Annotated in this window: 50 protein-coding genes and 1 pseudogene (1 of these 51 running past the window's edge); 15 read left to right on the top strand and 36 right to left on the bottom strand. The window is 44.2% G+C overall.

Features of this window, described 5'->3' with window-relative positions; translation table 11 throughout:
- From ACTQ16_RS12485 to ACTQ16_RS12470, 4 genes are all read left to right on the top strand, one after another.
- Positions 1–306, top strand: partial view of a TolC family protein gene (locus ACTQ16_RS12485; RefSeq protein ID WP_294971789.1) — the final stretch only. Its footprint begins 1,203 nt before the window's first position; the window shows 306 of its 1,509 coding nt (coding positions 1,204–1,509); its start codon lies off the left edge, out of view; its stop codon occupies positions 304–306.
- A gap of 144 nt (positions 307–450) precedes the next feature.
- A complete protein-coding gene (locus ACTQ16_RS12480) occupies positions 451–1,434 on the top strand; it encodes an HlyD family secretion protein (protein ID WP_153122223.1) in 984 nt (327 codons plus the stop codon).
- 5 nt (positions 1,435–1,439) lie between these two features.
- Positions 1,440–2,603, top strand: coding sequence for an ABC transporter permease (locus ACTQ16_RS12475; RefSeq protein WP_294971785.1), 1,164 nt, complete (start codon positions 1,440–1,442; stop codon positions 2,601–2,603).
- A 77-nt stretch (positions 2,604–2,680) separates the two neighbouring features.
- Positions 2,681–3,943 (top strand): ABC transporter permease, encoded by a 1,263-nt coding sequence (locus tag ACTQ16_RS12470; RefSeq protein WP_294971781.1) that lies wholly within the window; start codon positions 2,681–2,683, stop codon positions 3,941–3,943.
- A 430-nt stretch (positions 3,944–4,373) separates the two neighbouring features.
- On the opposite strand, the gene ACTQ16_RS12465 is transcribed toward ACTQ16_RS12470, so the two are convergent.
- On the bottom strand, positions 4,374–5,474 hold the full coding sequence (locus ACTQ16_RS12465; protein ID WP_441937676.1) for a P-loop NTPase: 1,101 nt from the start codon (positions 5,472–5,474) through the stop codon (positions 4,374–4,376).
- Positions 5,475–5,635: 161 nt separating this feature from the next.
- Here ACTQ16_RS12465 and ACTQ16_RS12460 point away from each other — a divergent pair, with 161 nt between their 5' ends.
- On the top strand, positions 5,636–7,762 hold the full coding sequence (locus ACTQ16_RS12460) for a glycosyl hydrolase 115 family protein (RefSeq protein ID WP_441937674.1): 2,127 nt from the start codon (positions 5,636–5,638) through the stop codon (positions 7,760–7,762).
- 458 nt (positions 7,763–8,220) lie between these two features.
- On the opposite strand, the gene ACTQ16_RS12455 is transcribed toward ACTQ16_RS12460, so the two are convergent.
- The 6 genes from ACTQ16_RS12455 to ACTQ16_RS12430 form a co-directional block, all read right to left on the bottom strand.
- Positions 8,221–8,670, bottom strand: coding sequence for a PIN domain-containing protein (locus ACTQ16_RS12455; protein WP_294972295.1), 450 nt, complete (start codon positions 8,668–8,670; stop codon positions 8,221–8,223).
- Between the two features lie 5 nt (positions 8,671–8,675).
- Positions 8,676–8,915 carry a hypothetical protein gene (locus ACTQ16_RS12450; protein ID WP_294972292.1) on the bottom strand — a complete coding sequence of 80 codons (240 nt, stop codon included), beginning with the start codon at positions 8,913–8,915 and terminating at the stop codon, positions 8,676–8,678.
- Positions 8,916–9,075: 160 nt separating this feature from the next.
- Positions 9,076–10,092, bottom strand: a complete 1,017-nt coding sequence (locus ACTQ16_RS12445; protein WP_153079366.1) for a branched-chain amino acid aminotransferase — start codon at positions 10,090–10,092, stop codon at positions 9,076–9,078.
- A gap of 358 nt (positions 10,093–10,450) precedes the next feature.
- Entirely contained in the window at positions 10,451–10,645 is a 195-nt protein-coding gene (gene xseB / locus ACTQ16_RS12440) for an exodeoxyribonuclease VII small subunit (protein WP_089544660.1), read from the bottom strand.
- A 34-nt stretch (positions 10,646–10,679) separates the two neighbouring features.
- Complete coding sequence (gene xseA / locus ACTQ16_RS12435) at positions 10,680–11,990, bottom strand: exodeoxyribonuclease VII large subunit (RefSeq protein ID WP_294972287.1); 1,311 nt, start codon at positions 11,988–11,990, stop codon at positions 10,680–10,682.
- A gap of 336 nt (positions 11,991–12,326) precedes the next feature.
- The gene (locus ACTQ16_RS12430; RefSeq protein WP_441937672.1) at positions 12,327–13,784 is read right to left on the bottom strand and encodes a S8 family peptidase; all 1,458 of its coding nucleotides are present in this window, start codon (positions 13,782–13,784) and stop codon (positions 12,327–12,329) included.
- A gap of 247 nt (positions 13,785–14,031) precedes the next feature.
- Here ACTQ16_RS12430 and ACTQ16_RS12425 point away from each other — a divergent pair, with 247 nt between their 5' ends.
- From ACTQ16_RS12425 to ACTQ16_RS12405, 5 genes are all read left to right on the top strand, one after another.
- Complete coding sequence (locus tag ACTQ16_RS12425; protein WP_441933149.1) at positions 14,032–15,405, top strand: MATE family efflux transporter; 1,374 nt, start codon at positions 14,032–14,034, stop codon at positions 15,403–15,405.
- Between the two features lie 26 nt (positions 15,406–15,431).
- A complete protein-coding gene (locus ACTQ16_RS12420) occupies positions 15,432–16,049 on the top strand; it encodes a cytidylate kinase-like family protein (RefSeq protein ID WP_295346419.1) in 618 nt (205 codons plus the stop codon).
- A 4-nt stretch (positions 16,050–16,053) separates the two neighbouring features.
- Positions 16,054–17,235 (top strand): formate-dependent phosphoribosylglycinamide formyltransferase, encoded by a 1,182-nt coding sequence (gene purT / locus ACTQ16_RS12415; RefSeq protein ID WP_217761464.1) that lies wholly within the window; start codon positions 16,054–16,056, stop codon positions 17,233–17,235.
- 76 nt (positions 17,236–17,311) lie between these two features.
- Positions 17,312–17,728, top strand: a complete 417-nt coding sequence (locus ACTQ16_RS12410) for a sugar 3,4-ketoisomerase (protein WP_294971634.1) — start codon at positions 17,312–17,314, stop codon at positions 17,726–17,728.
- A 30-nt stretch (positions 17,729–17,758) separates the two neighbouring features.
- Positions 17,759–18,754: a GNAT family N-acetyltransferase gene (locus ACTQ16_RS12405; RefSeq protein WP_295346417.1), complete on the top strand. Its 996-nt coding sequence runs from the start codon at positions 17,759–17,761 to the stop codon at positions 18,752–18,754.
- Between the two features lie 135 nt (positions 18,755–18,889).
- Here ACTQ16_RS12405 and ACTQ16_RS12400 read toward each other — a convergent pair whose 3' ends face one another.
- The 3 genes from ACTQ16_RS12400 to ACTQ16_RS12390 all read right to left on the bottom strand — a co-directional run bounded on the left by ACTQ16_RS12400 (position 18,890) and on the right by ACTQ16_RS12390 (position 21,653).
- Positions 18,890–19,468, bottom strand: a complete 579-nt coding sequence (locus ACTQ16_RS12400; RefSeq protein ID WP_264950661.1) for a LutC/YkgG family protein — start codon at positions 19,466–19,468, stop codon at positions 18,890–18,892.
- Positions 19,469–19,545: 77 nt separating this feature from the next.
- Positions 19,546–20,919 (bottom strand): lactate utilization protein B, encoded by a 1,374-nt coding sequence (locus tag ACTQ16_RS12395; protein WP_441937670.1) that lies wholly within the window; start codon positions 20,917–20,919, stop codon positions 19,546–19,548.
- Positions 20,916–21,653: a (Fe-S)-binding protein gene (locus tag ACTQ16_RS12390; RefSeq protein ID WP_441192463.1), complete on the bottom strand. Its 738-nt coding sequence runs from the start codon at positions 21,651–21,653 to the stop codon at positions 20,916–20,918. The genes ACTQ16_RS12395 and ACTQ16_RS12390 overlap by 4 nt, the downstream gene beginning before the upstream one ends.
- A 293-nt stretch (positions 21,654–21,946) precedes the next feature.
- On the opposite strand from ACTQ16_RS12390, the gene carB reads away from it, so the two are divergent.
- The 3 genes from carB to porE all read left to right on the top strand — a co-directional run bounded on the left by carB (position 21,947) and on the right by porE (position 30,212).
- Positions 21,947–25,177 carry a carbamoyl-phosphate synthase (glutamine-hydrolyzing) large subunit gene (gene carB, locus ACTQ16_RS12385; protein ID WP_294971624.1) on the top strand — a complete coding sequence of 1,077 codons (3,231 nt, stop codon included), beginning with the start codon at positions 21,947–21,949 and terminating at the stop codon, positions 25,175–25,177.
- 676 nt (positions 25,178–25,853) lie between these two features.
- Positions 25,854–27,959 (top strand): DNA topoisomerase 3, encoded by a 2,106-nt coding sequence (locus ACTQ16_RS12380; RefSeq protein WP_441937668.1) that lies wholly within the window; start codon positions 25,854–25,856, stop codon positions 27,957–27,959.
- A 177-nt stretch (positions 27,960–28,136) separates the two neighbouring features.
- Complete coding sequence (gene porE / locus ACTQ16_RS12375; RefSeq protein WP_441937666.1) at positions 28,137–30,212, top strand: PorE family type IX secretion system protein; 2,076 nt, start codon at positions 28,137–28,139, stop codon at positions 30,210–30,212.
- A 69-nt stretch (positions 30,213–30,281) separates the two neighbouring features.
- Here porE and ACTQ16_RS12370 read toward each other — a convergent pair whose 3' ends face one another.
- Positions 30,282–33,386: a DEAD/DEAH box helicase family protein gene (locus ACTQ16_RS12370; protein WP_441937664.1), complete on the bottom strand. Its 3,105-nt coding sequence runs from the start codon at positions 33,384–33,386 to the stop codon at positions 30,282–30,284.
- 290 nt (positions 33,387–33,676) lie between these two features.
- Between ACTQ16_RS12370 and ACTQ16_RS12365 the strand changes: the two genes are divergently transcribed.
- Positions 33,677–33,931, top strand: coding sequence for a hypothetical protein (locus ACTQ16_RS12365; protein ID WP_089542550.1), 255 nt, complete (start codon positions 33,677–33,679; stop codon positions 33,929–33,931).
- Positions 33,928–34,233, top strand: a complete 306-nt coding sequence (locus ACTQ16_RS12360) for a hypothetical protein (protein ID WP_293629949.1) — start codon at positions 33,928–33,930, stop codon at positions 34,231–34,233. Before ACTQ16_RS12365 ends, ACTQ16_RS12360 begins: the two co-directional genes overlap by 4 nt.
- Here the strand turns inward: ACTQ16_RS12360 and ACTQ16_RS12355 are convergent.
- The 25 genes and pseudogenes from ACTQ16_RS12355 to ACTQ16_RS12235 all read right to left on the bottom strand — a co-directional run bounded on the left by ACTQ16_RS12355 (position 34,211) and on the right by ACTQ16_RS12235 (position 57,541).
- Entirely contained in the window at positions 34,211–34,699 is a 489-nt protein-coding gene (locus ACTQ16_RS12355) for a hypothetical protein (RefSeq protein WP_441937663.1), read from the bottom strand. The two genes, ACTQ16_RS12360 and ACTQ16_RS12355, sit on opposite strands and share 23 nt — an antisense overlap.
- Positions 34,700–35,548: 849 nt before the next feature.
- Positions 35,549–36,373: a DUF3800 domain-containing protein gene (locus tag ACTQ16_RS12350; protein WP_334560250.1), complete on the bottom strand. Its 825-nt coding sequence runs from the start codon at positions 36,371–36,373 to the stop codon at positions 35,549–35,551.
- A 615-nt stretch (positions 36,374–36,988) separates the two neighbouring features.
- Positions 36,989–37,189, bottom strand: coding sequence for a hypothetical protein (locus tag ACTQ16_RS12345; protein ID WP_441937661.1), 201 nt, complete (start codon positions 37,187–37,189; stop codon positions 36,989–36,991).
- Positions 37,189–37,356 (bottom strand): hypothetical protein, encoded by a 168-nt coding sequence (locus tag ACTQ16_RS12340; protein ID WP_167529954.1) that lies wholly within the window; start codon positions 37,354–37,356, stop codon positions 37,189–37,191. Before ACTQ16_RS12340 ends, ACTQ16_RS12345 begins: the two co-directional genes overlap by 1 nt.
- A gap of 585 nt (positions 37,357–37,941) precedes the next feature.
- Positions 37,942–38,046: pseudogene (locus tag ACTQ16_RS12335) on the bottom strand (NAD-dependent epimerase/dehydratase family protein); the annotation flags it as partial.
- 240 nt (positions 38,047–38,286) lie between these two features.
- Complete coding sequence (locus ACTQ16_RS12330) at positions 38,287–39,072, bottom strand: hypothetical protein (protein WP_441937659.1); 786 nt, start codon at positions 39,070–39,072, stop codon at positions 38,287–38,289.
- 238 nt (positions 39,073–39,310) lie between these two features.
- Positions 39,311–39,916: an N-acetyltransferase gene (locus ACTQ16_RS12325; protein ID WP_235304853.1), complete on the bottom strand. Its 606-nt coding sequence runs from the start codon at positions 39,914–39,916 to the stop codon at positions 39,311–39,313.
- Positions 39,888–40,082, bottom strand: a complete 195-nt coding sequence (locus ACTQ16_RS12320) for a hypothetical protein (RefSeq protein ID WP_154482375.1) — start codon at positions 40,080–40,082, stop codon at positions 39,888–39,890. Before ACTQ16_RS12320 ends, ACTQ16_RS12325 begins: the two co-directional genes overlap by 29 nt.
- A gap of 478 nt (positions 40,083–40,560) precedes the next feature.
- Complete coding sequence (locus tag ACTQ16_RS12315) at positions 40,561–41,757, bottom strand: sugar MFS transporter (RefSeq protein ID WP_441937656.1); 1,197 nt, start codon at positions 41,755–41,757, stop codon at positions 40,561–40,563.
- Positions 41,758–41,994: 237 nt separating this feature from the next.
- A complete protein-coding gene (locus tag ACTQ16_RS12310; RefSeq protein ID WP_441937654.1) occupies positions 41,995–42,549 on the bottom strand; it encodes an N-acetyltransferase in 555 nt (184 codons plus the stop codon).
- A gap of 12 nt (positions 42,550–42,561) precedes the next feature.
- Positions 42,562–42,738, bottom strand: a complete 177-nt coding sequence (locus ACTQ16_RS12305) for a hypothetical protein (protein ID WP_154482363.1) — start codon at positions 42,736–42,738, stop codon at positions 42,562–42,564.
- Between the two features lie 411 nt (positions 42,739–43,149).
- Positions 43,150–44,283 carry a dTDP-glucose 4,6-dehydratase gene (locus ACTQ16_RS12300; protein WP_441937652.1) on the bottom strand — a complete coding sequence of 378 codons (1,134 nt, stop codon included), beginning with the start codon at positions 44,281–44,283 and terminating at the stop codon, positions 43,150–43,152.
- A 206-nt stretch (positions 44,284–44,489) separates the two neighbouring features.
- Positions 44,490–45,398, bottom strand: a complete 909-nt coding sequence (gene rfbA, locus ACTQ16_RS12295; protein ID WP_441937650.1) for a glucose-1-phosphate thymidylyltransferase RfbA — start codon at positions 45,396–45,398, stop codon at positions 44,490–44,492.
- Between the two features lie 7 nt (positions 45,399–45,405).
- Positions 45,406–46,422 carry an NAD-dependent epimerase/dehydratase family protein gene (locus ACTQ16_RS12290; RefSeq protein WP_441937648.1) on the bottom strand — a complete coding sequence of 339 codons (1,017 nt, stop codon included), beginning with the start codon at positions 46,420–46,422 and terminating at the stop codon, positions 45,406–45,408.
- 29 nt (positions 46,423–46,451) lie between these two features.
- A complete protein-coding gene (locus tag ACTQ16_RS12285) occupies positions 46,452–47,267 on the bottom strand; it encodes a glycosyltransferase family 2 protein (protein WP_441937683.1) in 816 nt (271 codons plus the stop codon).
- 11 nt (positions 47,268–47,278) lie between these two features.
- The gene (gene rfbC, locus ACTQ16_RS12280) at positions 47,279–47,848 is read right to left on the bottom strand and encodes a dTDP-4-dehydrorhamnose 3,5-epimerase (RefSeq protein WP_441937647.1); all 570 of its coding nucleotides are present in this window, start codon (positions 47,846–47,848) and stop codon (positions 47,279–47,281) included.
- Positions 47,845–48,657: a hypothetical protein gene (locus ACTQ16_RS12275; RefSeq protein ID WP_441937645.1), complete on the bottom strand. Its 813-nt coding sequence runs from the start codon at positions 48,655–48,657 to the stop codon at positions 47,845–47,847. The genes rfbC and ACTQ16_RS12275 overlap by 4 nt, the downstream gene beginning before the upstream one ends.
- A 71-nt stretch (positions 48,658–48,728) precedes the next feature.
- The gene (locus ACTQ16_RS12270) at positions 48,729–49,763 is read right to left on the bottom strand and encodes a hypothetical protein (protein ID WP_441937643.1); all 1,035 of its coding nucleotides are present in this window, start codon (positions 49,761–49,763) and stop codon (positions 48,729–48,731) included.
- Between the two features lie 226 nt (positions 49,764–49,989).
- Positions 49,990–50,862 (bottom strand): dTDP-4-dehydrorhamnose reductase, encoded by an 873-nt coding sequence (rfbD, locus tag ACTQ16_RS12265; protein WP_441937641.1) that lies wholly within the window; start codon positions 50,860–50,862, stop codon positions 49,990–49,992.
- A 5-nt stretch (positions 50,863–50,867) separates the two neighbouring features.
- Complete coding sequence (locus ACTQ16_RS12260; protein ID WP_441937639.1) at positions 50,868–51,560, bottom strand: glycosyltransferase; 693 nt, start codon at positions 51,558–51,560, stop codon at positions 50,868–50,870.
- On the bottom strand, positions 51,557–52,357 hold the full coding sequence (locus ACTQ16_RS12255) for a glycosyltransferase (RefSeq protein ID WP_441937637.1): 801 nt from the start codon (positions 52,355–52,357) through the stop codon (positions 51,557–51,559). The genes ACTQ16_RS12260 and ACTQ16_RS12255 overlap by 4 nt, the downstream gene beginning before the upstream one ends.
- A 1-nt stretch (position 52,358) precedes the next feature.
- A complete protein-coding gene (locus ACTQ16_RS12250) occupies positions 52,359–53,045 on the bottom strand; it encodes a glycosyltransferase (RefSeq protein WP_441937635.1) in 687 nt (228 codons plus the stop codon).
- Positions 53,045–54,319 carry a hypothetical protein gene (locus ACTQ16_RS12245; protein WP_441937634.1) on the bottom strand — a complete coding sequence of 425 codons (1,275 nt, stop codon included), beginning with the start codon at positions 54,317–54,319 and terminating at the stop codon, positions 53,045–53,047. The genes ACTQ16_RS12250 and ACTQ16_RS12245 overlap by 1 nt, the downstream gene beginning before the upstream one ends.
- A gap of 13 nt (positions 54,320–54,332) precedes the next feature.
- On the bottom strand, positions 54,333–55,400 hold the full coding sequence (locus ACTQ16_RS12240; RefSeq protein WP_441937632.1) for a hypothetical protein: 1,068 nt from the start codon (positions 55,398–55,400) through the stop codon (positions 54,333–54,335).
- 56 nt (positions 55,401–55,456) lie between these two features.
- Positions 55,457–57,541, bottom strand: a complete 2,085-nt coding sequence (locus tag ACTQ16_RS12235; RefSeq protein ID WP_441937630.1) for a hypothetical protein — start codon at positions 57,539–57,541, stop codon at positions 55,457–55,459.
- Positions 57,542–57,671 lie beyond the last annotated feature (130 nt).

Raw genomic sequence — 57,671 nt, 5'->3', positions numbered from 1 at the left:
ACCACCAATATCGCCCAGATGAACCTGGATGATACGCGCGAGAAGATTCACCTTCAGATTGCGCAGAGCCAGTTCAAGGTGAAGGAAGCTCAGAAGAAGCTCAATATGGCGATGAGAAACATTGCCAGCGCTGAGGAAAACCTCAGATGCGCCAACCTCGGATTCAAGGAAGGCGTAATGGAGGTTACCGATGTGATGGCTGCACAGACTGCCTGGCAACAGGCTCAGAGCCAGAAGATTGACGCCGAAATCGACGTGAAGCTGACACAGGTTGGGCTCAACAAGGCGCTCGGTATCCTGCAATAACGGCACCGGGGCAAAAATCCTGGGGCGGAAATCCTGGGGGCGGAAATCCGATGGAATCGGATTTAACGGTTACTAGAGGGGGACTTTCTTCCTCAGTTTCATCTTTATAAAAGAAGTTTTAAAAAAAATCAAATTCAGATAAAAATGTCTAAGAAATCACAGCATAACAACATATTACTCGCTGTCATCGGATTTACGGCGGTAGTTATCCTAGTGGGTGTCATCGGTTTCTTTACCTTGGAACAGAAGGACGACACCATCCAGGGCGAGGTTGAAGTTTCAGAATACAGAGTATCCTGCAAGTTGCCTGGCCGTATAGTAGAATTGAGAGTGAAAGAGGGCGACTATGTTCACGTAGGCGATACTCTCGCCATCCTCGAAGTTCCTGAGATGAAATCACAGGAGCAGATGCTCCAGGCAACCAATGCTGCTGCCGAAGCCATGAAGGATTTGACCGATGCCGGTGCACGCAAGGAGCAGATTCAGGGTGCTTATCAGCTGGTTCAGCAGGCAGAAGCTGCTGCAACCATCGCCAAGAAGACCTACGACCGCATGCAGAACCTCTACAACGAGGGCGTCATCAGCGGTCAGAAGCGCGATGAGGCTTTTGCAGCCTACAAGGCAACAGAGGCACAGGTGGCTGCAGCCAAGAGCCAGTATGAAATGGCCAAGAACGGAGCACGTGAGCAGGAGAAGCGCATGGCTGCCAACAACACCCAGGCTTCCAAGAGCGCCGTGGATGTAGTGAAGAATCTCCTGAAGGAGACGGTTCAGATTGCCCAGTGCGAAGGCGAGGTAAGCAATGTCTATCCAAAGGTAGGCGAGCTGGTGGGTCTTGGTTCTCCTATCATGAGCATCTCTATCATGAGCGATATGTGGGGAACCTTCAATGTCCGCGAAGACCATCTCCAGGGTTTGAACAAGGGTGATGAATTTACCGCTTTCGTCCCAGCCTTCAACAAGGATATCAAGATGAAGGTTTATTACCTGAAGGACCAGGGTTCATACGCAACCTGGAAGGCAACCAAGGACAATGGCGATTACGACCGCAAGACTTTCGAGGTGAAGGCCCGTCCTATCACCAAGCTCGAAGGATTGCGCCCGGGAATGTCACTCATCATTAAATAACTTCTATGTTCAAGAGATTATATCATATTGCCCTCAGAGAATGCGGCATCATGTGGAAGAATCCTATCTATCTCTTCTGCATGGTCATCTTCCCCATCGTGGTGGTGATTTTCTTCACTACCCTGATGCAGGGAGGTGTGCCTACCGACATGCCTGTGGGCATTGTTGACCAGGACAAATCTCATACCTCCCGCCAGCTGGTGCATAAGCTCGACGCTTTCCAGACCACCAAGGTGGTGGCTCACTATGAGAACATAGCTGAGGCAAGACATGCTATCCAGAAGAACGAAATCTATGCCTTCCTGGTGATTCCTAACGGAACGGAGGCAGGATTGATGGCTCAGAAACAGCCTAAGATTTCCTTCTACTACAGCAGCGTGTCGCTGGCGGCAGGCTCCCTGCTCTTCCGCGACTTGAAGACCATTTCTACCCTGGGAGGAGCAGCGGCAGGAATGGCGAAGCTGTCGGCACTGGGAAAGACGAATGATGAAATCATGACCTTTCTGCAGCCTATTGCTGTAGATTTGCACATGATAGGCAATCCATATGCCAACTACAACTACTATCTCTCCACGGTGATGGTGCCGGGACTCATCATGCTGTTCATCTTCCTGATTACACCTTATTCTATAGGAACGGAGTTGAAATTCAACCGGGCAAAAGACTGGATGCGAATGGCGAACAACAATCCTTATCTCGCCATCGCCGGCAAGATGCTTCCTCAGACGCTCATCTTCCTGAGCATCTTCCTGCTGTTCGAGTTCTATATCTATCATGTACTGGATTTCCCTCATCCGGGCGGTGCGCTGCCTATCATCCTGCTGGGCATTCTGAGCGTATTATCCTGCCAGTGCTTTGGCATTTTTGCCTTCGGACTGATGCCTTCGCTCCGTATGTCGATGAGTATCTGTTCGTTGTGGGGCGTGGTTAGTTTCTCCATCTGCGGAGCCACCTATCCGCTCTTCGCCATGGATTCGCCTATCCAGGCCATCGGACAGCTCTTCCCTATGCGCCATTACTACATGATTTACCAGATGAACATCTTCAATGGTTTCCCGATGAGCGATGCAGTATTGCACTGGGGTGCGATGGTGCTCTTCTGTGCCCTGCCAATGCTCACTATCTGGAACATCAAGAAGGCAATGCTGGTTTACAAGTACCTGCCGTAGGAAAGTGAAGAGTGAAGAACGAAGAATTCAACAGCTTTACGAATCATAAAGTTCAATGTTCAAAGTTAAAGAGTTCAATGTTAAAAAGTAGTTTACTATATAAGATTATCAATGGTATCTGGGACATGTGCTTCATCTGGAAGACGGAAATGCGCAATGTGTTCCGTGACGAGGGTGTGCTCATCTTCTGTATCCTGGTGCCGCTGGGCTATCCGCTGCTCTACTCGTGGATTTACAACAACGAGGTGGTGAGAGAGGTGGATACGGCGATTGTCGACCTCAGCCACAGCCATACTTCCCGCGAGTTTATCCGCGATTACGATGCCTCTCCTGATGCCAAGGCAACGTATTACTGCAACAGTCTTGATGAGGCGAAGCAGCTGGTACAGAAGCAGGCTGTGCATGGAATCATCTATATTCCTTCCGATTTCGACACCAAGCTGAATCGTGGCGAACAGGCGCATGTGGGCGTTTATTGCGATATGAGTCTGATGCTTACCTATAAGGCAATTTATCAGACGGCGCAGGGCGTGGCAAGCCATATCAATTCGGGCATTCAGATTTCTAAAGGTGGCGGATTCACGGATAGAGACGATGAGATTACCACCGAGCCGCTGGCTTTCGATGAGGTTCCGATTTTCAACACAACCGGGGGATACGGAAATGCGATTCTTCCGGGTGTTCTGGTGCTGATTCTGCAGCAAACCATGCTGTTGGGCATCGGAATGGCGGCAGGAACATCAAGAGAAACGAACAGAAATCGCGAACTGATACCGGTAAGCAAGCATTATGGCGGTATTTTCCGCATCGTTTTCGGTAAGGCGATGGTTTATTTCATGGTTTATGCCGTGATGGGAATGTATCTTACGCTGGTAGTTCCGAAACTGTTCGGATTTGTCAGCATGGTAACGTGGACCACCATTCTTGGTTTCCTCTTGCCTTATATCCTATCGTGCATTTTCTTCGGTTTTATGCTGTCATGTCTGGTAAAATATCGTGAAAACGTGATGCTTCTGGTGGTATTTACCTCCGTTCCATTGCTTTTTATGACGGGAATTTCATGGCCACAGAGCAATATTCCGGGCTTTTGGCAAGGATTTTCGTGGGTTTTCCCATCCACTTTCGGCATCCGGGGATTCCTCAGAATCAGCAGTATGGGAGCATCTCTTGCTGATATTCTTCCGGAATTCAGGGCGCTCTGGATACAGACGGGCGTCTATTTCCTGGCTACCTGCCTGGTTTTCAGGCAGCAACTGCGTTCTGCAAGACTCAAGGCAAATCTTACAGCTGAAGTAGCAGAAGAAGAGGATGAGGCGGAAGAAATCGTGGAGAATGGATAATGGATAATGTACAATGAATAATGTACAATGGATAATTTCGGGGGTGACCATGCAAAAAACGACTGTTAACTGTTAACCTGTTAACTCCTGAGAAAAAAGAGGGTGTGTCAAGAGCGCAACCCCGCCAGGCGTCCCGGCGGATTTGAAATCCGCCGTAAAAAAAAGTTCGACCTATTAAAACCGGGGATTTACAATCCCCCAACATAAGGTAAAGCATACTCCTTTGCTGCGGATTGCAAATCCGCAGAGCCTAAATAGGTTAGGACATTTTTTAATGCCGGATTGCAAATCCGGCAGGACGCCAGGGGTGACCATGCAAAAAACAGCTGTTAACTGTTAACCTGTTAACTCCTCTGATAAAAATAAAGCTAGGACTGCTTGAGGGCAATCCTAGCTTTTTATTTTATACCCTTATCAAATAGGATATTTACTACTTGTGTGTACTTACAATCTTGGTTGGAGCCTTCTCGGCATTTCTGCGGTTCACCACCGTCACGATGCTCTGGGCAAGGCTCAGGAAAGCCTGACCGGTGATGGTATCAACCTTGGTTGCAGCAGGAGCACCATCATCTCCACCCTCGCAGATGCTCTGGACGATAGGAATCTGTGCAAGCAATGGCACGTTCATCTCCTTGGCAAGATTCTTGCAGCCCTCCTTACCAAAGATATAATACTTATTCTCAGGCAACTCGGCAGGAGTAAAGTAAGCCATGTTCTCGATAAGACCGAGGATTGGCACGTTCACCTTGTCATTCTGATACATGTCAATACCCTTACGGGCATCAGCCAGAGCCACCTGCTGAGGAGTACTTACGATAACCGCACCCGTGATGGCAAGCGTCTGGAGCAGAGTAAGATGAATATCGCTTGTGCCAGGAGGAGTATCAAGGATGAAGTAATCCAACTCGCCCCAGTCAGCATCAGCAATCAACTGCTTCAAGGCAGAGCAAGCCATACCGCCACGCCACAAAGTAGCCGTGGTAGGACTTACGAAGAAACCGATACTCAGGAGCTTAACGCCATATTTCTCGATAGGTTCGATGAGGTCTCTTCCGTCCTTGTGAACAGAATAAGGACGCTCCTCCTCAACACCGAACATCTTAGGCATGGAAGGACCGAAGATATCAGTATCGAGCAAACCCACCTTATAGCCCAGCTTAGCCAGGGCAATGGCGAGATTGGCAGAAACGGTACTCTTGCCTACTCCACCCTTACCGGAGCTTACAGCGATGACGTTCTTCACCTGTGGCAGCATCTTGCCCACCTCAGGACGAGGAGCCGACTTGAATTCAGTAACTATCTCAACCTCAACCTCCTTGGAGATATGATAATGGATGGCAGCCTCAGCCGCCTTCACGGTACTCTTCAGGAAAGGATCAGTATCACGAGGGAAGAGCAAGACCACCTTCACCTTCATACCATTGATGCTAGGCGTATCAGCCAGCATCTCGCTCTCGATGAGGTTCTTCTTCGTACCCGGGTAGATGACCGTAGCAAGAGCCTCTTCTATTAATTTCGGATATAATGTCATAATTCTTCTGTTTATTTGTGCAAAAGTAACAATAAATAATGTAATAAGCAAATAAAAACTAAATAATTTCAGATATTAAACACTTTTATGTATCTTTGCAGATTAGAGAAATGTGGAGATTTCACACTTATCCACGACCAACCCGTTTAAAACGCAAAGAAATGAACTATAAAAAGATTATTATAGGTGCTGCATTGACCTTGGCCTGCTTCTCTTGCCTTCCTGTCAATGCCCTAACCTCAAACAGAAGCAAGAAAACAGAAGCACAGGCCGTTGCCCCAAAGGTTTATTGGACCGACAGCAACGGCAGAGTGACCTACTCCATCAACGCCACAAAGGCACCCGTGGTGAAAATAGCGCTCAGAGAGTTTGCCAACGACATGAAAGCGGTTACCGGCTTAGAAGCTAGGGAGAAATCGAATGCTCCGATACAGATTTATCAGCTCGATTTACTTTCGAACAAGGAATTTTCAGCTGTTGAAAAACTCAAGATTCCGCTGCATCAGTTCATAACCGCCAAGGACGCCTTCTACATCGGAGTGAGGAAGAACCGCCTCATCGTGGTAGGAAGCAACGCCCGAGGCACCGCCTACGCCATCATGCAGCTGTCTCAGCTGGCTGGCGTCACTCCCTTCATGGCGTGGCACGACCTTCAGCCTCAGCCACACAGCTCCATCTCTACCCCTTCCAAGCAGGAATGGCTGGAGATTCCGAGAATAGAATTCAGAGGACTGGCGCTCAACGGAAGCCAATGGATGAACCCGAAGAACTATAGCCGCATCGCACGACTGATGCTGAGACTGAAATGCAACACCCTCTGGAAGGTAGACGGAAAGCACGATGCTGCCTATAATAAAGCCGTCGTAGACAGCTTTGACATCTGTCTGGCGGACAACTACAAGGTGACGGAACTGACGGGCAAGAAGCACAAGAAGAAGCGCAGAAAGACCATCGAGAACGTGAAGATGGTTTGCGACAACAGCCAGATGGAGATGGGACAAACGGCTCCGGGACTGCTGCTCGAAATGCTGAACAACAGGGATTACCTGGAGACCAAGAACGGTCATCGCAACAAATCGCACCGCTCTGCAGTCCACAACGACGAGGATTGCGCCTGGATAGCCAACATATCCAATCCGCTGACAGCATCGCTTCAGCTGTCGATGATGATGAATCTGGCATGGGATAAAAACGCGCTGACAAAGGATTGCAAGAGCTATCTGGACAATTGGCTCAGCAACCTTTTTGGAGCCGCTACAGGCAAGAAAATCGCGCCTCTGATGGAAGAATACTATCGCCTTACCAGCATCCGCCAGCCGGCTTATATGATCATGCCTTACGGCGATACAGAATTCCATTCGGGAGAGTTCGGCAATGAGCTGGAGCGCCATCTCTACTATTTCGAACAGCTGAAGGCGAAGGCTGTAGCCATCGAGCGTACCCTGCCAGCCGGTCAGAAAGACGGTTTCTTCGAGATTGTGAAGTATCCTATCTTCTCTGCAGCCCTTATCGCCGAGAAGGAATTAGAGGCGCAGGAAGCCCGCCAAATCGCCCGTCCGGGACTTTTCTACAAGGACGATGAAGCGAAGACAGCAGCAGCCGTCAGCCTCAACGCCTACAATACGCTGAAGCAGCTCAATGCCTATTACGCCAGGATTGGCAAGGGGAAATGGGCGAACTTCATCGACAACAAAGCCTCAGAGATGCAGGCTCCGCAGCTGCCGGGCACGCTCAGAGCCAACGAAATCAAATCGCTGATGGCAGATGCCTTCAACCGGAATACCGATTTCCTCGCGCTCTCTACCTACACCAACGACATCATCGCCAAGAATGCCTATGAGTGGCAAAAGGGCTATAACGCCCCTCAGAGCCAGGGAAAGGACGCTGAGCGCATCAAGTTGATTCCGCTCCTGGGACACAGCAACAAGGCCGTTAAACTGCCTAAGGGAGCCACGCTCAACTATACTTTCTATTGCAGAAAGAGCGGGGATGCGAGATTTACGCTGGCTGTAATACCAAGTTATCTGGAAAATGTGAAGAACATGAGGGTAAGCGTGAGCATAGATCGTGCCGAGCCGGTAGTGTGCCAGATGAAGGAAATTTTCAATTCAAAGGAATGGAAATTCGATCATTGGAGGGGTCAATCCCTCAAGAATTTCTATGTTACGCTGTCTAGCGGCAACCACACCATCGAAATCAAGGCATTGGATGATAACGTGATTATCGACCAGTGGGTAGTGGATTTTGATGTGGATAGAGAATATTATGTATTCCCAGTATCGAGATAAATACAAGCCTCTGCTTCAAAGCAGGGGCTTCTTTTATGGTCTAGGCTTGCCACAAATGATGACCAGGTCTTGCCATAAATGATGGCTAAGGCTCTACATAAGAGACGGTTAAACAGCGCTTCCGTTCCTGCTTACCAAGCAATAATAAAGGCAAAAATACATTAAATATACGAACTCATAGTTTCTTCCCTCCCATCTCTATGAGTTGACCATCAGGAAGCATAGAGTAAGCACGAAAGAGGGGCAGGGTTAACAGGGTTAACAGTTAACACCCGAAAAATGCATACCCCCACCCCTACACATATAAAAATAAGTATATATATATTTATTATTATATAAGGTACGCGAGGGGGAGGTAGGAAAAAACAGCTGTTAACTGTTAACTCTGTTAACCACCTCTCTTGCCTTAAAAAGAAAAAGCCTCTCAGCAAGGGGGAATGCTGAAAGGCTATGGTATTTTATTCGAGATACTTCTCAACAAATTCCTCAGGAGTCAAAACTTCCGGTCTTTGTCCTAATACGTTTTTATAATCTTTGATGTTGATAGTCAACAGAACATCACAATCATTCTGCAAGGCACAATGATACTGAAAACTATCCTCTATGTCGGTAAAGCGCTCGTCATTGATAGCTTCTTGAACTGTTTCTGCTGAACAATCTACAGTAGGAGCCAACTGCAAAAACGCTAAAAGCGTCTGTCTGACTCTCTCTGTCTGCTCAGGCCTATGAATACCATGCTCTTTAAAATAAAGAGTAACAAGATATGCATTTGTGTACATACCTCCAACAGAAGCTACAGCAGAAATAATTTCATCTTCTATAGCATCAAAAACATCTCGTACCCATCTGAATTGCTTACGGCACGTGGTGTATTCGATAAAAATATTAGTATCTAAAAAGACTTTCATCGTTGTCAGATTTGATATTTTTCTTCTAGATACTCCTCTATTAATTCCTTATCCGACTTATCTGTCTTCATATCAGTCTTCATAATACCGCATAAGGCATCATGAGCATATTGCTTTCTTGCAATCTTTGCCTTAGGCTTAGCTTTAGCTACTAATTTCTTAGCATACTCCGTCAACTCCTGCTTCAATGTTTCCAACTGATAAGTCTGAGGCACATCCAATGATATATTGATAGTTGTCTGCATAATCTTTCCTTTCTTTTAAGAAGTTATATTTCTGTGGGCAAAGTTACGATTATTTTATGAAACTCGCAAGAAAATGGATGAAAAAGGCAGAAAAAAAAGCACTCCAAGAAGCGAAAACTCCTCAAAGTGCTCTGAACGAAATATTATCTCTTATTGGTTTTTACTCAATAACTACGGTTGTCCAACCGTGCTTGTCCTCGATGGTACCATACTGGATTCCACGGAGGGTATCATAGAGGTGCTTAGAGATAGGACCTGGCTTCTCACCGAAGTTGTAGCGCTTGCCAGTATCCAAGTCGTCAATGTAGCTGATAGGACTGATTACGGCAGCTGTACCGCATGCACCAGCCTCCTCGAAGGTATCCAGCTCATCCTCAGGAATCTGACGGCGCTCAACCTTCATACCGAGATCCTCAGCCAGCTGCATCAAGCTCTTGTTGGTGATAGATGGGAGGATGGATGTACTCTTAGGAGTAACGTATGTATTGTTCTTGATACCGAAGAAGTTGGCAGCACCACACTCATCCATGTATTTCTTCTCCTTGGCGTCGAGATAGAACTCGCAGGCATAACCCTTCTCGTGAGCAATATTGTTGGCTCTGAGGGAAGCAGCATAGTTTCCACCCACCTTATAGATACCTGTTCCGAGAGGAGCAGAGCGGTCGAAATCACGGATGATGACGTATGGGTTGGTAGAGAATCCACCCTTGAAGTATGGACCCACTGGAGTTACGAAGATGAGGAAGCAATACTCTTTAGAAGGATGCACGCCCACCTGAGCACTTGTACCGATGAGCAGCGGACGGATATAGAGCGTAGCACCGCTCTCATAGGTAGGAATCCACTCCTGGTTGAGGCGGACCACCTTTTTAACCATTTCCTCGAACATTTCTGTAGGCACCTCTGGCATCAGAATGCCACGACATGTGCTCTGCAAGCGCTTAGCGTTCTCGTCCATGCGGAACACGCGCACCTTGCCGTCTGGGCAACGATAAGCCTTCAAGCCCTCGAAAGCCTCCTGACCATAGTGCAAGCAGGTTGCAGCCATGTGCAATTTCAAATACTCATCAGAGCAAACTTCTATTTCGCCCCATTTGCCGTCGCGATAGTAACAGCGAACATTGTAGTCAGTCTGGCGATAGCCAAATGACAAATTAGACCAATCTAAGTCTTTCATAACATCTATATTTTTAATGTTCTACTAATATTTTGAATGCAAAAGTACAAAATATTCTATTAATCTGCAACTATTTTGCAATCTTTTTAGTGAAAACGTTATCATTTTATTCATTTCTGCCATATTAAGGCATAATTTTACCAAATTTATGGGCTATTTTATTCTTGCGCCGGTCCTTTTAGCGGATTACAAATCCGCAATAGTTACCTGTACGGCGGCGGATTACAAATCCGCCGAAACAAGCGGGGGCTTCAATCCTCCGTAGGCGTTCCTGCGGATTTGAAATCCGCAGACAAAAAAAAGGTTCGACCTATTTCTTTGCGGATTTGAAATCCGCCGAAACTGGTGAGAGGGGAAATCAATCTTCGCTAAGGAGCTTCTTGATTTCCTCATCGGTCTTGGTGAGTTTGTCCTTGCAGAGTTTCACCAGGGTCTTGGCACGCTTCAACTGCTCGGAGAGCTGGTCGATATCGAGCTCATCATTCTCCATTCTTTCTACAATCTGCTCAAGCTCTCTTACGGCTTGCTCATATTTCATTTCTTCTTTTGCCATAATTTAATTTTGTTTGGAGTTAACAGGTTAACAGTTAACAGTGGATATTTTGCACTTCCGACTTCACATTGCCCTCGGCGAACCTCGTTTCAATGATATCGCCACTCTTCAGTTCTGAGGCAGAACGGATGCTCTTGCCATCTTTCAGCGTGATGCTGTAGCCACGTTTCAGCAACAACTCGGGGTCCTGCGCCTGAATGCGCTGAGAGAGGAGCTGCAGACGATGACTCTCGTTGAGCATTTTTCTTTCCAATACCGGCTGGATGTTCTGCGAGAGAATCTCCAACTTGCGCTGGGCATTCGATACTTTCGACTGGACATTCGAACTGAGACGACTCATCAGACGGTCGAGATAAGCCCCCTGCCGCGTCTTTACCAGCGAGAACTGAACCGGAATGGTGTTGCTCAACCTTTCAAGTCTCATCTTCTCCACCTGCAGCCGGTGCTTCACGTTCTGCACGATAGCCTCCTGCGCATTCATCACCCGGGCATAGACCTCGGTAAGATGATTGATGAGGAAGGCAGCGGCAGCCGTAGGCGTCTTCACACGCTGGAAGGAAATCATATCAAGCACACTCTCATCCCTCTCATGTCCAATTCCCGTGATGATAGGCAGCGGGAAATTCGCCACATTCTCGGCAAGCGCCAGAGTATCGAAACCGGAAAGGTCGCTGGTGGCTCCTCCACCTCGGATGATGACCACGCAATCGAACTCCTCCCATTCGGCATTGATGCAGTCCAGGGCTGCGATGACACTCTGCTCCACACCTTCGCCCTGCATCGTGGCAGGAAAGAGACGGGTGGTGAACTGCAAGCCATAGTCGTTATCGGCAAGCTGATTGCAGAAATCGCCATATCCGGCAGCCGTGGCACTCGAAATGACGGCGATGCGCTGGCAGAACATCGGGAGCACCAGCTCCTTCTGGAGTTCGAAAACGCCCTCAGCCTTCAGCGTATTGATGATTTCCAACCGCTTGCGCGCCATATCTCCCATCGTATAGTTGGGGTCGATGTCGTCTACAATCCATGAGAAGCCGTAGTTCTCATGAAACTGGGCATGAACCTTGAGCAGCACCTTCATGCCAGCATGGATGCGCTGTCCGGTGATCCGTTCGAAGTTCGGCTTGATGAGCATCCATCGGTTTCGCCAGCAGGCGGCGTGCGCCTTGGCTATCGGCGTATTGGAGCGCTCGTCCTTTTCGATGAGCTCCAGATAGCAGTGCCCACCATAGCCCTCGCGAGCCTCAGAGAGTTCCGCTTCCACCCAATAGCTGTCGGGCAAGGACATCGAAATGATTTCGCTGACTATCGAGTTTAATTCATAGAGAGACAATCTTTGCTTCATACTCTTATATTTTTGGCACTGAATTATTTTTTGGGGCACGGGATTTTTTTAGGCACGGGATTTTTTTTAGGCACGGGATTTTTTTTTAGGCACGGGATTTTTTTTTAGGCACGGGATTTTTTTAGGCACGGGATTTTTTTAGGCACGGGATTTTTTTTAGGCACGGATTACACGGATTACACGGATTTTTTATCAGAGAACAAGGGCGCGAGCCTCCGTGTAATCCGTGTAATCCGTGCCTTATTCTGTTCTCCGTGCTTTATTTTTTCTCCGTGCCTTATTCTTTCTTCTCAGTGCCTTATTCTTTCTTCTCAGTGCCTTATTTTTTCTCCGTGCCTACTTAATCGCTTTCCCCGTTTGATAAGCTTTCCAGAAATCAGGAACACCGTAGCCGAAGACATTATCGGGGTGCTGCTGGTTGTTGCCAGCCAATCTCACGAGCTTGATAATCTGCTTGGCAGTCTTGTGGGGGAGCGCCTGCCAGAGACAGGCCACCATGCCCGCAATCAGCGGAGAGGAGAACGAAGTACCGTTATCATTGATGATGCTTCCCCTGCCCGTAATCACCGCAGTAGGACTACCATACGCCATCACATCAGGCTTGATTCTTCCGTCAGCCGTAGGTCCTACGGCACTGAAAGCCGCATTCATCCCCATTTCGTTGATGCTTCCTACGGTAAGAATATCCTTTGCATCGGCAGGGAAATTAATCTTCTTCCAACTGCCCATACCGTCGTTTCCGGCAGAGTTGACGCAGACGATTCCCTTATCGGCACACATTGAAGCCGAACGCGAGATAAGGGCAGTATTTCCATCCTGCTCATAATAATGATGATTCATCTTCGTATCATCAAAACCATGATAACCCAGGGAGGAATTGATAATATCCACACCGCAGCTGTCAGCATATTCCGCAGCCTCAGCCCAGTAATCCTCCTCGGCAAGACTCTCCGTGCGCTCGTCCTCGCAACGCACCAGCAGATACTGCGCATCCGGAGCCACACCGATATAAACTTCAGGCAGATTGGCAGCCATCGTAGAGAGGACCATCGTTCCATGCTCCATCTCAGCGAAGACATTCTTGGATTCAGGCACCACGAAATCACGGATGCCTGCCAGATGAATGCCATGAAGCGCCGGAATCTTATCCACATTCATGAATCCACCGTCAAAGACAGCTATCATCAAGCCCTTGCCCCGATAGGCATTGGCATGGAGTTTCTCGCCATTCAGGGCTTTCAGCTGATCCTTAGCCGCACCGTATTCGCCGGAAGCATCGCTCGTCCAGTCGTTATTTCCCTTTCTAACAGAAGAACGCACACGCTGGGTAACGGAATCGGGCGCCTCAAAGACCTTCCGGGTCTGGGTGATGAAATCCAATCCCTCCAGTTTCCGCAGTTCCTTCTCCTTGTGGATGCGGACCAGCAGAGTATTGTTCCACTTGCTCTTGCCCACAATCTCAATGCCCGCATCGCTTACGGCCTTGAGATAGGCAGGAGCTACGGGCAGGTCGGTCACGTCGACGGGAAGCCCCTGACGCTTGCGGCGCTCTATGGAACGGGAAGAGAGAAACTCCTCCGGACGCTCTACGGAATAAGGCGTATTCATCAGATCCTTATCCTTGAGATAGAGACGATACATCATGCACTTGCCACCAGGGAAAGACACCATATCAGTCTCCGTGATGCGAGGCAACCGCATCATCTGCTCAAAATTTGTAACCCTGTCATCATGAGCCAGCAATGAAAGGGTGGTCATTAAGAATGCATATAGCATTAAATATTTTTTCATCATTATAGGTCAATCCGGCTTGATTCGCCGGCTGTCATTGTTTATTGTTATTGTTTATTCTAAAGTGCAAAAGTACAGAATTTGTACGAAAACTCCAAAAGAAAAGGGAAGTTTTTATCAGTAAATGCAAGTTTTTCTTATATGTATAATAAGGTATCAGATATTTTTTGTACTTTTGCAGACAAGTAGTCGACGCTGCTGCTTTCTGAAAGCAGCAGGCGATGGGCTATGAGGCAAAAAACAGATATAAATGGAAAATAAACAAGCGACATTAGAATTAGGTACCAAGCCTGTGGGCAAGCTGCTGGTTCAATACGCCTTGCCTGCTATGATTGCCATGACAGCCTCTTCGCTCTACAACATCGTAGACCGAGTATTCATCGGTCAGGGTGTGGGAGCCATGGCCATCTCAGGACTTGCCATCACCTTCCCCTTCATGAACCTCACCGCTGCCTTCGGAGCCGGTGTGGGCGTAGGAGCGTCTACAGCCATCAGCGTGAAGTTGGGACAAAAGGATTATACCACGGCGCAAAACATTCTGGGTAACACGATTTCACTGAATCTCATCATCGGTATCGGACTGAGCATCATCTGTCTGCTCTTCCTCGACCCTATCCTGAGATTCTTCGGAGCCAGCGACCAGACACTCGTCTATGCCCACGAGTACATGGTCATCATCCTGCTGGGCAATGTGGTGAGCCACATGTATTTCGGCATGAACGCCCTGCTCAGGGCGGCGAGCAAGCCCAAGCAGGCAATGTACGCCACCATCTTCACGGTGGTGATGAACGTGATACTGGATGCCCTCTTCATCCTCGTGTTCAAATGGGGAATACAGGGCGCCGCCATCGCCACCATCCTATCGCAGCTGATGGCTATGATGTGGCAGTTCAAGCTCTTCAGCAACAAGAATGAGCTGCTCCACTTCAAGAAAGGCATCTACAAACTGAAGAGAAAACTCGTGGATAATATACTTGCCATCGGCATTTCGCCCTTCCTGATGAACGTATGCGCCTGCATCATCGTTATCTTCATCAACAACCAGCTGGTAAGATTCGGAGGCGACCTCTCTGTGGGTGCCTACGGAATAGCCAACGGTATTGCGATGGTGTTCGTGATGTTTGTGTTCGGCGTTAACCAGGGAATGCAGCCTATTGCAGGCTACAACTATGGAGCCCAGAAACTGGACCGACTGATGCGCGTACTGAACCTGAGCATCATTGCCGCCACCGCCATCATGGTGGTAGGATGGCTGATAGCGATGTTCCTGCCTTACTACTGCGCAAGAATGTTCACGACCGATAAGCAGCTGATAGACCTGGGCATCAAGGCAATCAGAGTGGTGATGTTCTGCTTCCCGGTCATCGGTTTCCAGATGGTTATCACCAACTTCTTCCAGTGCATCGGAAAGGTGAAGATAAGCATCTTCCTCTCGCTCTCGAGACAGTTGCTCATTCTCCTGCCGCTCCTGGCTTTCCTGCCGATGATATGGGATATTGACGGTGTATGGTACAGTATGCCTATCTCCGACTTCTCGGCCGCAGTCATCGCTGCCATCGTGATGGTGTGGTACATGAACAAGTTGAAAAGACAACATAGAGAAAACATGAAAGTTAACAGTTAACAGTTAACAGCTAAAATTTTATACTTATGACCAAGATTATCATAAACGTGGGTCGCCAGATAGGTAGTGGCGGCCATATCATCGCCGAGAAGCTGGCGGAAGAATTCGGTTGCAAATGCTACGACCGTGAGCTGCTGAACCTGGCAGCCAAGGAGAGCGGATTCTCCGAGAAATTCTTCGAGCAGAACGATGAGCAGAAGGGATTCTTCAAGTCTCTCTTCCATACTCATCTGCCATTCCTTAGCGATAACAACTTTTATCATAACGACTTCTCACAGGAAGGCTTATATAAATTCCAGAGCGACGCCATCAAGAAGGCTGCCGATCAGGGCAACTGCGTTTTCGTGGGCAGAACCGCCGATTATGTGCTCCGTGACTACAAGAATGTAATCAACATCTTCATCACAGCCAATATCAACGACCGCATCAAGGCAGTCTGCAAGCGAAAGGACATCGACAGAGCTTCCGCTCGCAAGTTTATCGAAAGCCACGAGGAGCAGCGCGCCTCTTACTACGATTACTATACAGGTAAGAAGTGGGGCCACAGCGAAAGCTACGACCTCTGCATCAACAGCAGCCATCTGGGAATCGAAGAGACAGCCAAGTTTATCGCAGAATTCATCAGAAAGAAATTTAACTTATAATATAATGAAGAAGATTATGCTTTTGGGCTCAGGCGAACTGGGCAAAGAGTTTACCATCGCCGCAAAGCGAGCAGGACAGTACGTCATCGCTTGCGACAAGTATGACAATGCACCAGCCATGCAGGTAGCCGACGAGCGAGAAGTGTTCTCAATGCTCGATGGCGACGCATTGACCGCAGTGGTAGAGAAACATCACCCAGACATCATCGTGCCTGAGATTGAAGCTATCCGCACCGAGCGACTCTTCGACTTCGAGAAGGAGGGCATTCAGATTGTACCTTCTGCCCGTGCCGTGAACTACACCATGAACCGCCGTGCCATCCGCGACCTGGCTGCCAAGGAACTGGGTCTGCGCACAGCCAAGTATTTCTACGCAAAGACCTTCGAGGAGTTCAAGAACGCAGCCGACGAAATCGGCTTCCCATGCGTAGTGAAGCCTCTGATGAGTTCAAGCGGTCATGGACAGAGCTATGTTCACAACGACGATGAGCTGAAGGAGGCTTACAAGGAGGCAATGGAAGAAGGTCGCGGTGACGTGAAGGAAGTTATCATCGAGGAATTCATCGACTTCGATTCAGAGTTCACCCTCCTCACCATCACCCAGAAGAATGGTCCTACCCTCTTCTGCCCACCTATCGGCCATGTACAGAAAGGCGGTGACTACCGAGAGAGCTGGCAGCCATTCCAGATTCCTGAGGAGGCGTTGAAGAAGGCTGAGCACATCGCAGGCGAAGTGACCAAGGCTTTGACCGGTGCCGGCCTCTGGGGCGTAGAGTTCTTCCTGAGCAAGCAGGGAGAGGTTATCTTCTCTGAGCTGAGTCCTCGTCCACACGATACAGGTATGGTTACTCTCGGTCACACTACCAACCTGAGCGAGTTTGAGCTCCACTTCCGTGCCGTGATGGGCTTGCCTATCGCCGGAATCCACCTGGAGCACGTAGGCTGTTCTGCCGTCATCCTCTCACCGGAAGAGAGCACAGAGCCATTGAACTACAACATGCTCGATGCCCTGAAGGAAGACCACACCCGCATCCGCATCTTCGGTAAGCCAGAGGCTCACGTGGGTCGCCGCATGGGTGTCGTTCTCTGCTACGGCGAGAAGGGCGATGACCTCAACCAGCTCCGCGACAAGGCAAAGCGCCTGGCAAAGACCGTATTGGGTACCGACCCATATATGAAGAAATAAACAATACATATAATATATAATAGGTACAGGAAATGGGAAAACTTCTGTTTTCTGTATCTATTATTTCCTTAGACGAATGAAAGAAATCGGAAAAATCATCGATCTACCCCTGGAAACAACTTCTACCGGTGAATTCGTATCTATTGACGACAAGAAGCAGCAGATTCCCTTCCGGGTGAAACGGGCCTACTGGATATATGGAGTGCCTCAGGGAGAAAACCGGGGTGGACATGCTCACAAGCAGCTCCGACAGGTAATCATTGCTGCCAAAGGCTCCTTTACGGTCAATCTGGACGATGGACACGAGAAGAAGCAATACCATCTGACCCGTCCCGACCAAGGCTTGTTTCTTGATACGGAAATCTGGCGTACCCTCGACAACTTCTCGCCAGGAGCTGTCTGCCTTGTACTCGCCTCAGAGCCTTACGATGCCGATGATTATCTATATGAATATGAAGAGTTCCTGGATTACATCTCTTCCCGAAAGAGATAATCCGAGAATCCTATTTAATCCACTACAGGAATGATAACTGTCAAAAGATACACCCCAGAAAACCATCAGACTTGGAATGAATTCGTAAAGCAATCCCGACAGGGAACCTTCCTGTTTGATAGAAACTATATGGATTATCATCAGGACCGATTTCACGACCATTCCCTGATGATTTATTATAAGGACAAGCTCTATGCCCTGCTGCCAGCCAACGAGGTGGTTTCTGCTTCCGGCAATAAGGTGGGTTCTGATTCTGACATTGAGATTTCTCTAAAAGAACTGGTTTCCCATCAGGGACTTACGTATGGCGGTCTGCTCACCTGCAACAAGATGACAGCAGCGCTTACCTGCGAAACCTTCGAAGCCATCGGAAACTATCTGAAGCAGGAAGGCTTTTCGAAACTCACCTATAAGGCAATCCCTTGGATTTATCACAAGATTCCATCCGAGGAAGATCTCTATGCCCTTATCCACACAGGCAAGGCTAGCCTCAGCACCAGGGAAATATCCACCACCATTCCGCTGCAGAACAAGCTCAGATTCTCTGAACAGAGAAGAAGAGGAATCAGAAAGGCAAAGAGAAACCAGCTCATCATCAGACAAAGTACCCCCGAAGATGTACTTGCCTTCTGGAACATCCTCAACAACAATCTGCAGCAGAAATATCATACCCGTCCCGTACACAGCAACGAGGAACTGCAGCTTCTGATGAGCCGTTTTCCGGAAAACATCATCGGCTATTCTGTTCTCAAGGACGAGGAAGTCATTGCAGGAACCATCCTCTTCATCACTCCACAAGTAATACACACCCAATACATCGGAGCTTCAGAAAAGGGGAAGGAAGAGGGAGCCCTGGACCTGCTCTTCGATTACGTCATCAACCAGAAGAAATGGAACGCCCCATTCATCGACTTCGGTAAATCGACCGAAGACAGAGGAAACTACCTCAATGCCAACCTCATCCACCAGAAGGAAGGTTTCGGAGGAAGAGGAGTGGTTTATGATACGTATGAATGGAGATTATAAGAAAATATAAATCCCGAAATTCCACATCAGGAACTTCGGGATTTGTCTATAGAGTTAACAGGTTAACAGTTAACACCTGTTTTTTGCATACTTACCTACTATTATACTTTATTTATAAATGCAGCATTCTGCCTCTTACAAGAGTATAACTGTCACACCACGAGCAGCCTGCGCACCCATAACCAATGCCTGCTCAATATCGGCAGTCTTGGAAGGGCCACTGATGAAAGTACCGAAATTATACTTCGGATCCATCTCAATACGGGCATAAGCCTCATGCATATTGTTCACAATCTTGGATTTTTCGAGGAAAATCACAAGATATTCCGAGATGAAAAGCACCGCTTTCTCCTTCATGGTCTGAGGAATCCAGACGCAACCGTTCTCAGCCACGCCCACTTCACCACGAACAATACCCACATCGGTACCATTCAGGTCGTTGGCCTCAGCCACGGTATCAGGATTCTTCTGCGCGATGGTAATCTCAGGCAGATGAGAAGCAAAGACCTTGGCTTCCGGATAAGCCTTCTTCACCAGCTCATCCAGGCTCTCGCCTTCCTTCGCCTCTATCACGTGTCCACCCACAGACTCAGTCATCTCAATAAACTGCTTCAAGGTATCCTCATATTGGATTCCCTTGACATCTACGGCAGGCATATCGAATTGAACGTGCGTATTCTTACGCAACTTGTTCAGGAAATCTTCTTTATTCATTGAAATTTGAACTTTGAACTTTATAATCAGTAAAGCCGTTGAATTCTTCACTCTTCGTTCTTCACTCTTCACTTAAATCACTTCACCTTTCCTTCTTTCCAAAGCTGATGGAAACTCTTCTTTGCAAACTCAGGCATGGCGTGACCGATACCCCAGGCATTCCAGTGGCTGAAGTGCGTGCAGCACTCTGGAACCAGATTGACAAGCGGAGCAAACTTCAGGGCGGTAGTGTAGAGCGCAGGACGATCGAAGAGATATTTCATACCATTCGACATCGCCTTCTTCACAGAATCTGCCTTGCCCAACTTGTCCAGGCTCTGGCGCCAAGCGTAAATCTGAGAACCAGGGCCCACCTTGGAAGGACATACATTGTCGCAAGACAAGCACAAGGTACATGCCGATACGTTATCGCTGTACTTCTGCGGATTCTTCAGCATACCCAGGTTCACACCGATAGGACCCGGAATGAAATAGGTGTAACTGTAACCGCCCGAACGGCGATAAACCGGACAGGTGTTCATGCAGGCTCCGCAGCGCATGCACTTCAAGGTCTGCCAGTGGTCCTTGTCGGCGAGAATATCGCTTCTGCCATTATCCACCAGAACCACATGCATCTCAGCAACCGGACGAGCCTGACGGAAATGAGAAGTATAGGTAGTGGTAGGCTGACCGGTTCCACAGCGGCAGAGCAGGCGCTGGAATACAGCCAGTGACTTATAGTCAGGAACCAGCTTCTCGATACCCATCGCTACGATATGGAGCTTAGGCATGGAAGTGGTCATATCGGCATTACCCTCGTTGGTGCAGACCACACAATCGCCGGTAGCAGCCACACCGAAGTTACAGCCGGTCATACCTGCTCCAGCTTCCATAAACTGGTCTCGGAGATGATGACGGGCACAGCGGGTCAGGTAAGTAGGATCGTAGTTTCCGATTTCCTTGGAGATTCCCTTCTCCTCGAACATCTTTCCCACTTCCTCACGCTTCAGGTGGATGGCAGGCATCACGATATGGCTAGGCTTCTGACCCAGAAGCTGGATGATACGCTCACCCAGGTCGGTCTCCACCACGTCAATGCCGTGCTGCTCCAGATAAGGATTCATCTCGCACTCCTCGGTGAGCATCGACTTCGACTTCACCATCTTCTTCACGTTATGATCCTTCAGGATACCGAGCACAATCTCGTTGAACTCCTGTGCATCCTTTGCCCAGTGCACCTTCACCCCACGGCTCTCCAGGTTCTTGGAAAACATATCGAGGTAATCGGCAAGATGGGTGATGGTGTGCATCTTGATTTCAGACGCATGCTCGCGGAGGTCTTCCCACTCAGGAAGTTCCTGCGCCATCTTATCTCTCTTCTGACGAACAGACCAGAAGGTAGCATCGTGCCAGGTGGTCTTCTCTACGTTCTGCGTAAACTTCGCAGCTCTTTTGGAATGTTCTGTACTCATAGTCCTGCAGCTAAAATTTGAACAACATGGATAAACTTGATCGGCATATTCTCCTTCTTGGCAATACCAGCCATATGCATCAGGCAGGAAGAATCCGGTCCGGTAACATATTCGGCACCCGTAGCCATGTGACGCTTGATCTTGTCCTCGCCCATACGGGTAGAAACGGCAGGCTCCTCGATAGAGAACATACCACCGAATCCGCAGCACTCATCCTTGCGCTCCGGTTCGTGGATGGTAATACCTTCCACCATATTCAACAGGTCGATAATCTTATTGAATGGCTTGATGTGTCGCTCAGAAGGAGACGACAATCCAAGCTCGCGCACACCATGGCAACTGTTGTGCACACTGACCTCATGCGGGAATTTGCCAGGCACATGATCAACCTTCAGCACATCGTGAAGGAACTCCACAACGTCCATAATCTTTTTAGAGGAAACACACTCGTGCTTACCCTCAAGAATCTTAGGGTAATACACCTTCACGTAAGCAGCACATGATGCAGAAGGAGCTACGATGTAATCGTAATCCTTGAACAGCTCATCAAATGTCTCTATGACCTTCTCCGACTTGTACTGAAAACCGGCATTAGCCATTGGCTGGCCGCAGCAAGTCTGTTTTTCGGGATAACCCACGTCTAGTCCGTAATGCTTAAGCAACTTGTATGTAGCCACACCCGCTTCAGGGTAAAGGGCATCCACATAACAAGGGACGAATAATCCGACTTTCATTGTTGTATATTTATCTTGTTTGCTATTTTTTATTCTTTTTCTACATGACCAAAAGTCGCTGCAAAAGTAACAAAATAATTGCAAAAATACGACATTCTAGAGAAGAAATAATAATAATTGATGTTATTTAACTGTAAAGATTTGCAGAAAATTTGGAATAATCAAATAAATAGCGTAACTTTGCAACTCGAAATAGTGTGTCTACCATTTGTGAACTAACGCAAATACAGTTTAGTTGTTAAAAACATAAATAATAAGACATATAAAGAACAAACTTATAGTTATATAACATGATGAAGAAACAGCTTAAGAAAGTCCTCGTACTAGGTTCTGGTGCTTTGAAGATTGGCCAGGCAGGTGAGTTTGACTATTCCGGTTCGCAGGCTCTCAAGGCCTTGCGCGAGGAGGGTATTAGTTCCGTCCTCATTAATCCAAATGTTGCTACAATTCAGACAAGTGAAGGTATTGCTGACAGGGTTTATTTCTTGCCGGTGACACCTTTTTTTGTAACTGAAATTATCAAGAAGGAGCGCCCTGACGGCATTATGCTCGCTTGGGGTGGACAGACTGGTTTGAACGTTGGTACAGAACTTTACCTCAACGGTGTGCTCAAGGAGTACGGTGTGGATGTGTTGGGTACTTCGGTAGAGGCAATCATGAACACAGAAGACCGCGACCTCTTCGTAAAGGAGCTCAACAAGGTTGACCTCAAGGTGCCTGTTAGCCACGCTTGCGAGAACATGGAGGAGGCTGTGGCTGCGGCACGCAACATCGGCTACCCTATCATGATCCGTTCTGCCTATGCGCTGGGTGGTCTCGGTTCTGGTGTCTGCAAGACTGAAGAGGAGTTCAAGGAGATTGCTGAATCTGCCTTCACTTTCGCACCTCAGGTGCTCGTTGAGGAGAGCCTGAAGGGATGGAAGGAGATTGAGTTCGAATGCATCCGTGATGCCAACGACCGTTGCTTCACCGTTGCCTCTATGGAAAACTTCGACCCACTCGGTATCCACACTGGTGAGTCTATCGTAGTGGCTCCTACCTGTTCTCTTACCGACGAGCAGGTGAAGATGTTGCAGGACATCGCCGTGAAGTGTGTCCGTCACCTCAACATCGTGGGTGAGTGCAACATCCAGTATGCTTTCAACGCTGAGACCAACGACTACCGTATCATTGAGATCAACGCTCGATTGAGCCGTTCTTCTGCCCTCGCTTCTAAGGCTACAGGTTATCCGCTCGCCTTCGTTGCAGCTAAGATTGCCCTCGGTTATACACTCGACCAGATTGGCGAGATGGGTACTCCTAACTCAGCTTATGTAGCTCCATCACTCGACTATATGATCTGTAAGATTCCTCGTTGGGACCTTACCAAGTTTGCCGGTGTAAGCCGCAAGATTGGTTCTTCCATGAAGTCTGTAGGCGAAATCATGTCTATCGGCCGCTCATTCGAGGAGATGCTCCAGAAGGGTCTCCGTATGATTGGCCAGGGAATGCACGGTTTCGTTGGCAACGACCACACCAAGTTCGATAACCTGGATGAGGAGCTTTCCAACCCTACCGACCTACGTATCTTCGCCATCGCCCAGGCTTTGGAGGAAGGCTACACCATCGAGCGCATCGAGGAACTGACAAAGATTGACCCTTGGTTCATCGAGCGTATGAAGAATATCGTAGATTACAAGCACAAGCTTTCTGAATATAATACTCTGGAGGAGATTCCTGCCGAGGTATTGCGCGAGGCTAAGGTATTGGGCTTCTCTGACTTCCAGATTGGCCGCTTCGTATTGAAGACAAAAGATACCAACATGGAGAAGGAAGTGCTCACAGTTCGTGCTCTGCGTAAGAAGCTGAACATTCTTCCTGCCGTAAAGCGCATCCCTACTGTGGCAAGCGAGCATCCTGACCTCACCAACTATCTCTACATGACTTACGCCGTAGAGGGTTACGACATCAACTACTACAAGAACGAGAAGTCTGTCATCGTTCTCGGTTCGGGTGCTTACCGCATCGGTTCTTCAGTAGAGTTCGACTGGTGTTCAGTAAACGCCATCAACACAGCCCGCAAGTTGGGTTACAAGTCAATCATGATCAACTACAATCCGGAGACCGTATCTACCGACTACGATATGTGCGACCGTCTCTACTTCGATGAGCTTTCATTCGAGCGTGTACTCGATGTCATCGACCTGGAGTCACCACGTGGCGTGATTGTTTCAGTAGGTGGTCAGATTCCAAACAACCTGGCTATGAAGCTCCATCGCCAGTCTGTGCCAATCCTGGGTACATCTCCTGTCAACATCGACCGTGCAGAGAACCGCGGTAAGTTCTCTGCCATGCTCGATAAGCTCGGCATCGACCAGCCTAAGTGGAGCGCCCTCACCTCTATGGAGGATGTTCAGAAGTTCATCGACGAGGTAGGCTATCCTGTGCTCGTTCGTCCATCTTACGTTCTTTCCGGTGCAGCCATGAACGTTTGTCACGATGATGATGAGCTGCGTCGCTTCCTGGAGGCAGCTTCTGAGGTTTCCAAGGAGTACCCAGTGGTTATCTCTCAGTTCATGACAGAGACCAATGAAATCGAGTTCGACGGTGTGGCTCAGAACGGTGAGATTGTAGAGTATGGTATTTCAGAGCACGTAGAGTATGCAGGTGTTCACTCTGGTGACGCAACCATGACCTTCCCTGCCCAGCAGATTTCCTTCGCTACAGCCCGTCAGATCAAGAAGATTTCACGTGCCATCGCCAAGGAGCTCAACATCTCTGGTCCTTTCAATATCCAGTACCTGGCTAAGGGTCGCGATGTGAAGGTTATCGAGTGTAACCTCCGTGCATCCCGTTCATTCCCATTCGTGAGCAAGGTATTGAAGCGCAACTTCATCGAGACGGCTACCCGCATCATGCTCGACGCTCCATACCAGAAGCCAGACAAGTCTGCCTTCGATATCGACCGCATGGGTGTGAAGGCTTCACAGTTCTCATTCGCCCGTTTGCAGAACGCCGACCCTGTTTTGGGTGTAGATATGAGTTCTACCGGTGAGGTAGGTTGTATGGGTGATACTTTCGAGGAGGCATTGCTCAACTCATTGATTGCCACCGGCTACAAGATTCCTTCAAAGGATAAGGGCATCATGCTTTCAAGCGGTGGTGCTAAGGAGAAGGCTTCTCTGCTCGATGCAGCCCAGGCACTGGTGAAGAACGGTTACACCATCTACGCTACAGCCGGCACAGCGAAGTTCCTGAACGAGAACAACGTGAAGGCTACAGCCGTAGGATGGCCTGATGAGGACCACAAGGATATCCCTAACGTGATGCAGATGATTGCCGACCACAAGTTCGACCTCATCGTCAACATCCCTAAGAATCACACCAAGCGTGAGCTCACCAATGGTTACAGAATCCGTCGTGGCGCCATCGACCACAACATTCCTCTGTTCACCAATGCCCGCCTGGCTTCCGCCTTCATCGAGGCTTTCTGCACATTGAGCCAGGACCAGTTGCAGATTAAGAGCTGGCAGGAGTACGAGTAATCTCGTTGTTTTTTAGGCACGGATTACACGGATTTTTATGAGAGATGATTATCTCCGCTAGGCGTCCCGCCGGATTTGAAATCCGCAGCAAAGGAATCTCACGCAGATTTCGCAGATTACGCAGATATTTATAAAATACGCCCTGTAAGGCAAGGCACAAGTTCTAGATTGTGCCCAAGCCTTACAGGGCTTTTTTATTCTCTGCCATGAGAAAAAAAGCCGAAATGATGGCTTTCTCATTATTTTACCGCAGCAAAGGAAGGCGTCCCGCCGGATTTGAAATCCGGCGTTAAAAAATGTCCTAACCTTTTTAGGCTCTGCGGATTTGAAATCCGCAGCAAAGGAGTATGCTTCTCCTTTTGTTGGGGGATTACAAATCCCCCAGTTTTAATAGGTCGAACATTTTTTGACGGCGGATTGCAAATCCGCCGGGACGCCATAATCTCACGCAAGGATTTACCCAAACGCCCTGAAAGGGCAGAATTTCCTAGCCCAGGGCAATCGTCCTGGGTTAGATAACAATCAGCAAAGTCGCCCTGTAAGGGCAAAAGCTTTGAAAACAAAAAGCTTTTGCTCTTACAGGGCTTTTTTATTCTCTACCATGAGAAAAAAAAGCCGAAATGATGGCTTTCTCATTATTTTATTGTACCTTTGCAAAGAGAAATTAGAATAAAGAATGATAGTTTGTATAGCAGAGAAACCGAGCGTGGCTAAGGACATCGCCCGAATCATCGGGGCTACCACGGCACGCGACGGTTATATGGAAGGTAATGGTTACCAAGTAACATGGACCTTCGGCCACCTTTGTGAGCTGAAGGAACCGGATGATTATACTCCGATGTGGAAACATTGGAGCCTTTCGGCGTTGCCGATGATTCCACAGCGCTTCGGCATCAAGCTCATCAACGATGAAGGCATCAAGAAGCAGTTTGCCACCATCGAGAAACTGATGCAGGCTGCCGACAGCATCATCAACTGCGGTGACGCCGGACAAGAAGGAGAGCTTATCCAGAGATGGGTGATGCAGAAGGCGCAGGCAAAATGCCCCGTCAAGAGACTGTGGATTTCATCCATGACCGATGAAGCCATCAAGCAGGGATTCCAGGAACTGAAAGACCAGGGGGAATATCAGTCGCTCTATCTTGCCGGACTTTCCCGTGCCATCGGTGACTGGATTCTCGGCATGAACGCCACCCGACTTTATACATTGAAATACGGTCAGAACAAACAGGTGCTCAGCATCGGCCGGGTGCAGACCCCTACCCTTGCCCTGATCGTAAACCGCCAGAAGGAAATCGACAACTTCGTTTCCGAACCTTACTGGGTACTCGCCACCATCTACCGCGACACCCAGTTTACGGCAACCAGCGGCAAGTTTACCAGCAAGGAGGAAGGAGAGAAAGCATTCAGTACCATCGCCGGCAAACCCTTCACAGTCACAGATGTAAGCAAGAAGAAGGGAAACGAGGCGCCACCTCATCTCTACGACCTCACCTCGCTGCAGGTAGATTGCAACAAGAAGTTTGCTTACTCTGCCGATATCACGCTGAAACTCATCCAGAGTCTCTACGAGAAGAAGTATACCACTTATCCTCGTGTAGATACCCAGTTTCTGACAGACGATATCTATCCGAAATGTCCGCAGATTCTGAATGGTGTGAGTCAGGCAAAGATAGCCAGTCTGCAGAAATATCTGCCGCTCATCCAGCAGCTCGCAGCCACCGGCAAGAAGTTGCCGAAGAGCAAGAAGGTGTTCGATAACAGCAAGGTAACCGACCACCACGCCATCATCCCAACCGGTGTTCCGCCAACCGGACTCACCGATATGGAGGCGAATGTCTATGACCTCATCGCCAAGCGCTTCATCAGCGTGTTCTATCCGGACTGTAAATTCTCTACCACCACCGTATTGGGCGAAGTAATCAACGAAGATGGTCCAAAACCGGAAAAGATAGAGTTCAAGGTGAGCGGCAAGGAGATTCTCGAACCGGGCTGGCGAGTAGTCTATGCCAAGGATGCGAAGAATGCCGATGACGACGATGCTTCAGATAACGCCAACGGAAACGATGGCGGAAATGCAGGCGATGGAACCGGAAACGGTGCCAAGAAGGAAGTGGTAGAAGAAAGAACCCTCCCCTCTTTCGTGAAAGGCGAATCGGGAGATCATCAGCCTACACTGACAGAAAAATGGACCACGCCACCGAAGTATTATACCGAGGCAACCCTGCTCCGTGCGATGGAGACAGCGGGTAAATTCGTGGAAGACGAGGAACTTCGTGCAGCATTGAAGGAGAACGGAATCGGTCGCCCATCCTCCCGTGCCGGCATCATCGAGACCCTCTTCAAGCGCCACTATATCCGTCGCCAGCGCAAGAATCTGATGGCAACTCCAACAGGTATCGAACTCATCGACACCATCCACGAGGAACTCCTGAAGAGCTGCGAGCTGACCGGTATCTGGGAGAAAAAACTCCGAGACATCGAGCACAAGACCTACGACCCTGCAGAATTTATCAACGGCTTGAAAGAGCAGATCAACCAGATTGTCATCGATGTTCTATCGGATAACAGCAGCCGGAGAGTGACCATCATGACGGAGGAAGATCTCAAGAAAAAGCCAGCAAAGAAGAAAGCTACAGCAAAGAAGTCTCCAGCCGACCCAATGGTAGGCAAGCCATGTCCGCTCTGCGGAAAGGGCGTTATCATCAAGGGTAAGACCGCCTATGGTTGCAGCAACTGGAAATCAGGCTGTCAATATCGCCAGCCATTCTCGCAGATGTAATAAGATATAGCTCAAGTTCGCAAGTTCAGGAGTTAAAGAAGTTAAAGGAGTTATCGCTCCCTACGGTCGCTGAGGAGTTAAGACAATAGTCTTTTTGGCGAAGTTTTTAAGCTGAAAGACATACGTCTTAACTTCCTTAACTCCTTTAACTTCCTAATATGCGAAAGTTGAATCAATATGAAACAAATAAGACTTTATCAAATCATAACAGCACTCTGCTGCCTTCTTCTGATAAGCTGCGGCATTGACAAAAACCTGAAGAAGGGAGAGAAGTTCCTTTCTCTGGGCGAATACTACGATGCTGCCGACCAGTTCAAGCAGGCTTATACCAAAACTCCAGCCAAGGAAAGAGACAATCGAGGAAAGATTGCCTTGAAGATGGCTCACTGTTATGAGAAGATCAATTCTACACCAAAGGCGATTGCCGCTTATCGCAATGCCATCCGTTACAACCAGGCATCATTGGACGACCGCCTGGCTTACGCCCGTATGCTCTTGAAAAACGGTGAATACAAACAGGCAGAAAAAGAATTCAGAATCCTCGTAGATTCCATGCCCGATAATGTTCTTGCCAAAAACGGATTGAAATCTGCACAGAAGGCTCCCATCTGGAAGAAAGAAGGAAGCCGATACAAGGTGAAGAAGATGGACGTATTCAACTCCAGAAGAGACGACTATTCACCCATGCTCCTGGGCGATGAATACGACCAGCTCTATTTCACCTCTACCCGGAATGAGGCAGAAGGTGATGAACTCAGTGGAATCACCGGCACCAAAGCCGGCGACATCTTCTTGTCAGAAAAAGACGATAGGGGAAAATGGAGCAAACCCGAAGCCATTGGTGGTGGACTTAATACCGCCTATGACGAAGGAGCCTGTTGCTTCACTCCTGACGGAAAAGAAATGTATCTTACCCAGTGCACCACCGACCCGTCCTCTCCCCGCTATGCTCAGATAGTAAACTCCTCTCGCTCGGATGCAGCCTGGGGCAAGACATCCCAACTGCAAATAACGAGAGATACGCTGAGCAGCTATGCCCATCCAGCCATCAGTCCCGATGGCGAATGGCTCTATTTCGTATCAGACATGCCGGGAGGTGTAGGCGGCCTTGACATTTGGCGTATCCGTCTTACGGCTGCCGGTCTTGGCGGTGTAGAGAATCTCGGTGAAGCCATCAACACACCGGGCGACGAAATGTTCCCTACCTTCCGTCCCAATGGCGACCTTTACTTCAGTAGCAATGGTCATGTAGGCATGGGCGGTCTCGACATTTTTATCGCCAAAGTAGACAAGAAGACTCGCAGATACAAGCTGGAGCATCCGGGTTATCCGCTCAATTCAGAAGCAGATGATTTCGGAATGACATTCGAGGGTCCACACAACCGTGGTTTCTTCTCATCCAACAGAAGGGACGGCCGAGGCTACGACCACATCTATTCATTCGAGAACCCGGAGATAGTCACCACGATGAAGGGCTGGGTCTACGAGATGGACGGCTATGAACTGCCAGCAGCCCAAGTGATGGTGGTAGGTAATGACGGAACCTACAAGAAATTGCCGGTGAAGAGCGATGGCTCCTTCTCCATGGTTATCAACACGAAGGTAGATTATCTGGTAATGGCTTCCTGCAAGGGATTCCTCAATCATAAGGAGGAATTGAGAGTAGATACGGCTAAGGAGAGCAAGGAGTATGTACTCCAGTTCCCATTGGCTTCCATCACTGCCCCCGTACTCATCGACAACATCTTCTATGAGTTTGACAAGGCTACCTTGACGTCAGCCAGCACCAAGGCACTTGATAAACTCGTGGAATTGCTGAAGGAGAATCCAAACGTAACCATCGAGCTGAGCGCCCATTGCGATTACAAGGGAAATGCCGAATACAACAAGCGGTTGTCTCAGCGCCGTGCCCAGTCTGTAGTAGATTACCTGATAGCCCATGGCATCGAGAAGGAGCGCCTTACCCCAATGGGATATGGCAAGGAGCGACCAAAGAAGGTTCGCAAGAAGCTGACCGAGAAATATCCTTGGCTCAAGGAGGGCGACGAACTCACCCAGGAGTTTATCCTCAAGCAGAGCAAGGAGCATCAGGAAATCTGCAATCAGTTGAACCGCCGCACCGAGTTCATCGTACTTCGCACTACATACAATATGTTTGACGAGAAGGGCAACCTGAAGAATCCTCCGAAACCAAAGCCAAAGAAGGAAGAATCCAATGGCAACGGCTTCGATTTCGAATTTGACTTGGAATAAAAAGAACGGATATAGATAAGGCACGGATTACACGGATTGTAATCCGTGCCTAAAAACAGCAAAGAACATTTACCCTTTTACCTTTAAAAGATTGATTGTCTGTGTTTTTCCCGTGATGCCTGTTACCACGGCGATTCCATTGTCACGAATCTCCACCTTCTCATATTTGGCATCAACAATCACTTTTCCTTTCAATGTCATAACGCCCCAATGTCTGGGAACCTGTTCAAAGGCGCAATAGGCACCGACAGGTTGCGCTATACTGCAGTAGAGGGGTGGCACGATAACTTTACCATCTACCTTCACGCCCCATTTCTTTCCTGCTTGGTACAATTCCACATGTCCTGCCTCTGACTTCTCATGCAAAAGAAGCATCTCGTTTGCTTCCATTTCCTTCTTTTGCAACATCGCCTCATGATAGTATTTCTTGCCAAGGCGAGGCATCACGACATTCAAATCTTCCTTCTCATTCTTTGGATTATTGCATCCTATATAGGTCTTCTTCAAATTTAAATCCACCAGGTAGTAGTCCTGCTTGCTGTCCATAACAACGATACAATCACCATACAGGACAGCACATAGCCAATACACATGTTCGTAATCATTACGCAGGAAACATACATTCCTGCTCTCTTCATTGCTCATGCGCATCTTCCCTTCATCACCCTCACAATAGTACCATACTTGACAACCGATAGCAGAAGGTCTGAATCTGAATATCATATAATACCCATAATTCAGAAAATCATATTGTGAAGGACGATATGGCAGAGAAAAATTTTCTTGGGTTCGAGACATGAAGATGTCGTTATATTCTATAAACTCCCATCCTTTTATATTGACAACCTGGGGAGCCTCTGCTACGTTAGTGCCATCGTCGATGACAGCCTTTGCCAACAGGTCATAATAGCATTTCGCCTTTCTGCGAGGTCGGAAGAACAGGATGTTTCCGTTCAGTAATTTCATGTCATAGTAATCGCCTGGCTCCAGTACCTGCTCTCCGTGTCGGTTCACTACCGTCATCTTTCCATCAGGCAGTTTGATGATGGCGAACTCCCCTTTGCTATCCACAAACTCACGGTACTGTAGTGTTTGGAGCAATTCTTCATGGCTCATCACCATCATCATTTCCGAGTCTGGATGAATCCGAATACCGTCTTGTTCCTTGTTCATCAGGAAAAACTCTCTTTCCTTCGGAGTCTCCATTTTCTTGCCCACTTTCAGCTTTCCCTCGAACATAGCATTCCAGTTCCATACTTGAGAAGGCAACCCGAACACCCGATACAGTCCCACATTATCTATAATCACGCAGCTCTTCTTCCCCTTAGCCACTCGCAATCCACGTCCCACCATCTGCAGATACTTGGCAAGCGACAAGGTTGGTCGAGCCAACTGTACAAACTCCACATCCGGACAGTCAAATCCCTCCGAGAAGATGTCCACATTCACCAATACTTGTATAGGAGCAAGTCCATCAGCAAGGCGGTTTACACCGCACAAACAATCTGGCGAATAACCTGATACCTCCTTTGATGCGCTAGCCGACAAAAAATTTGGCGAGACCATTGACACATCCTTTGATGCGCCAGCCGACAAAAAATCTGGCGAGACCTTTGACACCTCCTTTGATGCGCCAGCCGACAAAAAATCAGGCGAGACCATTGACACCTCCTTTGATGCGCCAGCCGACAAAAAATCTGGCGAGACCATTGACACATCCTTTGATGCGCCAGCCGACAAAAAATCTGGCGAGACCTTTGACACATCCTTTGATGCGCCAGCCGACAAAAAATCTGGCGAGACCTTTGACACCTCCTTTGATGCGCCAGCCGACAAAAAATCTGGCGAGACCTTTGATGGTCCGCCATCCTTAGAGCGTAGCGGTTCCGAGCGACGAGGAGGAGCGGTTACATCCCCGCTTCCTGAGGAAGAGGGGCTTGGGGAGAAAGTGGAGCCCTCTTTGGAAAGAGGGACGGGGTGATTCGAAAAATCCTTATGAAGGATGGATGGTTGGGTTTTCGAAAAAGAAGAATATTTGAACCTTTCAATAAGTTCTTTTCGTAAAGAACTTGGCGTTTTACTGTCAATAGCAACAGCTGCTATGCCGTGTCCTCTGTAGAACTCGGCAATAGCATTAGCATGACTGATATTGATAGCATACACGATGCCCTTTCTATCTTTACCAAATTCTTCCAAGCTCTGATAGAGCCTTTCGATACTCGGTTTCTTATTCAGCAACATATCCATTTCCTTGTTCTGGTAGTCACCATCTGCCCCTCGCTTCTGCAAGGAGTCGATGAGCCGTTGCGTCACACCATCTGATTTGATGCTCACGAAATCGTATGTTGCCAATCTTCCCTTGCTGATAAACTCAGGAACACTCCAGGACTGTACCAATACGTCAAACAGATCAGTAAAACCCTTACCGTTCAATCGGCAAGGTGTAGCCGTCAGTCCCAGGAACTTAGCATTCGGGAATCTCTCCCACATCTCCTTATAGGTCTTGGCGAGCGCATGGTGCGCCTCGTCAATCACTATCATTCCTGGTTCTTCCTCTATCTCGTCATAGTGCTTAGCCAACCATTGTATCGACACTGCCTTTATCGGCATCATGTCAGAAATAGGATTAACAGAAGAGGCAGAAGTGGCACCAAGCCCATCACCACCCCTCTCACCCAGGCGGTCCCCAAGTTCCTCAGTAGGCCGCAAGCAAGTAGCAGTAAGGCGGTCCCATCCCGCACAATCTGTCGAGACCTTTGATGGTCCGCCAACCTTAGAGCGTAGCGGTTCCGAGCACCGGAGGGCGGTTACATCCCCTGTCCCCTGAGGGGAAAGGGGCTTGGGGAAAGCGGTGGAGCCTCCCTTAAGGGTAAGGGAGGACGGGTGGGTTTTCGAAAAATTCCCCTCTTTAAGGGTAAAGAGGGACGGGGTGATTTTCGAAAAGACTCTTCCAATAGTTTCTCGAATCTGAGAAACCAACTCCCTTCTATGGGCAACAATCCAAACATTACAATTGGAATGTTCCCTCAAAAACGATTCTACGACCGAAGCGAGTAGAACCGTTTTACCCGTACCCGTTGGCATTTGTGCCATCACGGACCGATGAAGGCGCAATGCCTTCTCAATCCGTTCCTTCATATCCTCTTGGTAATCAAAAAGCTTGATTACATTCATATTTTCAAATTATAATTAAATATTGTTATATTTTCGCCATATTGGTTGCCTACTCCGGATAATATCAGCGATACCAATAGATTCTCTTTGAGAATGCCATGACTACAGCTCTAGGTAGTAAACTCATCAGCATAGCCCATTGATTGGTCTATGCTAATAAACATATTCTAAAACGGCAAGAAATTCCTTCAACTTTAAATCTTTGTTAATTTTACATAGAGATATATCATATATATAGAATATATTATGTATCTTTGCAAAAAAGTAGAACCATTTAAATAAATACATTTATGAGTACAGTTTCAGTAACACCTTCCAAAAGAAAAATCATCGACTTAAAAGATGATACTTTTAAGACCCTATCCATAATGGCTATTCAGAAGGGAACCAACCTCAAAAACTATATTGAGGATATACTTAATGGTATAGCCGAGGATTACGAAGATGCAAAGCTCTATGCCAAATTAAGAAAAGAGCAGCCAGAGGGCCTCATCCGTGCCAACAAAGAAGAACAAGAAGATTTTGAAAAGTGGTTAGGCGTATGAAAGTCGAATTTTCTAAAGCCTTTATCAAAGCTTCCAAACATCTTTCCGGTAAGATGCTCGATTCTTTAAGACGTACGATAGCAGAAGTTAAAGCAGCCAAAGACATTCAAGATATCACTGACTGCAAGAAACTTGTTGGGTATCGTAATATATATAGAATTCGTTTAGGAGACTATAGAGCACTATTTACTCTAGAAATCGAGTTTTCTGGCAATACTATATTCTTTCAATATCTTTCTCCACGAGGCGAAGCCTATGGAAAAAAGATGAAAACAGATCTTAAGCGAATAGACAAAGAATAATTATATTCTTCTGTCTCCCCCTTTCCCCCGGCGGTCCCATCCCGCACAACCTGGCGCAGACCGCTTTGGTCCGCCAACCATAAAGCGAAGCGGTTGCCAGATGGTCGTGTTTGAACTCTCGGCAAGTGATGGTCATCACATATCCAGCAATCAAGGCAGCATCAATCAGATTCCCTTTCTTCTTCATGCTCTTGGCTTTCCTCAGCATTGCCCCCAGGTCTTGCTCTATCTTCCTCCAGTCCAGTTGGGGTTGTCCGAATCGCACGCCCAACACACCAGCATGGGCAAAGCAAGCCTCCACCTGCTCCTTGTAGTTACCACGCTCCGGCTTCCAATACTTTTCCACTAAAGCGGTAGCGAAGTCCTCATGCGTAGCTGCATACTGCCACGCAAAAGCTTTAATCTCCTTGCCCGATATTTTTGAAAGTACTTTATCTATCTTGTCTATTTGAGTGTTTGTGTTCATTGATTTTGATTTTCATTGTATATTACGCTCATTACCATTGAAAAGAATATGATAACAGACATAGAAAGTGCAACCTTTGAAATTTAAGCATTATGATACAGAACAAATTGTTCCATGATTGCCTCGCTGCGGTAATGCATCAACTAAAAAGATACAGCATGCAACGTTTGTAAGCCAAAAATGCCTACAAATATCATATAAATATTGTAAATTATTCGTTAATTGGTCTTAAATATGTAAAAATCAATGGGATAAATTTGTTTAAGAAAAAAAATACCCGTAACTTTGCAGCAGCTCATTAACCAAGTTGTTAAAGGAGTTACGAGGTCGTATAGCAGGTTGCTATACGACCTTTGCTTTAATCATTTATCCTTTGCATTATATTTTTTACTGAACTTTCGCATATCAGGAAGTTCAGTTACAAATAGTTACACCTATCAGTTTTTTGAAAAAAATATATTTGCTCCCCACCGCAGTATCGCTCTGCGCTTGTCGCCACTCGAATGAGAAAAAATGCATTAATTAATATGGTGCACAACTATTAATCCTGACTAAATCTAATTTTTACATTCTTACAACACACAAAATGATTCTGCTTCCTTACAAGTTCTGCGGTAGTATGTAAGAAATCCTCACATGCTTTTAAAATCTTTTTTGAACTCCCTTCAAAAAACTATGCAAATACATTAATAGATAGGGATTTTTGTTAATCTTGATTAAACTTACCCCAAAATCAAGTTGAATATTTGCAACATATAAATATTTGTAGTATCTTTGCAGTAGAAAAATAACTCTTGACGTATTGAAAGGCTACGTGTGTCGTAGCTCACTCGTGTAGATACGCAGGAGTTATTTTTTTGCTTTCGAAGTATCACGGACATAATTACTTGGTTTGAAGCTCCAATGGCTGTATGGCAAAGTCCATCTTTCCTCAATTTGGCTGATGCCAGTACTTTCCCCAATATTAAATCCTGGATGCAATTCCCGTATCTTGGAATTAATATATTTATAAAGCTTTTCCTTGACAATAGTTCTTTTACCTCTGCGATTGGTTGTACCATCCTTGATTTTATGCTTATTATTGAGACGAAAGCAAATCGATCCCAAGATTAAGTCCATAAATTGCAACATAAGATGTTCTGAAGAATCAATTTCACAAATATCAGACTCACGAATATGTATATTAGCCTTTTGAAATCCCTTATCATAGTTGAGTCCATAGATAAATTTCTTAAACTCCTTCTTATCCTCACCCTTCAAAGGAATATCATCCAACATTATTTTTAAGTACTGAGGTTTGTTCTCAGGATTAGAATATTGGAAACCAAAAGCATGCTTGATAAATTGATAGTATAACAAAGGATAAGCCTTATGTCTTTGTTCTCTTGTTAAATAGGGAGCCGTATACTGGTTATTACGAAAAAAAATTCGTATTTTGATATAACCTTGAGCCAACAAATCAAAGATGAAATCAACCAGAGTCAAATACTTCTCATACCAATATTCATTTACTTTTTGCCATTTGATTTCCTCCGTTATACCAAACTCTTCAACAAAAGTTTTAGACATAGCTAACACATTCTCGTAGTTTTTAGAATCTACGAGAATGCCGCCATAGAAATTGGAGTAATACGCCCCCTCTTTATCACTTTCATCGAACCAAATATAATACATAATCTTTTTTTGCAGCAAATATACGCTTTTTCCTCGAAACCACCAAGAAAATCGAAAGAAATCTGCAACTCATCAGCAAATTACCACAAAAATCAGAAAACTATAAACTATTAACTGTAAACTGCTATTCCCCCGGCGGTCCCATCCCGCACAAAATGGCGCAGGGCTTTGATGCCCCGCCAACCTTAGAGCGTAGCGGTTCCGAGCTCCGGAGGGCGGTTACATCCCTAATCCCTATGGTAGGGATTTAGGGCTTGGGTATAGGGTAAGGACCCTCCCGCAGGGGTTTCTGTCCCCTACAAGGGGAACCGAAAGGGTCGTAAAGACTATTGAAGACAGGTGGGGCAAATATAGCACTGTAGGGCGGTTACATTCTTCCTTCTAACGGGGGAACCGAAGGGGGTGTAAAGACCATTGAAGAAGACCGAGATGAGAGGTGGAGCCTTCTTTAATGGGAAAAAGCGATGCCAATGAATGCAATGAAAGCTCGCTTTCAAATTGCCGAGTGCAGCTCGCTTTATCAAAAAAGAAGGATGGGATGATTTTAGAAAGAACTCCCTTTGGTCAAAGGGAGTTTCAGCCCTCATCGCTTAAAAGAGCACAATGATCAAGAAGTTAATCCTGACTATTAGGTTTTACCCTAAACATAGCCACAGTGTTTGAAAATTCTGCATTTTCAATGATGTCATCATCATCAAAACCTATGGCAAGTACCACACCAAAAACACTTTTAAAGCGATAAGTTCGAGACTTTTCATGCCAATAAACTTCATAAGGAGCAGAAGCATTAATTTTATCCAAAAGAAGTGGTTTCATTACCAAACATTTATATATTTAGGATATACCCCCGTGCGTTCCTTATATTCCTCACAAAGACTCTTAGTAATTTCAGCTACACGAGCCTTTTTACGTTCTTTTGCCGCCATAAATCTTTTCATAGCAGCTTCACGTTTTTCCCAAAATTCTTTATCCAATGTATCCATAACAATTCTCCTTTAAAATCTTTAATTGAAATCTGCCGCCAAAGTTACGCTTTTTCTACGAAACCACCAAGAAATTCGCAAGAAATCTATAAGTTATCAGCAAATTACACAAAAATAGTCTCTCCTATTCTCAATTTGCTCTTACATGATCGTTCCGCAGATTTCACAGATGACGCAGATTTCTTTTACCTTTTTACTTTTTTACCCTTTTACCTTTTAAAGTCCCCCCATGCGGTCCCAGCCCGCAAAACCATGGCACAGGGCTTTGATGCCCCGCCAACCTTAGAGCGAAGCGGTTCTGAGCACCGGAGGGCGGTTTCCTCCCTCGCTCCTGAGGTTTCTGTCCCCCGCAAACGGGGGAACCGAAGGGGGTGTAAAGACCATTGAAGAGGGCCGGGGTGAGAGGTGGAGCCTTCTTTAATGGTAAAGAAGGACGGGATGATTTTAAAACAATACCTTTATGATGAGAAAGCATATTGCCTAAAGGAACAATACGATGGTACCGATTGCAGCGATAGCATGGTACCAATACCATTGCTACTCCTTATTTCAGCCCCATCCTGTCATTATCCTCAAACTAGTCACTTCCGTTTTCCACAAAAGAAAACGGACAAGCTCCTTTACATAGATGCAAGCCTTGATGGTATCCTTTCTGCCAGGGTCAGCAAACTTATGACCACAGATAGCCCAATCTTTATCTAGGCGCACAATATGGCATTCACCGACTTACGATAACTTGTTGTTTTCTAGTCTTCGAAGTGTAATTCTCCAAAGAATTGATAGTGAGGTATAGTTATGTCTATAAAGCTGAAAGACAAATTACCTTCAGCATTCTTTATCATATCATAAACTTTCTTACATTCCACATCTGCTGTACCATAGAAATTGATATCAGACTCTACATCAGCCTGTGCGAACATTTTTGTTCCATTAGGCAATTCCTCCCCTTACATCATTCAACCATTCATCAGTATTGATACCCCTCCATTTTGGAGTGGCCTTATGAATCAAGCCCATAAGATAATCTTCATCGAACTTCGGCTGATAATCCAATAACTCCACCAAAGATAAAGTAGATTTATCAATGTCGCCCGTAAGAATATTCTTCTTGGCACGAACACGCACGCCAAACTTCTTATAAAGAGGATTCCCCTGATAACCTGCCAAATATTCCTTATCTGTACGAATGGTCAAAGAACCAGCCTCCTTAGTATCCAAATGAATGTTAGCCTTATCCTTACCACCAGCATCAGTCAAAGTCCCATAATAATAGCACTCTACATCCACCATGATATTCTCATGACGAACATAATGAGTAGTAGGAGTTATTTTAAAAATGCGATCTGGCTTGTCGGAAGTTCCAATCTCTATATTATAATTATAGCGCAAGGCAAAAGACTGTAGGTTTTCTATAGCTTGCGCACTTGCCACCTCCAACTTATCAATATACCCATTTCCCTCTTCTATTACACCTAGCATAGAAGAGACCAAGAGTACATTTTGCATGGAAGTTCTAAAGATATTTACGACAGAACCGGCCTTCATTTCATAGGAAATAGTCGGGCGATCCTTTCGTTTTTTCTTGTCTGGATACAACAAATTCTCCACTTCATCGAGCAGAAAACGAATTTGCCCGATGTCAAAATTGGCAGGAGAAAGCGGCTCATCCCCATTCTTGCCAATAATTCTTAGTGAAATTTCATTCTTATCCATCATGGTGCAAATATAATATATTTAATTCAATAACTAGTTAAAAGTCCTTTCTTTTTAGGATAAATTATCTTTTATATTATAACTTGCCACCAAAGTTACGCTTTTTTCTTCGAAACCACCAAGAAAATCACAAGAAATCTGCAAGTTATCAACAAATAACCACGAAATCAACCGTAAACTATAAACTATTAACTGTAAACTATAAACAGCTATTCCCAGGCGGTCCCATCCCGCACAACTTTTATCTTATATAGCCCAACAAGTCAAGATACATCATCCTTGACTCCAAGTGTTCATCTTCAGGAATATGATTTGCTTCTTTCTCTAATTCTTCTGTTGAGTACAAGAATTTGAAGCCATTCTTTCCATAAAAACGTAATACATTTTCCTTGTTATAGGCATCAACCACAATAAAACGGCAACCAGTCTTATTATCAGGTAACAAAAACCAAGATATGATATAGTCTATTGCTTGTGAGCCAATACCATCGTTAGTATCTTGAAAATTCTTCGCAACTCCAAGTCTTCCTATCAATACCGCCGGATAACTTCTTGTTCTTTTGGAATTCGGAATTTTCCTTTGTATTTTGTTTCTTGAAGCATTTGGAATTAAAGCAGCCTTGATACTGTCGTTAGCCAGAGTAAAGGCACAGACTATTTCATTCCTACCACTTCTTTCTGTAGCAAAGAAATATGTTTTCCCCAATAATTGTCCATCATAGAGACAAGCCTCTTGATGAAAGAAATCATCAAGGTCTTCATCGCCACAACAGAAAGAATCAAGCTCATTTTTTGTCGTAACACGATAAAGCGAGCAATTACTTTGCAAAAGGACTCTTTCCTCCATGCGCTTTCAAATTAGCAGTTGAACGAACCAATATTTTCTCCACATCAGCAAATGACATTCGCAAAGCCTTTCTTTGCGGATTACGTTCATTCTCCTCTGCCTCACGAACAAATCGTTTAGCGGTCTCACCTGTCAAAACAGGAATACTTCTTATCTCTAATGCCATAACCTTTCATTTTAAATGATTAAACTTATGTTGCAAAATTATGCATTTTCTGCGAAACCACCAAGGAAAATGCCAAAAATCTGCAAGTTACCAGCAAAATATCACTAAATAAAGTTATCCCCAGGCGGTCCCATCCCGCACAACATGGCGAGGGCTTTGATGCCCCGCCAACCTTAGAGCATAGCGGTTCTGAGCACCGGAGGGCGGTTACATCCCTAATCCCTATGGTAGGGATTTAGGGCTTGGGTATAGGGTAAGGACCCTCCCGCAGGGGAGGGACAGGTGGGGCAAATATAGCACTGTAGGGCGGTTACATCCTTCCCGTCTGAGAAGGGTTTCTGTCCCCTGTGAGGGGAACCGAAAGGGTCGTAAAGCCTATTGTGGCTTGGTTAGGATGTGGAGCTCCCTTTGGCTAAAGATTTTGCAAATGAGCGCAATGAAAGTTTGCTTTCAAATTGCCGAGTGCAGCTAATCTTATCTAAAGGGAGACGGAGGGTTTCGAAAGTGCATACCCTCCAATCACCCCATAACAGACTAACGGTATGAGAAACGCAATCGCCATACTCCCAGTTGTATCCGCAATATACCCCATGATTACAGGAGCAACCGCACCACCCACTATCGTCATGATAAGCAAGGAAGAGGCAAGCTTGGTCTTTGTACCCGCATCCCTCAATGCCAGCGAGAATATCGTCGGAAACATGATGCTCTCTCCCAGATACAGGGCGAAGAACGCAATGAGAGATAAGGTTCCGCTACATACCACTACAATCAATGTAGCTACAAAGGTGAGGATGGCACAGACCAGCAGCACCAGCCTTGGCTGGATATAATTCATAATGACACCACCAGCCAACCTGCCGATAAAGAACAGACCCATTCCGCCAAAGGCGAGATACAGACTGGCAGTCTGCTTCTCTATATGAATACTCTCCTCAGCATAGTTGATGAAGAAACTGTTCACACCCGTCTGGGCAGCCACATAGAGAAACAAGGTCAGCATACCGAAACCGAATGCCATCACTCGCATCGGCTTCTCCTCAACCTTCTCGTTCGTATCTGCCTCATGCGCTCTCCTTGGGTCAGGCAACTTGATTCTTGACAGAACCAGTGCCACAAAAAGCACGAAGATACCCACCAGGGCATAAGGAATGGCGATGTTGACACCTGAGAACAGAAGCTGACCGCCAACCAGCGGTCCTACAATCCATCCGATACCATTGAGCGACTGCGACAGGTTGATTCTGCTCTCTGCCTTGTCAGGATGTCCCAGTACCGTAGTATAAGGATTCGCACTCGTTTCCAGACAGGTCAGTCCGCATCCTATCACAAACAGCGACAGAACGAAGAAGTAGAAAATGTTGATCCTGCTTCCCGGTATGAACATCAGAGCACCGATACCGAAGAGAACCAGTCCTGTTATCACACCCCTCCTGTAGCCCCACTTCCGGATAATCCATCCGGCAGGTAGCGCCATCAGAAAGTAGGCACCATAGACAGCAGCCTGCGTCAAGGCCGACATCGCCTTGCTGATATGGAACGACTCCTGGAAATGCGGATTCAGCACCTCCAGGATGCCATGGGCAAAGCCCCACATGAAGAAGAGACTGCTGATGATGAGGAAGGGCACCAGATAGTTATGCCCTTCGTATCTGAAGAAGGATGGCTTCATCATATTTTTCTTTATTCTTTTTTAGACTAAAATCATGGTGCAAAGGTACGAAACTTTATCTAGGGTAAACCACCAATACAGCGTCCCCACTATTTATTAGCGGGTTAGCCGTACCAGTATTTTTGAATAAAGTTTTGATTTTCTAAAATTTAACTATCAAGCGGTGGTTTACGGATTAAGCACTAGAGAATATGATACATATTCATATTGCTTTTCCATTTCACTACACATATTCATTCTCTATAATACTAATCTTTCTAATTCCTCTGTGGCATATAGATACTTGAACTTGTTGCGCTCATAAAAGCTAAGAACTTTTGGCTGATTATATGCATCAACAACCAAGAATCTACATCCTGTTTTGTTATCCTCCTGTACAAACCACGTCTTGATAAAGTTCATCACTTGTTGACCAACTAAGAAATTTCGTCCTTGATATTTCTTATTAACCCCTAGTCTTCCCAATAATACGGCAGGATAAGTACGAAGATGTTTTTGACCTGGTATAGTTCGTTGAACCTTATTAGCAGAAGGCTTTGGAATAAAAGTTGTTTTTACACTATCATTTGATACAGTAAAGAATGCAACGATTTCAGAAAACTCACCTTCATTGTTGACAAAGCAATAAGTCTTACCAAGTCGCTCTTGAGCATACAACAAGGCATTGTGATGAAAGAAGTCTTCCAAATCTTTATCTCCTTCAGTTTCACCACAACAAAAAGGCAAAGATGCAAGTTCTGCGGTCAAAGGCATGAAGTCGCATCTTTCCATAATATCAAATTGATAATTATTCACCAGCCAATTTTATTAAAGAGGAAGTTTAATCTTTACATTTTTTGAGCGTTCCATCATACGACGGATAGCATCTTGTGCACCTTCAGGAATCACAGTTGTGGCAGTATTTCTACTACTCTCTGCAATCTCTATAAAGCGCTCTGCAACATCACCTGTCAATACAGGAATTGTTTTAATAGCTATTGCCATACTCTTATCTCCTATTATTTAGTTTATATAATTTGCCGCCAAAATTACGCTTTTTTCTCGAAACCACCAAGAAAATCACAAGAAATCTTCAAGTTATCAGCAAATTACACAAAAATAGTCGCTCCTATTCTCATTTTGCTCTGACATGATCGTTCAGCAGATTTCGCAGATGACGCAGATTTCTTTTACCTTTTTACTTTTTTACCCTTTACCTTTTAAAGTCCCCCCAGGCGGTCCCATCCCGCACAAGATGGCGAAGGGCTTTGATGCCCCGCCAACCTTAGAGCGTAGCGGTTCCGAGCACCGGAGGGCGGTTACATCCTCTCTCTTCGGGCAAGAGAGAGGCTTGGTGAGAGATGTGGAGCCTTCTTTAATGGTAAAGAAGGACGGGATGATTTTAGGAAAAAGACATTATCTGTCCTTATACATATTATCATAATACTTCTGATACTCCCCAGAAGTAACATGATCCATCCATTCCTGGTTCTCAAGATACCACTTCACTGTTTCTTCGATACCCTCCTCAAACTGGAGAGATGGCTCCCAGCCGAGTTCCTTCTGGAGCTTGCGAGAATCGATGGCGTAACGCATATCGTGACCCTTTCTGTCTGTTACATAAGTAATCAAATCCAAGTCAGCACCCTCAGGGCGACCGAGCAATCTATCAACAGTCTTGATAACCACCTTGATGATATCGATGTTCTTCCACTCGTTGAAACCACCGATGTTGTAAGTCTCGGCAATCTTACCCTTGTGGAAAATCATATCGATGGCACGGGCATGATCCACTACATACAACCAGTCGCGCACATTCTCACCCTTACCATATACTGGCAATGGCTTGCGATGACGGATGTTGTTGATGAACAGCGGAATCAACTTCTCTGGGAACTGGTATGGACCGTAGTTGTTAGAGCAGTTGGTCACGATGGTAGGCATACCGTATGTATCGTGGAAAGCACGGACGAAGTGGTCTGAGCTTGCCTTGGATGCAGAGTATGGAGAGTGAGGATTGTACTTGGTAGTCTCCAGGAAGAACTCCTCGCCGTAAGCCTCATGGTTCTTATCGCTGGATGCCTTGGTGGTGAAAGGAGCAGGAACGCCCTCAGGATGAGTCATCTGCAAGGCACCATACACCTCATCGGTAGAGATGTGGTAGAAGCGCTTACCCTCGTATCCCTCAGGAAGGCTCTCCCAGTAAATCTTTGCCGCCTGGAGCAGAGACAGGGTACCCATCACGTTGGTATGAGCGAAAGTGAATGGATCCTTGATACTTCTATCTACATGGCTCTCGGCAGCGAGATGGATGATGCCATCCACCTTATAGTCCTGCATCAGCTTCAACATCAGGTCGAAATCGCAGATATCGCCCTTAACGAAAGTATAGTAAGGCTTATCCTCGATGTCCTTGAGGTTAGCCAGATTGCCTGCGTATGTCAACTTGTCGAGGTTGATGATGTGATACTCAGGATATTTGTTCACGAAAAGTCTTACTACGTGTGAGCCGATGAAACCAGCTCCACCTGTTATTATTATATTATGCATATATATTTTAATTATAGGGAACCCTCATCCAGGCGGTCCCATCCCGCAAAATATGGCGAGACCTCTGACGGTCCGACAACCTTAGAGCGTAGCGGTTCCGAGCACGCCAAAAGTGTGCGGTTACATCCCCGCTTCCTGAGGAAGAGGGGATTGGGGAGAAAGTGGAGCTCCCTTTGGAAAGGGAGACGGAGGGATTCGAAAAATATTTAATACTCAAGATTCTTTGTCAAAGAAGCTTCATTCTCTTCAAGAATGGAAAGGAGATATTTGCCATAGTCGTTCTTCAACATTGGCTGAGCATTCTCACGCAACGTATCACTATCTATCCATCCTTGGCGATAAGCAATACCTTCCAAGCAAGCTACCTTCAAGCCCTGGCGCTTCTCCAAGACTTCGATAAAGGTTGAAGCCTCAGAAAGGGAATCATGGGTTCCGGTATCAAGCCAGGCGAATCCTCTTGCCATGGTCTGTACCTTCAGCTGCTTATCCTTCAGGAACTCCTGGTTAACTGTTGTGATTTCCAACTCGCCACGAGCAGATGGTTTGATATGCTTAGCCACTTCCACCACCTTATTAGGATAGAAGTATAAGCCCACTACAGCATAATTGCTCTTTGGATGCTCAGGCTTCTCTTCGATACTCAGGCAATTGCCTTGCTCATCAAACTCAGCCACACCATATCGCTCAGGATCGCTTACTCGATAACCAAATACAGTAGCTTTGTTATTCTGCTCTGCATCTACTACAGCCTGATGCAACATCTGGTTCAAACCAGCACCATAGAAGATGTTATCTCCCAAAACAAGGGAAGCAGTATCATTACCGATGAACTTCTCACCGATTATGAAGGCCTGTGCCAAGCCATCAGGTGAAGGCTGCTCAGCATACTCAAATTTTACACCCAGTTGGCTACCATCGCCTAAGAGTCGCTTGAAACCAGGCAAGTCGAATGGTGTTGAGATAATCAGTATCTCACGAATACCAGCCAACATCAATACCGAGATAGGATAATATATCATCGGTTTATCAAAGATAGGTATCAACTGCTTGCTGATGCCCTTTGTGATAGGATACAAACGTGTACCGCTACCACCTGCTAATACGATTCCTTTCATATATATATTATTTTAATCCTTGTCTGTCATTATCCTCAAACCAGTCAGCCAGCGCTTCCTCGAAACTCCACTTAAACTGATAGCCGCAGTTCTTCAACTTCTCACCACAGATATTAGTAGAAATCTGGAGTTTCTTCACTCTCGCAGGACAGATACCCATTGGCGAACCAAGAAGCATTGCCATCCTTGCCATAGGCATGATAACCCAGTTAGGAATATCAGGAACAAACTGAGTCAATCCTGTTACCTTCTTCATAGCCAATACGATATGTTGAATAGTATAAGCAGGCTCGAAGCAACAGTTATACAACTCAACACCATGCTCATGATGCTCCAGTCGATACAGCATGAAGCGCACCAACTCCTTTACATAGATACAAGCCTTGATGGTATCCTTTCTGCCTGGGTAAGCAAACTTATGACCACGGATAGCCCAATACAATCTGGTGAAGTTACCATTCTCACCCTTTCCGAATACCACACCAGGACGAACAATAGTGAGCTGACGATGAGCCGCATCACCATTCTGCCACTTCTCATGAATCTTCTCTGCTACCAACTTAGAGATACCGTAAGCAGTATTAGGAGTAGGCAAAGTTGTTTCCTTCTTCAACTCCTCAGCAGCTCCGTATGGTGCAATACTTGAAGTAAACACAATCTTCTTGATATTCCACTTCTCTGCAAAAGCCACCACATTCTCAGCGCCACGGATATTCGTCTCGAAATACTCATGATCCTCATGACCAGGAGTACGATGAACTGCAGCAAAGTTGAAGATCACATCGTCCTCAGTAGGAGTAAATGGCAAGTTCTCGATAGGCTTGCGGATATCATACTCGATGAAAGTAGACTGCAACTTCTGTCCATCACGCAAAGCAGGCTTGTAATCCTTCACTACCGGATTAGGTGTACCAGGCTTAACGATGTCGAGGTTATATACTTGGGCGTTAGGATAACGCTCCTTGATCAAATTTGTAAGATGGATACCGATGAAGCCGGTACCGCCAGTGATAATATAGTTCATACTAGATTTTCAAATTTACACAAACAAAATTATTTCTTATAGCCCAGTTCCTTCAAGAGTTTCTTGTTCCATTCAGAACGTTCCTTATCAAAGAACCAGCCCCATTTATTGAAGTACTTCACCATATTCTCCATGTGAATCTTAAGCATTTTCTTACTCTTATAAGATGCAGCCCTATGCGCATGCACCACCGACACCATTGGCCAATACATTGTGCGATAATACTTATGCATTCTTCGGGTAATATCAATATCCTCAGGATACATAAAGTATCGCTCATCAAACAATCCCACCTTGTCGAATGCAGACAAGCGGAAGAACATGAAACTTCCCTGATGATATGGTATGTTTGCAGGAGTCTTGTGATCCCAAAACTCCAAGGTATAGCGATAGTTCATTTTCTCTCCCATTTTCTTTGGCATAAACCTACGGAAGATAAGGTCGAAAGGCGTTGGCAACAAACGAGTGGTCAACTGTAGGCGACCATCAGGATAGCGAAGCATCGGCTGAAGCTGAGCCACATCCTTGTTTGCTTCCATATACTCAGTTATCTTTGCTATAACGCCCTCATCAAAATACACATCCGAGTTTATCACGAGATGATAGTTGGCATGAATCTCCTGTGCCTTTTTAATAGCCACATTATGTCCAGGCCCATATCCCATGTTGGCATTATTATAAATATACTCCACCCCGTCCAACTGAGAGCAGAAATCCTTCAGTTCATCACTAGGCGAATTGTCACTTATATAAATAGGTGCAATACCATTCTTGCGCATAGAATCTATGCACTTTTTTAATTCATCGTAATCCGTCTTATAGGTCACGATAGATGCAGTTATTATCATAGAAACAATTAAAAAGTAAATGGAGAATCAAAATCTTTTAGCAAAGGATGTTTTGTATCCTTATCACTGAGATTAGCATGTTCCGTAGGAATCATCCAATCTATACCAAGCGATTCATCCAATATAGAGATGCCACCATCAGCCTCTGGGTAATAGAAATTATCACACTTATATTGGAACACAGCAGTTTCTGACAATACAGCAAAACCATGAGCAAAGCCCTTAGGAATAAAGAACTGGCGATGATTATCCTCTGTCAGTTCCACAGCCACATGCTTGCCATATGTAGGAGACCCCTTACGGATATCCACGGCAACATCCAGCACTCTACCCTTCACGCATCTCACCAACTTACTCTGAGTAAACGGAGGTCTCTGGAAATGCAAGCCTCTCATCACACCATACGAGCTCATGCTCTCGTTGTCCTGGCAGAACTCTACATGATAACCAACTAAAGGTTCAACCTTCTCTTTAAACTCTCGCTCGCTAAAACTCTCAAAGAAGTAACCACGAGCATCACGGAAGAGACGTGGCTCAATAATAAGCACACCCTCTATATTTGTTTTTATTACGTTCATTTTAATAATTTTCTAGTTAGAAGTTTATTTAATATTTGTACATTATCGATATAAGAAAAATTCTGTGGAGCCCTGAAATTTTCAAAGCATTCATTAGGTTCCAATGGTATGGAATATTTATAAACGTTACTGATTACAATGGCGTAGCCTGTATCTGCATTCGAAAAATATCTATCAAAAGCTTCTTTTGTTATGCAACCTTTATAGCCAAAATTTACCCAAAGCTCCTTAGGAGAAGTTTTTATCACTCTGGCAATATCAAAAAAGCCAATTATTACCTTACATGGAAAAGAGGAATACACAAAAACTCTTTCCACTGTTGAATTTGCAATTTTCTTTCTAAATTCTACAGATTTATCTCCAGAAAAAATTGCATTTGCATATTGTGGTTTTATTGAAAGAAGTATATTGGTATGCGAATATTCCTTATTAAAAAAATATTCATAATGACCTTCTAGATAAAGCGATTTTACTTTTGAAACCAATTTAAAGTCAAATTTTCGCAAAAACGGAAGAAAATCACAAATCAATTTCTCGGATACTGTAATAAGAGGCTTTTCACAATTTAATATTTCTTGTGCCATTTTTACTAGTACAGTACCAATTCCTAGATTCTGATAAGCTCTTTCTACACGAATAGTGCATATTTTTTTTTCATCTTGTGTATCTTTCAAAATAGCCACACCATAGATATGAATATCATCATTGGACAAGCATAGAATAATTTTTCTTTTTGGTGAATTTAATTCTAAAAACACCTTGTCTAACCAACTAGTAAAAAAAGGATAGTCATATTCTAAAATGCTCAAAAACAGTCTCAATTCTGAAAAGTATTTCGCTCGTATTATAGGCTCCGTCCTATTACTTAAAACAACATATTTCATAAGAATGATAATCCAAATCCAACAAGCCCAAGAACTATAGTAACAATAATAGCTACCCAATTTATAATATCACCACATCCAACAGTTGAGACCAAAGAACCCAAAGATCCTATTGATACTGCCATCAAAATATATGAAATGATCTTTACTATATTTTTATTGTCACAGATAGTTCTGAAAAAGACTTCAAAACTATCAAAACTAGTATCATCTTCATTTTTCTTCTTCCAATGATATGCCATATATGTATGGGAATCATTTGTAGGTAAATACGTTGACCATTTATCTGTTTCAAGCATTCTTGAATCCATTCTTGCTAAATTACCATTAGACAATTTATCTTTGACGGAGGTAATAAAAAAGAAGTGCGCTTTCTTCAGTTTCAGGAGCGAGGCATTAAAACCATTTGCATTTGTAATTTTTTGAAAGACTTTTGGATCTATATCACGCATGCTGTTTAACCTAATATCATACAGCTCGTTTACAGAAAAAGCTGATTGAAAGACATCATTAGAAATACCCTCGTCATGTTTTATATGTGCAATGGCATTTTTATCTAAGTTTAAACGTATTCTAACATAAAGATTCTCGCCAGCCGGAACTCCATCTAGTCGAGTTTCTGGCAACGTCAAAGTAACAAATGTTCCTTCTATTCCTTTGACATCATGAATCAGGATATCATTTTTACCTAAAATAAATAAATCAAAATCAAAAGAATCCTGATCCCTAACTTTATATTTTTTGATAGAAGAATTTTGCGGTCCTGCTTCACCAACATAGTCATCATTAAAAATTGTGGCTACGATTTCATCTGTCTGAAGTTTGTGTCCCAAATCAACAATATCGCCCTCCTTTAATGAATAAGGGAAATATACAAAAATAGCAGTTACATTACTACCAAAATAGTTAAATAACTTAATTCCTACATCTAATGTAAAGTGAGCCTTTGAAATCTTCCATAAATTGAGATGCACCTCACTCTTGATGTCTGAAGCGCCCTGTGTGGCAACTATAATACTACGATTTTTCATTATGCATAATTTTTAAAAGTATCCTCTTCCCATTCCTAAATCCCCACATAAACAATAATGGGAACCCTACCCCAAAAAGAGCATAAATGAAAAGCAACAGAATATTATCACCAATATTTGGAGTTAAATCAAAGAGATTTTCTACTGCAGATATACGTTAAAACAATTGCATAAATAGAAACGCTTTAAAAAACTGATAAAGAACGCTTTCCATTCATACACTTTCCTATTTCGTGTTTTTAAGTTCTTCAATACATTTCTTCAACGAATCCGTCCAGTATGGAATCTTCCATCCAAAAGTCGTCTTTATTTTACTCTTATCAAGCACAGAGAAGTGTGGGCGCTTCACAGGACTTGGAAACTCCTCGCTGTAGCATGACTGGATATCGCAAGAGTTGCCACTCAGTTCGCAGATAGCCTTAGCAAAATCGAACCATGAACAAACACCCTCATTAGAGAAGTGGTAAATTCCAGTTTTATCGATCTGATTGGTCTCTATGATATGTCCGATTACTGCAGCCAAATCGCCTGCATATGTTGGAGTACCCACTTGGTCAAACACTACTTTCAAAGTGTCATGGCTGGCAGTGAGACCTTGCATGGTCTTGACAAAGTTCTTTCCCCATTGGGAGTAGAGCCACGCCGTGCGAATAATGATATACTTGCACCCTGTTGCGATGATGCTCTGTTCGCCAGCCAACTTGGTCTTGCCATATACGCCCAAAGGGTTGGTTTCCCAATCCTCCTTACAAGGAATGTTCTTGTCACCCTGAAACACATAGTCAGTACTTATATGTATCAAGGTACCATCCACTTCCTTCATCACCTGTGCCAGATTTCCTGCAGCAATATTATTGAGCAGATTAGACATAGCATAATCGCTCTCCGCCTTATCCACATTGGTATAAGCAGCACAATTTACAACTAATTGGATGTCGTTATCTTTCACCATCTTCCGAATGACATCAAGATTCGTAATATCCAACTTTTCGTAGCCTTCAGCCACATCCGTGAAGACAAAGTTATTCACGCTATTTTTGGCCACTTTCTGCATCTCATGTCCGAGCTGCCCATTGGCACCAGTTACTAAAATATTCATAGTCGTTATTTTAATAAAGTATAATACAACATTTGCAATCTATATTTCAATTGCTTCCAACGAGAGAAAGTAGATTTTTCCCCCGTAGCAGAAGCATTGCCGCCATGCCTACGATAATACAGCAGTTTATCATCAATAAATTTCACCTTTCCCTTTTTTGAGACAACAAGACCTATCCACATATCATGCCATAAAATATGCTTTGGAAACGGTAAGACATACGGCAGCGTTTCTTTCTTGAAAGCCAAACAACTCCCCACGAAACAATTTCTCATAAGATTATTCCAATAGCCCAAATGAGGCGCACGCAAGGAATAATAGTTTACATCAGAAACATTATCATCCTTGTCCATAATGAGAGCATCATGAACCACAAGATCTGCGTTTTGCAGTTCTCTTTCCATAACTTGCACTTTATTCTCTGCCCAAATATCATCTTGGTCAGAGAAAAAAATGATGTCACCTTTTGCTTTTGACAACGCATTTTCAAAGTTGGGAACGACTCCATGCCGCCCCTTGTTTTTGAAAACTCGTATTCTCGTATCATAAAAAGCAGAGATTGTTTCTAAAGTATCATCATCGCTACCATCATCAGAAATTATTATTTCATCCGAATCAGATAGCTGTTTTAAAATAGAAGCTATCTGCTTTGATATATACTTACCACCATTATAAGTAGCTATACAAACAGTAATCATCTAATATAAGATTTAAATAATACAACAAATGGCTTTAGCGATAAATTCCTGAGAGACAAAGAGCAAGCCCTTTTAGAAACCACAAACAAAAAAGAACATCTATCACCAAATGTTTGTTTTTCACACCCTTTAAGGCTCATGCAAAACAAATCGAATCGTTTCAGAGATTTCATCCAATCATCCGACTGAGCAGAAAAGTCCTGTCTTAATGAGAAAGGAAGTATGTAGGCTTCACTATTTTTTTTCTTAAACCTTCGCAAGAATTCATGGTCGCTATAATCCAAAAAAACTTTTTCATTGTATCCGCCACATTCTTCAAAAGCATTCACTGATACGCACATTCCACTATTAATAATACTCATACTAGCCAAATCAAGAATACCTTGATAACTATTCTTTGTAAGTGTTGCAAAATGAAATTTAATACTTGTGGGTGACATTGTATAGTCACCACATTTCACCATTGGAGCAAACATTTTACAGGATGGATTTCTTTCAATAGCCTTTAGGTAATCAGAAATTGCAACTTCCGTAAAATCTGTATCTTGATCCAAAAACAACAACCATTCATAATCATGGTCTTTTGCATACTTTGCTGCCCGGTTATAACAAGCACTTAATCCGATATTAGATTCATTATGAATGTAAATTGCCTCTGGAGCAATACTTGTTATATTTTGAGGATTTTCTGAATTATCAAAAACTAACAAATGTTCATTGTTAGTCCCTAATGTCTTATACGTTCTTGACTCTTGCAATTTGCAATGGTACAAGACTAGTACACATAATATCTTCATCTTATTTTTTGAACAAAAATTTCAAACTCCAATATAGAATTTTAATAACCAAAATTTTCAATGAAATCTTGTGATAAATATAATCACAACATAAACGTTGATATAAACACCAACTTCCACTTGAAACTCCTGCTTGTTCATTTTTTGCAATAGGTACATTTATCTTCATGACTTCTTCTGGCTTAAAGCGCATAAAAAACATAAAATCAGATATAATATACGGCTTGGTTACCTGATAATATCCATAAGTATGATGCATCTCCTTCTTATATATGATAGCTTGATGCAACAACATACCTTCATCAAAAGACGCAGGAACTAACGTTTTTCCCACATAATAATCGGAATAAATAAAACTTATTTTTTCCCCTATAGGGTAACTAAATACTTTTTCTAAAACATGATCATCAACAAAGACATCTCCAGAATTCATAAAAATTATCCATTCACCCTCAGCCATATCAATAGCTTTATTCATTGCATCATAGATTCCTTTATCCTTTTCCGAAATATATTTATCTATGGATGAAATATTTTGATTGATAATTTCCTTTGTATTATCAGTACTACCTCCATCAATTACCAAATATTCTCTATCTTTGAAGTTTTGATTTGTTACTGACTTTATTGTTTTGAGGATATTCTCTTGGTCATTAAAGACCACTGTTACAATTGAAACTTTTACCATTATTTTTTTTCTGAATAAATTAAAGGATATAAAACATTTGAGCTTTTATATAAACCTACAAATAGTAAATAATTAAACAAACCGTTGAAGAACAAGTAAATGTCTCCAAATACCGCAAGTCCCATCATTACCAACAAAGCCCTTTTACAACATACATATATATTTTGTGGAGCTCGTTTATACCCCATACAATATAATCTACTTCCTATAAGAGCCATTATTGCTGTCATCAATAATCCGCCCCACTTATAGAACGCATAAGAAACGATAGACAACTGACTGTTTGGCGCACCACCATCAGGATAAACACGATAATTATATTCAAACAATAAGGCACCAACCGTTTCGAAAAGAGATTTGTCTACATCAAATCCAAAGATGTGGCGAAAAGGTCCCCAAAATATTGATGTTATATTTAAGACTGGCATACCTACTTTTATATTATCAATAACTGAGTATGGATAGGCATTCCAATAAGTATCTCCATTAGCCAAGAGTCTATAACCAAAATACAACACGGAACTTAATCCGCCATTTGCATAACCAGCCAATAGTATTACACAAAAAGGCATTGCTGCTATTGGCAAGATATACTTTTTCTTTACTTTAGGCATTTTACCAGCATAAAAAACAGAATAAAAGAAATAAGCTCGAACAAAACTGATAATAAATCCTTTTGAACCTGACATCATACTTATACCAACAAGTAAGAGCATTAAAATTAAAGAATATTTTTTTCTGCCATGAAAATACAAATAAAAGATGTAGAGTGTACAAAACAATCGACAGGCATCAGAAAAGCGCCCAAGGAGTCCCAAGATTCCACTACTATTATCAGTATTTATTTCAAATCTATTCTCGTTAAAAATCGGAATGCCATTTATCAACCATGAATATAGGGTCGTAAATAGATAAATAACCAAACAAATATTAAAGAAAAAACGATTTTTATCATATTCATGATTTACATTATGCATTAAGAGTTGGTTATAATTTATCTTTCTTGTCACTAAAAGAAAAACACCTACAAGAATCATTTGGCTAGTTGCAAAATAAATAATATGTTTATTAGGACAAAAGCCAGCATAGTATAAAAATATTGGCACAGCAGCAGCAAATGCCAAATTAAGAGCTGCAAATAAGCTCGGATCAATTATAGAATGTATTATTTTTTTCAGGACAAGACAATACAAACAAACAACAACAAGCAACACACAAAAATATAGTCCTATATGTGGGGAGTAAACTAACCCCATAAATTCTTCTGAAGTCATATCTACTTATTTATTAATAACCTAACTCTTTCATCTTTTGTAAAACTAAATCACCTATAAACTCATAACCTTTTGAGGTAAAATGCAAACCGTCTACTAAGAGTTGAGGCGAAACTACTCCCTTTCGTATAGAATCCTCATCAACTTTAGTAGCTTGTAAGTTTGCAAACTGGAGTCCTTTTTGAACCAAAGGCTTACGTATACATAAATAATGCTTACCAAATGCCTGCTGTAAGGAATCCTCCATTTCATACATACGTTTCATATTCGGAATAACAGCATTACATTTATGAAAACCAATTACTATATATCGATTACATTTTGAATATATAATCATGGCCTTAATCTGTTTTATTAAATCTTTGACATCTTTAAAGCCACCATTTTCACCCATAAAAATCATGTTGCAATAAGCATTGCGTAAATGACTCATCGCATAAGTTTGAATTACACTTCCCTTTTTAAGAACTATTTGTTTGTCAGATGGTACCTTTGGGGTTATAAAATAATTATATGCTTTTCCATATCCATCACCTACTCGCCATATATTCGACTCAGCAGACAGCTCATAAATGCCCCCCTGTATCATACAATCATTTATCTTTGCCGAACTTTTATGCTGTAGCAAAGGATAACATACTTCGTTGTTATATGAAGACAAGAATGCAGGAACATCAGTGTTACCCATAAAATTCTCCAAGGCACAATCCTTACTATTGATTGTAACATCATGAGCCAGGATAAAAGGATAAGCACCTTGTCTTCCCATTATGGTCAATGTATTTTCACCACCTACACCACAATTGATTACCTCATAATCATCACCTAGTATTTTTTGCAAAACACTAGGATAATCATGATCTTTTACAAAGATTCCACGTATCTTTTGCTTTAATGTTTCTCGATGGGGAGCAGTCAGGCTATCTCCCCAACAAACTATTGTTTTCTTCTTCTCTTCTTGGCAAGAAGCGAAAAGGAGAAGAAGCAAGAAGAAGAAGAACCATACTAGTTTTATCTTCTTCTCTTTTTTAGAGACGGCATTATGAAATGCCGCCAACTTTGATTTTATTTGTTGTATCATATTTTTAAAATTCTCATTTTACTTCAATACTTCATTCAACTAATCGAACACTTATACTAATCTGAAACTATCTCATTCAAAAGACTAATACATGATGTTTTATCTTCCTTACTAATCACGTCTTCAGACACAGTTTCCAAAACAGATTTCAATGAATTACAATTAGCCTTATTACAATAATGAAGTTGCTTTATAAGACTAACAGCCTCAGATTCCTTACCATTAGTTACTAATTTCTTAGTTATTAACTTGACCAGCTTCTTTAGACCTGATTTTGAACCTTCTTTTGCTATCAACTCCAACACATTAAGATTATTCTCAAAAGAATCTATTTCCTTTTCAAATTTAGCACAAACAATCTTTAGTAAAGAAGTTGGCAGTTTGATTAGTTCTGATGAAGGTTTGGTGCTCAATATCTCACCAAACATAGCTTGCAAAACAGGAGCAGTAGATAACTCTATAGCTAAACTAGCAAGTGAGTCATCAGGGTCTTTAATCAAAAGGTTTAACAGATTTTTTATTTCGTTCTTTACCAAATCATTCGATATTCTCAACTTTCCATCCTCATCGGTTTGCAGCAAGTGTTTAAGTACAGGTGTATAAAATTCATCAAAAGAAGGATAACGCATCAACTCTTCTGCATAATCATAGATTTTAATTTTGAAATCAATTAATTTTCCAAATTCCTGCATCGTTTGTTCTTGAGTTTTATCAAAATCAATCAATTTCCCGACTATATCTTTAGACAGAAGGACTTGGCCTGCTGCATTTGCAGAAGATTTCAAGAGCTTTAGCATAGTTCCCATAAACTCTCCATTCTCAGCATTGTCTTCAAATATTGTATGATGCTTATCTGGCCCATAATAATTAGTCTCTTTAACCGAATTACCAATACGAGCAAGCAACCCCTTAATTCCTGTACCATCACCTATACAGTGATTCGGCATTCTTGATAGATAATCATTGACCCTATTAAGGATTTTTTCTATAACCTCTTCATTAGAAGGATTTATACTATAAGATGGGGTAAAATCTACGACCTTATCCAAATACCTATGGAATACATAGCCTGATTTTCCCGGTAATCTCTCACCAATTCCAAACAAGATTTCTTGCACTCCATTTTTCTCACATAGCTCCTCGTAAGTCAAATGCCCAACAACATTATCAATCAATTGCGAGTCATATAATTTTTCTGGAGCCATGTATTGATACTTTAAAGTAGCGTTTGGATACGCGGCAAATACCTTATCAAAAAGGACCTTTAAGTCTTCTCCATAATCAGCATTTTCAGCCTTTGAAATCAGGAAAGAGATATCATCAGCCACTTTCTCGGTAATAGTTTTATCTTTCGCACATTTTTCACTATAATAGAGTATCAATCTCTCTAATATGACTCGATAGCCATTCTCTCTCAACTTGCAAGAAAATTGGATTAACTCATGCATTAAGTCTTTTTCCAAAAAGTCGATTTGTTTATTCCAAGATACTGAATTATCAAACAAATCTATAATGGCCTTTAAATAAGTATTGTCTATATAAGTAGTTGCATCATCCAGTTTGATAAGGACTGCAAGTAAATTTGGAAGTTCACTATCAGTTAGTCCTCTTGAAACAACCTTTCCTATCTTATCTTTTATGCAATCCAAGACCATTTCTTTCTTTGATTCGTCTTCGCCTACATATTCTGTAATTTTCTCGACTTCCATCATCTCAATGGATTCTGAAATTTCTACAGGAAGGGAATTAAACACTACTGAATTAGATATAATCTTGTCTATAACTCCTATCGTATCTTTATAAGGCATCATAGTTGCCTTAGTTCGCATAAGAAAGAGCTCTAATCGGGGATTTTTATCCGCTTCATTAGGATGTATATCATCAAAAAGCAAACAAGGATTGACAACCAATTTATCAAAGAAAGATGAAAACTCCTCACGAATTATAGCCAACACACAAATTGCAGCCTCATTGGCATTAACAAACTCCTTATCATACAAAGAAAATTCTACTATCAGATTATTCAACAGCTGAATAATTCTGCGTGGATTGGTAGCATATTCTCGTGATATATTACTGATGCTAGCTTTACTCAACCCTAACTGATACTCATCATTCAGATGCTTGGTAAAATCGTACATCTCATCATTTTGAAAAGGCGTAAGCGTCCAAAAATGTCACAACGCCCCTATTTGCGGGCTTTTTGCAAAGCCCACAAATCTCATTTTTAAATATCTTTCACTAAAAATTTCATTAATCCAAGCAGATTGT

Source organism: Prevotella sp. LCP21S3_D2, assembly GCF_052118345.1.
GTDB lineage: Bacteria > Bacteroidota > Bacteroidia > Bacteroidales > Bacteroidaceae > Prevotella.
Note: the sequence above shows the minus strand (reverse complement) of the source record. Positions and strands in the feature narration are given on the sequence as shown.

What these genes read in the sequence shown, in the direction of transcription:
- ACTQ16_RS12480 (WP_153122223.1), top strand. Translation starts at nt 451, where the DNA reads ATGTCTAAGAAATCACAGCATAACAACATATTACTCGCTGTCATCGGA.
- ACTQ16_RS12475 (WP_294971785.1), top strand. Translation starts at nt 1,440, where the DNA reads ATGTTCAAGAGATTATATCATATTGCCCTCAGAGAATGCGGCATCATG.
- ACTQ16_RS12470 (WP_294971781.1), top strand. Translation starts at nt 2,681, where the DNA reads ATGTTAAAAAGTAGTTTACTATATAAGATTATCAATGGTATCTGGGAC.
- ACTQ16_RS12465 (WP_441937676.1), bottom strand. Translation starts at nt 5,474, where the DNA reads ATGACATTATATCCGAAATTAATAGAAGAGGCTCTTGCTACGGTCATC.
- ACTQ16_RS12460 (WP_441937674.1), top strand. Translation starts at nt 5,636, where the DNA reads ATGAACTATAAAAAGATTATTATAGGTGCTGCATTGACCTTGGCCTGC.
- ACTQ16_RS12455 (WP_294972295.1), bottom strand. Translation starts at nt 8,670, where the DNA reads ATGAAAGTCTTTTTAGATACTAATATTTTTATCGAATACACCACGTGC.
- ACTQ16_RS12450 (WP_294972292.1), bottom strand. Translation starts at nt 8,915, where the DNA reads ATGCAGACAACTATCAATATATCATTGGATGTGCCTCAGACTTATCAG.
- ACTQ16_RS12445 (WP_153079366.1), bottom strand. Translation starts at nt 10,092, where the DNA reads ATGAAAGACTTAGATTGGTCTAATTTGTCATTTGGCTATCGCCAGACT.
- xseB (WP_089544660.1), bottom strand. Translation starts at nt 10,645, where the DNA reads ATGGCAAAAGAAGAAATGAAATATGAGCAAGCCGTAAGAGAGCTTGAG.
- xseA (WP_294972287.1), bottom strand. Translation starts at nt 11,990, where the DNA reads ATGAAGCAAAGATTGTCTCTCTATGAATTAAACTCGATAGTCAGCGAA.
- ACTQ16_RS12430 (WP_441937672.1), bottom strand. Translation starts at nt 13,784, where the DNA reads ATGATGAAAAAATATTTAATGCTATATGCATTCTTAATGACCACCCTT.
- ACTQ16_RS12425 (WP_441933149.1), top strand. Translation starts at nt 14,032, where the DNA reads ATGGAAAATAAACAAGCGACATTAGAATTAGGTACCAAGCCTGTGGGC.
- ACTQ16_RS12420 (WP_295346419.1), top strand. Translation starts at nt 15,432, where the DNA reads ATGACCAAGATTATCATAAACGTGGGTCGCCAGATAGGTAGTGGCGGC.
- purT (WP_217761464.1), top strand. Translation starts at nt 16,054, where the DNA reads ATGAAGAAGATTATGCTTTTGGGCTCAGGCGAACTGGGCAAAGAGTTT.
- ACTQ16_RS12410 (WP_294971634.1), top strand. Translation starts at nt 17,312, where the DNA reads ATGAAAGAAATCGGAAAAATCATCGATCTACCCCTGGAAACAACTTCT.
- ACTQ16_RS12405 (WP_295346417.1), top strand. Translation starts at nt 17,759, where the DNA reads ATGATAACTGTCAAAAGATACACCCCAGAAAACCATCAGACTTGGAAT.
- ACTQ16_RS12400 (WP_264950661.1), bottom strand. Translation starts at nt 19,468, where the DNA reads ATGAATAAAGAAGATTTCCTGAACAAGTTGCGTAAGAATACGCACGTT.
- ACTQ16_RS12395 (WP_441937670.1), bottom strand. Translation starts at nt 20,919, where the DNA reads ATGAGTACAGAACATTCCAAAAGAGCTGCGAAGTTTACGCAGAACGTA.
- ACTQ16_RS12390 (WP_441192463.1), bottom strand. Translation starts at nt 21,653, where the DNA reads ATGAAAGTCGGATTATTCGTCCCTTGTTATGTGGATGCCCTTTACCCT.
- carB (WP_294971624.1), top strand. Translation starts at nt 21,947, where the DNA reads ATGAAGAAACAGCTTAAGAAAGTCCTCGTACTAGGTTCTGGTGCTTTG.
- ACTQ16_RS12380 (WP_441937668.1), top strand. Translation starts at nt 25,854, where the DNA reads ATGATAGTTTGTATAGCAGAGAAACCGAGCGTGGCTAAGGACATCGCC.
- porE (WP_441937666.1), top strand. Translation starts at nt 28,137, where the DNA reads ATGAAACAAATAAGACTTTATCAAATCATAACAGCACTCTGCTGCCTT.
- ACTQ16_RS12370 (WP_441937664.1), bottom strand. Translation starts at nt 33,386, where the DNA reads ATGAATGTAATCAAGCTTTTTGATTACCAAGAGGATATGAAGGAACGG.
- ACTQ16_RS12365 (WP_089542550.1), top strand. Translation starts at nt 33,677, where the DNA reads ATGAGTACAGTTTCAGTAACACCTTCCAAAAGAAAAATCATCGACTTA.
- ACTQ16_RS12360 (WP_293629949.1), top strand. Translation starts at nt 33,928, where the DNA reads ATGAAAGTCGAATTTTCTAAAGCCTTTATCAAAGCTTCCAAACATCTT.
- ACTQ16_RS12355 (WP_441937663.1), bottom strand. Translation starts at nt 34,699, where the DNA reads ATGAACACAAACACTCAAATAGACAAGATAGATAAAGTACTTTCAAAA.
- ACTQ16_RS12350 (WP_334560250.1), bottom strand. Translation starts at nt 36,373, where the DNA reads ATGTATTATATTTGGTTCGATGAAAGTGATAAAGAGGGGGCGTATTAC.
- ACTQ16_RS12345 (WP_441937661.1), bottom strand. Translation starts at nt 37,189, where the DNA reads ATGAAACCACTTCTTTTGGATAAAATTAATGCTTCTGCTCCTTATGAA.
- ACTQ16_RS12340 (WP_167529954.1), bottom strand. Translation starts at nt 37,356, where the DNA reads ATGGATACATTGGATAAAGAATTTTGGGAAAAACGTGAAGCTGCTATG.
- ACTQ16_RS12330 (WP_441937659.1), bottom strand. Translation starts at nt 39,072, where the DNA reads ATGATGGATAAGAATGAAATTTCACTAAGAATTATTGGCAAGAATGGG.
- ACTQ16_RS12325 (WP_235304853.1), bottom strand. Translation starts at nt 39,916, where the DNA reads ATGGAGGAAAGAGTCCTTTTGCAAAGTAATTGCTCGCTTTATCGTGTT.
- ACTQ16_RS12320 (WP_154482375.1), bottom strand. Translation starts at nt 40,082, where the DNA reads ATGGCATTAGAGATAAGAAGTATTCCTGTTTTGACAGGTGAGACCGCT.
- ACTQ16_RS12315 (WP_441937656.1), bottom strand. Translation starts at nt 41,757, where the DNA reads ATGATGAAGCCATCCTTCTTCAGATACGAAGGGCATAACTATCTGGTG.
- ACTQ16_RS12305 (WP_154482363.1), bottom strand. Translation starts at nt 42,738, where the DNA reads ATGGCAATAGCTATTAAAACAATTCCTGTATTGACAGGTGATGTTGCA.
- ACTQ16_RS12300 (WP_441937652.1), bottom strand. Translation starts at nt 44,283, where the DNA reads ATGCATAATATAATAATAACAGGTGGAGCTGGTTTCATCGGCTCACAC.
- rfbA (WP_441937650.1), bottom strand. Translation starts at nt 45,398, where the DNA reads ATGAAAGGAATCGTATTAGCAGGTGGTAGCGGTACACGTTTGTATCCT.
- ACTQ16_RS12290 (WP_441937648.1), bottom strand. Translation starts at nt 46,422, where the DNA reads ATGAACTATATTATCACTGGCGGTACCGGCTTCATCGGTATCCATCTT.
- rfbC (WP_441937647.1), bottom strand. Translation starts at nt 47,848, where the DNA reads ATGAACGTAATAAAAACAAATATAGAGGGTGTGCTTATTATTGAGCCA.
- ACTQ16_RS12270 (WP_441937643.1), bottom strand. Translation starts at nt 49,763, where the DNA reads ATGAAAAATCGTAGTATTATAGTTGCCACACAGGGCGCTTCAGACATC.
- rfbD (WP_441937641.1), bottom strand. Translation starts at nt 50,862, where the DNA reads ATGAATATTTTAGTAACTGGTGCCAATGGGCAGCTCGGACATGAGATG.
- ACTQ16_RS12260 (WP_441937639.1), bottom strand. Translation starts at nt 51,560, where the DNA reads ATGATTACTGTTTGTATAGCTACTTATAATGGTGGTAAGTATATATCA.
- ACTQ16_RS12255 (WP_441937637.1), bottom strand. Translation starts at nt 52,357, where the DNA reads ATGAAGATATTATGTGTACTAGTCTTGTACCATTGCAAATTGCAAGAG.
- ACTQ16_RS12250 (WP_441937635.1), bottom strand. Translation starts at nt 53,045, where the DNA reads ATGGTAAAAGTTTCAATTGTAACAGTGGTCTTTAATGACCAAGAGAAT.
- ACTQ16_RS12245 (WP_441937634.1), bottom strand. Translation starts at nt 54,319, where the DNA reads ATGACTTCAGAAGAATTTATGGGGTTAGTTTACTCCCCACATATAGGA.
- ACTQ16_RS12240 (WP_441937632.1), bottom strand. Translation starts at nt 55,400, where the DNA reads ATGATACAACAAATAAAATCAAAGTTGGCGGCATTTCATAATGCCGTC.
- ACTQ16_RS12235 (WP_441937630.1), bottom strand. Translation starts at nt 57,541, where the DNA reads ATGTACGATTTTACCAAGCATCTGAATGATGAGTATCAGTTAGGGTTG.